This is a genomic window from Fibrobacter sp. (genome assembly GCF_017545445.1).
Lineage (GTDB): Bacteria > Fibrobacterota > Fibrobacteria > Fibrobacterales > Fibrobacteraceae > Fibrobacter.
Genome location: NZ_JAFWOM010000022.1, coordinates 1 through 56,033 on the forward strand (window position 1 = coordinate 1; position 56,033 = coordinate 56,033).

Annotated in this window: 42 protein-coding genes, 1 tRNA gene and 1 pseudogene; 15 read left to right on the top strand and 29 right to left on the bottom strand. The window is 46.5% G+C overall.

Features of this window, described 5'->3' with window-relative positions; genetic code table 11:
- Positions 1-126 precede the first annotated feature (126 nt).
- The 3 genes from IKG78_RS20280 to IKG78_RS02360 all read right to left on the bottom strand — a co-directional run bounded on the left by IKG78_RS20280 (position 127) and on the right by IKG78_RS02360 (position 2,431).
- Entirely contained in the window at positions 127-417 is a 291-nt protein-coding gene (locus IKG78_RS20280) for a GIY-YIG nuclease family protein (RefSeq protein WP_366074616.1), read from the bottom strand.
- A gap of 124 nt (positions 418-541) precedes the next feature.
- Positions 542-2,071, bottom strand: coding sequence for a YifB family Mg chelatase-like AAA ATPase (locus IKG78_RS02355; protein ID WP_290938764.1), 1,530 nt, complete (start codon positions 2,069-2,071; stop codon positions 542-544).
- 27 nt (positions 2,072-2,098) lie between these two features.
- The gene (locus IKG78_RS02360) at positions 2,099-2,431 is read right to left on the bottom strand and encodes a SpoVG family protein (protein ID WP_290938766.1); all 333 of its coding nucleotides are present in this window, start codon (positions 2,429-2,431) and stop codon (positions 2,099-2,101) included.
- Between the two features lie 357 nt (positions 2,432-2,788).
- Here IKG78_RS02360 and IKG78_RS02365 point away from each other — a divergent pair, with 357 nt between their 5' ends.
- Positions 2,789-3,319, top strand: a complete 531-nt coding sequence (locus IKG78_RS02365) for a carbohydrate-binding family 9-like protein (RefSeq protein ID WP_290938768.1) — start codon at positions 2,789-2,791, stop codon at positions 3,317-3,319.
- Positions 3,320-3,373: 54 nt separating this feature from the next.
- On the opposite strand, the gene IKG78_RS02370 is transcribed toward IKG78_RS02365, so the two are convergent.
- On the bottom strand, positions 3,374-4,129 hold the full coding sequence (locus IKG78_RS02370; RefSeq protein WP_290938770.1) for an acyl-ACP thioesterase domain-containing protein: 756 nt from the start codon (positions 4,127-4,129) through the stop codon (positions 3,374-3,376).
- 34 nt (positions 4,130-4,163) lie between these two features.
- Between IKG78_RS02370 and IKG78_RS02375 the strand changes: the two genes are divergently transcribed.
- Positions 4,164-4,715: a pseudouridine synthase gene (locus IKG78_RS02375; protein ID WP_290938771.1), complete on the top strand. Its 552-nt coding sequence runs from the start codon at positions 4,164-4,166 to the stop codon at positions 4,713-4,715.
- Here IKG78_RS02375 and IKG78_RS02380 read toward each other — a convergent pair.
- Together IKG78_RS02380 and IKG78_RS02385 are read right to left on the bottom strand one after the other, a co-directional pair.
- Positions 4,708-5,898 carry a hypothetical protein gene (locus IKG78_RS02380; RefSeq protein WP_290938773.1) on the bottom strand — a complete coding sequence of 397 codons (1,191 nt, stop codon included), beginning with the start codon at positions 5,896-5,898 and terminating at the stop codon, positions 4,708-4,710. The genes IKG78_RS02375 and IKG78_RS02380 overlap by 8 nt on opposite strands.
- Entirely contained in the window at positions 5,895-6,743 is an 849-nt protein-coding gene (locus IKG78_RS02385) for a DUF4423 domain-containing protein (RefSeq protein WP_290938775.1), read from the bottom strand. Before IKG78_RS02385 ends, IKG78_RS02380 begins: the two co-directional genes overlap by 4 nt.
- 213 nt (positions 6,744-6,956) lie before the next feature.
- Here IKG78_RS02385 and IKG78_RS02390 point away from each other — a divergent pair, with 213 nt between their 5' ends.
- A complete protein-coding gene (locus IKG78_RS02390; protein WP_290938777.1) occupies positions 6,957-8,690 on the top strand; it encodes an arabinofuranosidase catalytic domain-containing protein in 1,734 nt (577 codons plus the stop codon).
- A 128-nt stretch (positions 8,691-8,818) separates the two neighbouring features.
- On the opposite strand, the gene IKG78_RS02395 is transcribed toward IKG78_RS02390, so the two are convergent.
- From IKG78_RS02395 to ispE, 3 genes are all read right to left on the bottom strand, one after another.
- Positions 8,819-9,439 (bottom strand): 50S ribosomal protein L25, encoded by a 621-nt coding sequence (locus IKG78_RS02395; protein WP_290938779.1) that lies wholly within the window; start codon positions 9,437-9,439, stop codon positions 8,819-8,821.
- A gap of 31 nt (positions 9,440-9,470) precedes the next feature.
- A tRNA-Gln gene (locus IKG78_RS02400) sits at positions 9,471-9,542 on the bottom strand.
- A gap of 634 nt (positions 9,543-10,176) precedes the next feature.
- A complete protein-coding gene (gene ispE / locus IKG78_RS02405; protein WP_290938781.1) occupies positions 10,177-11,082 on the bottom strand; it encodes a 4-(cytidine 5'-diphospho)-2-C-methyl-D-erythritol kinase in 906 nt (301 codons plus the stop codon).
- 150 nt (positions 11,083-11,232) lie between these two features.
- On the opposite strand from ispE, the gene IKG78_RS02410 reads away from it, so the two are divergent.
- From IKG78_RS02410 to IKG78_RS02430, 5 genes are read left to right on the top strand one after another with little or no spacing between them, the layout of a single operon-like run.
- The gene (locus tag IKG78_RS02410) at positions 11,233-12,021 is read left to right on the top strand and encodes an outer membrane lipoprotein-sorting protein (protein ID WP_290938783.1); all 789 of its coding nucleotides are present in this window, start codon (positions 11,233-11,235) and stop codon (positions 12,019-12,021) included.
- A 9-nt stretch (positions 12,022-12,030) separates the two neighbouring features.
- The gene (locus IKG78_RS02415; RefSeq protein ID WP_290938785.1) at positions 12,031-13,899 is read left to right on the top strand and encodes an MMPL family transporter; all 1,869 of its coding nucleotides are present in this window, start codon (positions 12,031-12,033) and stop codon (positions 13,897-13,899) included.
- 14 nt (positions 13,900-13,913) lie between these two features.
- Positions 13,914-14,429, top strand: coding sequence for an MMPL family transporter (locus tag IKG78_RS02420; protein ID WP_290938787.1), 516 nt, complete (start codon positions 13,914-13,916; stop codon positions 14,427-14,429).
- Positions 14,426-15,820 carry a DUF1302 family protein gene (locus IKG78_RS02425; RefSeq protein WP_290938789.1) on the top strand — a complete coding sequence of 465 codons (1,395 nt, stop codon included), beginning with the start codon at positions 14,426-14,428 and terminating at the stop codon, positions 15,818-15,820. The genes IKG78_RS02420 and IKG78_RS02425 overlap by 4 nt, the downstream gene beginning before the upstream one ends.
- Before the next feature lie 33 nt (positions 15,821-15,853).
- A complete protein-coding gene (locus IKG78_RS02430; RefSeq protein WP_290938791.1) occupies positions 15,854-16,840 on the top strand; it encodes a hypothetical protein in 987 nt (328 codons plus the stop codon).
- On the opposite strand, the gene IKG78_RS02435 is transcribed toward IKG78_RS02430, so the two are convergent.
- The 7 genes from IKG78_RS02435 to IKG78_RS02465 all read right to left on the bottom strand — a co-directional run bounded on the left by IKG78_RS02435 (position 16,837) and on the right by IKG78_RS02465 (position 28,986).
- On the bottom strand, positions 16,837-18,297 hold the full coding sequence (locus tag IKG78_RS02435; RefSeq protein ID WP_290938793.1) for a PP2C family protein-serine/threonine phosphatase: 1,461 nt from the start codon (positions 18,295-18,297) through the stop codon (positions 16,837-16,839). The genes IKG78_RS02430 and IKG78_RS02435 overlap by 4 nt on opposite strands.
- A 2-nt stretch (positions 18,298-18,299) precedes the next feature.
- A complete protein-coding gene (locus IKG78_RS02440) occupies positions 18,300-20,024 on the bottom strand; it encodes an MATE family efflux transporter (protein ID WP_290938795.1) in 1,725 nt (574 codons plus the stop codon).
- A gap of 8 nt (positions 20,025-20,032) precedes the next feature.
- Positions 20,033-20,332 (bottom strand): STAS domain-containing protein, encoded by a 300-nt coding sequence (locus tag IKG78_RS02445; RefSeq protein ID WP_290938797.1) that lies wholly within the window; start codon positions 20,330-20,332, stop codon positions 20,033-20,035.
- 24 nt (positions 20,333-20,356) lie between these two features.
- Positions 20,357-23,305 carry a non-ribosomal peptide synthetase gene (locus tag IKG78_RS02450; RefSeq protein WP_290938799.1) on the bottom strand — a complete coding sequence of 983 codons (2,949 nt, stop codon included), beginning with the start codon at positions 23,303-23,305 and terminating at the stop codon, positions 20,357-20,359.
- A 15-nt stretch (positions 23,306-23,320) separates the two neighbouring features.
- Positions 23,321-24,448, bottom strand: a complete 1,128-nt coding sequence (locus IKG78_RS02455) for an aminotransferase class I/II-fold pyridoxal phosphate-dependent enzyme (RefSeq protein WP_290938801.1) — start codon at positions 24,446-24,448, stop codon at positions 23,321-23,323.
- The gene (locus IKG78_RS02460; protein ID WP_290938803.1) at positions 24,441-25,361 is read right to left on the bottom strand and encodes a hypothetical protein; all 921 of its coding nucleotides are present in this window, start codon (positions 25,359-25,361) and stop codon (positions 24,441-24,443) included. Before IKG78_RS02460 ends, IKG78_RS02455 begins: the two co-directional genes overlap by 8 nt.
- 391 nt (positions 25,362-25,752) lie before the next feature.
- A complete protein-coding gene (locus IKG78_RS02465) occupies positions 25,753-28,986 on the bottom strand; it encodes a DNA translocase FtsK (protein WP_290938805.1) in 3,234 nt (1,077 codons plus the stop codon).
- 101 nt (positions 28,987-29,087) lie between these two features.
- Between IKG78_RS02465 and IKG78_RS02470 the strand changes: the two genes are divergently transcribed.
- Positions 29,088-32,153 (top strand): CHASE2 domain-containing protein, encoded by a 3,066-nt coding sequence (locus IKG78_RS02470; protein WP_290938807.1) that lies wholly within the window; start codon positions 29,088-29,090, stop codon positions 32,151-32,153.
- 115 nt (positions 32,154-32,268) lie between these two features.
- On the opposite strand, the gene panC is transcribed toward IKG78_RS02470, so the two are convergent.
- Genes panC through folK form a run of 3 tightly spaced genes read right to left on the bottom strand, consistent with a single transcriptional unit; the run spans position 32,269 to position 34,282 of the window.
- Complete coding sequence (gene panC, locus IKG78_RS02475) at positions 32,269-33,120, bottom strand: pantoate--beta-alanine ligase (RefSeq protein WP_290938809.1); 852 nt, start codon at positions 33,118-33,120, stop codon at positions 32,269-32,271.
- Between the two features lie 2 nt (positions 33,121-33,122).
- Positions 33,123-33,773, bottom strand: a complete 651-nt coding sequence (locus tag IKG78_RS02480; protein ID WP_290938812.1) for a deoxynucleoside kinase — start codon at positions 33,771-33,773, stop codon at positions 33,123-33,125.
- Positions 33,773-34,282: a 2-amino-4-hydroxy-6-hydroxymethyldihydropteridine diphosphokinase gene (gene folK / locus IKG78_RS02485; RefSeq protein ID WP_290938814.1), complete on the bottom strand. Its 510-nt coding sequence runs from the start codon at positions 34,280-34,282 to the stop codon at positions 33,773-33,775. Before folK ends, IKG78_RS02480 begins: the two co-directional genes overlap by 1 nt.
- Positions 34,283-34,792: 510 nt before the next feature.
- On the opposite strand from folK, the gene rho reads away from it, so the two are divergent.
- From rho to IKG78_RS02500, 3 genes are all read left to right on the top strand, one after another.
- Entirely contained in the window at positions 34,793-36,829 is a 2,037-nt protein-coding gene (gene rho, locus IKG78_RS20285; protein WP_366074609.1) for a transcription termination factor Rho, read from the top strand.
- Between the two features lie 297 nt (positions 36,830-37,126).
- A complete protein-coding gene (gene proC, locus IKG78_RS02495) occupies positions 37,127-37,933 on the top strand; it encodes a pyrroline-5-carboxylate reductase (RefSeq protein WP_290938816.1) in 807 nt (268 codons plus the stop codon).
- A gap of 98 nt (positions 37,934-38,031) precedes the next feature.
- Positions 38,032-39,372: a sigma-54 dependent transcriptional regulator gene (locus tag IKG78_RS02500; RefSeq protein WP_290938818.1), complete on the top strand. Its 1,341-nt coding sequence runs from the start codon at positions 38,032-38,034 to the stop codon at positions 39,370-39,372.
- Here the strand turns inward: IKG78_RS02500 and IKG78_RS02505 are convergent.
- Genes IKG78_RS02505 through IKG78_RS02520 form a run of 4 tightly spaced genes read right to left on the bottom strand, consistent with a single transcriptional unit; the run spans position 39,353 to position 43,501 of the window.
- The gene (locus IKG78_RS02505; RefSeq protein WP_290938820.1) at positions 39,353-40,291 is read right to left on the bottom strand and encodes a TraB/GumN family protein; all 939 of its coding nucleotides are present in this window, start codon (positions 40,289-40,291) and stop codon (positions 39,353-39,355) included. The genes IKG78_RS02500 and IKG78_RS02505 overlap by 20 nt on opposite strands.
- 33 nt (positions 40,292-40,324) lie before the next feature.
- The gene (locus IKG78_RS02510) at positions 40,325-41,083 is read right to left on the bottom strand and encodes an ABC transporter ATP-binding protein (protein WP_290938823.1); all 759 of its coding nucleotides are present in this window, start codon (positions 41,081-41,083) and stop codon (positions 40,325-40,327) included.
- Between the two features lie 9 nt (positions 41,084-41,092).
- Positions 41,093-42,052 carry an iron ABC transporter permease gene (locus tag IKG78_RS02515; protein WP_290938825.1) on the bottom strand — a complete coding sequence of 320 codons (960 nt, stop codon included), beginning with the start codon at positions 42,050-42,052 and terminating at the stop codon, positions 41,093-41,095.
- Between the two features lie 33 nt (positions 42,053-42,085).
- Positions 42,086-43,501 carry an ATP-binding protein gene (locus tag IKG78_RS02520; RefSeq protein ID WP_290938828.1) on the bottom strand — a complete coding sequence of 472 codons (1,416 nt, stop codon included), beginning with the start codon at positions 43,499-43,501 and terminating at the stop codon, positions 42,086-42,088.
- A gap of 264 nt (positions 43,502-43,765) precedes the next feature.
- Here IKG78_RS02520 and nspC point away from each other — a divergent pair, with 264 nt between their 5' ends.
- Positions 43,766-44,893 carry a carboxynorspermidine decarboxylase gene (gene nspC, locus IKG78_RS02525; protein ID WP_290938830.1) on the top strand — a complete coding sequence of 376 codons (1,128 nt, stop codon included), beginning with the start codon at positions 43,766-43,768 and terminating at the stop codon, positions 44,891-44,893.
- Positions 44,894-45,035: 142 nt separating this feature from the next.
- Entirely contained in the window at positions 45,036-45,449 is a 414-nt protein-coding gene (gene tsaE / locus IKG78_RS02530; protein ID WP_290938832.1) for a tRNA (adenosine(37)-N6)-threonylcarbamoyltransferase complex ATPase subunit type 1 TsaE, read from the top strand.
- Positions 45,450-45,554: 105 nt separating this feature from the next.
- Here the strand turns inward: tsaE and IKG78_RS02535 are convergent, their stop codons facing one another.
- Together IKG78_RS02535 and IKG78_RS02540 are read right to left on the bottom strand one after the other, a co-directional pair.
- Entirely contained in the window at positions 45,555-46,247 is a 693-nt protein-coding gene (locus IKG78_RS02535) for a hypothetical protein (RefSeq protein WP_290938834.1), read from the bottom strand.
- A 9-nt stretch (positions 46,248-46,256) separates the two neighbouring features.
- Positions 46,257-46,703 carry a SufE family protein gene (locus IKG78_RS02540; protein WP_290938837.1) on the bottom strand — a complete coding sequence of 149 codons (447 nt, stop codon included), beginning with the start codon at positions 46,701-46,703 and terminating at the stop codon, positions 46,257-46,259.
- Positions 46,704-47,026: 323 nt separating this feature from the next.
- On the opposite strand from IKG78_RS02540, the gene IKG78_RS02545 reads away from it, so the two are divergent.
- Positions 47,027-48,343: a pentapeptide repeat-containing protein gene (locus IKG78_RS02545; protein WP_290938840.1), complete on the top strand. Its 1,317-nt coding sequence runs from the start codon at positions 47,027-47,029 to the stop codon at positions 48,341-48,343.
- A 189-nt stretch (positions 48,344-48,532) separates the two neighbouring features.
- Here the strand turns inward: IKG78_RS02545 and radA are convergent, their stop codons facing one another.
- From radA to IKG78_RS02565, 4 genes and pseudogenes are all read right to left on the bottom strand, one after another.
- The gene (gene radA / locus IKG78_RS02550) at positions 48,533-49,924 is read right to left on the bottom strand and encodes a DNA repair protein RadA (protein WP_290938842.1); all 1,392 of its coding nucleotides are present in this window, start codon (positions 49,922-49,924) and stop codon (positions 48,533-48,535) included.
- Between the two features lie 81 nt (positions 49,925-50,005).
- Positions 50,006-50,830 (bottom strand): hypothetical protein, encoded by an 825-nt coding sequence (locus IKG78_RS02555; RefSeq protein WP_290938844.1) that lies wholly within the window; start codon positions 50,828-50,830, stop codon positions 50,006-50,008.
- A gap of 180 nt (positions 50,831-51,010) precedes the next feature.
- Positions 51,011-54,976, bottom strand: a complete 3,966-nt coding sequence (locus tag IKG78_RS02560) for an EAL domain-containing protein (RefSeq protein WP_290938846.1) — start codon at positions 54,974-54,976, stop codon at positions 51,011-51,013.
- Positions 54,977-55,436: 460 nt separating this feature from the next.
- A pseudogene (locus IKG78_RS02565) lies at positions 55,437-56,033 on the bottom strand (hypothetical protein); the annotation flags it as partial.

The following is a 56,033-nucleotide window of genomic DNA, read 5'->3' on the forward strand; positions in this document are numbered from 1 at the left end:
AAGTAGGAAGTAGGAAGTAGGCAGTAGGCAGTAGGAAGTAGGAAGTAGGAAAGTGGAAAGTGGAAGCAGTGTCTCCTAAAGCTGTCTTCCTCGACCGTCAGGGAGGGGATCCAGGGCTTCATGTCCTTAAATCAAAAATTCAAAAAGGTCCTCCCATTTAGGATTCTTTGATTCAATTAAGCGTAATTTATCGCACCGATACAAACGTTTTATTTTTTTCTCCCTTTCTATAGCAAATCGAATTGACGAAAATTCTTCAAAATAACCTAATTTGTCCACATTATATTTTTTCGTGAATCCAGGAATGATTTTGGACTTATGTTCTAAAATCCGCTTTTTTAAATCAGAAGTCACACCAACATAGAGCGTTCTGTTTCTTTTATTGAATAAGATATATGTAAAACCTTTCTTTTGCATATTCACTGGCATATAATATTTTTCTGGATTCCCTCCCAAACGTATTACAAGAAATTATGGATCCCCTACGCTTTGCTCCGAGGATGACTGGTCGAGAATGACAAAAAAAAATCCGAATTAGTCACTACCCTCTAAATGCTCTATATCGCAAGGCTTCAGAGAGATCCATGATATCGACTGCAGAGGCTCCACGCAAATCAGCAATTGTACGGGCAACTTTCAACAGCCTAAAATACCCGCGAGCGCTCAAGTCCATTTTAGTTGCGGCAGAAACTGCAAAACGCTCTACATCAGAAGTCATTGAAGCAAACCTCCGCGCATACTCCGATGACATTTCGGCATTGGACTTAAACGATAGATTACGGAACCGCTCCCGCTGTATTTCCCGCGCCACAGAAACCCGTTTCCGGATTTCCGCAGAAGACTCGCCACCTCCCCGAACGGCAAACAAGGCGGCATCTACAGGAGGGACACTCACCTGTATATCAATACGGTCTAGGAGCGGTCCCGATATTTTTTCACGATAACGTTTACGCGCTTCGGGCAAGCAAGTGCATTCATGCTTCGGATCCATCGCATAGCCACACGGACACGGGTTCATCGCAGCGCCCATCATAAATCGAGCGGGCCACACCACCGTTCCGCTTGCACGGCTAACAGAAATTTTCCCGTCTTCCATCGGTTCGCGTAACGCTTCCAAAACACCGCGGTTAAACTCCGGCAATTCATCCAAAAACAGAACGCCATTATGAGCGAGACTCGCCTCCCCCGGCAAGAGCCGCGTGCCTCCGCCTACTAGCGAAACCATCGACGCAGAATGGTGCGGCGCACGGAACGGTCTCGACAACACCGGTCTAAATTCATCAGAATCCCCAGAACGCCTTGCACACGAATGAATGCGCGTTGTCTCCAAGATTTCCAATTCCGTCATTTCGGGCAAAATGCCCGGCAAGCATTTTGCACAAAGCGTTTTGCCTGCCCCCGGCGACCCAATCAGCAAAAAATTATGCGCCCCTGCAGCCGCTATTTCTAAAGCACGCTTAACGCCGTCCATCCCCACCACATTCTTAAAATCAGGAATTCCATCGTCAACGTTTGTACAGCATGACGCAATTCCCTTTGCAACATGCACATCCTGACTTGAATTGCTTTCCAAAATTTCAACGCATTCTTTAAGCGAATCCGCACAAACAAAATGAAGACCTTCCACCAGCGAAGCTTCTTGCATATTACCTTTCGGAATGACAAGAATGCTACCGCGTTCTACAGCTAAATTCATTGCGATGGATAGCACTCCTCTAACTGGCTTTAACAAACCATCCAATGAAAGTTCACCTACAAAAACGTAGCGTTCCAGCTGAGCAATTGCAATCTCGCCCGTCGAAACAAGCAAGCCAATCGCCAGCGGAAGGTCTAATGCACTCCCCTCCTTTCGCAAATCCGCCGGAGACAGGTTTATCGTTGTACGGAACCCCGTCACCACTTTCCCAATAGAGCGAATCGCAGAAACGACTCGTTCACGGGATTCCCTCACCGCATTGTCCGGAAGCCCCACCAGCGTAAAGCCTGGCAAACCTTGAGAAGCATCGACTTCGACACTGACGGGAACAGCTTTTATTCCATACAAGCAATAAGAACGGATTCTACGAAACAAATTAAACCTACCTTGAGCGACTACGACTTAAGCGACTGCGGCCTGATACTTTTCAAGCACGCAGTTTTCAATATGTTCACGCAGTTGGCGCGTAATCGGCAAACAAATACTGCGGTAGTCTTCGCCCTTGTAGAACGGATCGTTCGGATATCCCACAAACATGCCGTTTTCACCATCCATCACGCGAAGCCCGCGAATCTGGATCTGGTCGTTCAGCACAATCGTTGCAAGCCCTTTCATGTGCCCGAGATTCGCTCCTTCCTTGAACGGAAACACCTGCACGTTCGTCACGGCAAGGCAATCAAATGCAGCAGTTACGTTATTGTAACTTCTTTCTTTTTTTTCGTTTTCCATAGCCATATCGGCCTCCTATTTTTTTGATTTTTCAAGATTGTCCGCAAAAAATTTCTTCGCATCTTTGCGGGATCGCAAAACATATTGCAAAAACCGTGCCAACAAGAAAAATGGCGTTTTTAGGCAAATTTCAACAATTTTATAAGTAAAAAAAAGTGATTAATTGATTAAATCAGTGATTAATCAATTTTTTCAGTTTATATAAAGTAATGAATTTTTAATATTTTATTTGCATTAGTCAATAATCATCAGTCAGTGGTCATCAGAAAATCTGTAGTCTCAATAATCAACTAATGACTAATAACCAATGACTAACAACCAACAACTATTTACTACCTTATAATCATGCTTTTAAAACCGAATATGAAATGGACGGCCAACCAGGGAATTATCCACCCGATGGTCACAGCCGAGTTTTCGCAAACGCCGAACAGCGTCATCGTCAAATTTACAGTCGAAGAACCTGCGGATTGCTACAGAGCCGCCGTTCAAGAAGACAACGGACGCAGCTGGGAAGATTCCTGCGTCGAAGTTTTTTTGCAGAATCCGGACACCCCCGCCGAATACTTCAACTTCGAAACGACTAGCCGCGGCTTTGTGCTTGCCGCACGAGGATCTGGCCGAGAAAACAGACAAACTCTCCCGCTCGAAACGATTGCCAAAATCAAGCGTTCAGGATCCGCGCCGAGCATTCAAGACGATTCCGTCTATTGGTGCATGACCATTGAAATCCCTGCCGAAATTTTCGGAATCAAGTCATTTAAAGAACCGCTTCGCGGAAACCTCTACAAATGTGCTGACAAGGCAAACACGCCCCATTACCTCAGCGCATTCCCGATAGAAACAGAAAAGCCGGACTTTCACCGGCCAGAATTCTTTCAAATTTTAGGATAAGCAAGAATGCGATTCCGGCACGGAGGCCGGAATGACATCGCCAGAACAAAGTTTTTACATCATTCTGAGTTTCATCTCGAAGACGGGGCGGTCCGTTTCGTCAAGAATCCGCATGTAAGTCGCACCGTTGTGGTCCGCACGGAAAACGGTCAGCGTCTGCCCTTCCTCGGATTCACCCAAGTAATGCACTTCAAGCTCTGACGGAATGCAAAGTTCCAAGTCCGAAGCGCTAAACACGTTCAACGCGAGCTTCACATACTCGATGTTGTTCATGTGGTGCGACATGTCGATATGCTGCGGCAGCACCTTTTGCTGATAAACTTCTTGATATTCTTCGGGCTTCACGTTAAAGCGGTCAAAATCATCCGTCATAAACGCTTCCGGGAATCCTTCCGTCGGGAAATCCACCGCAGAAAGACGCATCGGGCGATGGCGATCAAGGCTCAAACAGCACATTTCCTGTTTTGCAAAAATAATCGGTTCACCTTCAACCGTCGTAATCGCAGTATTTTCGTTGAGGCGTATGAGCTGGTTATCGGCAGGGAACGAAGTCGTCACGACCTTATCGCGCCAATATGGACGCTTGAGGAACTTGAACTTGGCTTTGTAAATGACCCAAAAGCCGCCCTTTTCCTTCACGCCAAAATTGTCCATTTTCATGGCACCAAAATTTTCAGTAATGTTGTCCTGAATCATGAGCACCGTTTGCGCAAGCCCCATTTTTCCAGACACATCAATATAAGCCGAAGTTATCGTTCTCGGCTTTTGAAACACTAGCGGATTTTTCGACAATGCATAAATATCAATCATGGCCTTAATATAATTTTTTTTATCATTTGTGCACATGTCAACCGTAATTATTTTCAACAAGCCCTACGGGGTCTTGAGCCAGTTTACACCGGAATCCGGCCATCCCGCCTTGGATAGCTTCGGTTTTCCGCCGGGAGTTTATGCCGCAGGCCGCCTCGACCACGACAGCGAAGGCGCTTTACTCTTGACCGACAACGGGAAACTCATCAAAAAACTACTCGATCCAAAATTCGAGCATCCACGCACGTACCTCGCACAAGTCGATGGACAAATCACAGAAGAAGCAGTCCGCAAGCTCGCTAAAGGCGTTGACATCAAAGGCTACCATACCAAGCCCTGCAAGGCCGAAATCGTCGAAGCTCCGGAATGGATTTGGCCCCGCAACCCGCCCGTGCGTTTTCGAGCAAACATTCCCACCAGCTGGGTCCGCTTGACGCTTATCGAAGGCAAGAACCGCCAAGTTCGGCACATGACCGCTGCTGTAGGCTTCCCCACGCTCCGCCTCATCCGAGTGCAGATTGGAAACATTCCGCTTGGTAATTTAAAACCCGGCGAATGGCGAATTGTTACTGATAAAGTTATTTAGCAGCAAATTCGCTCGGTTTAATGCCGTAAAGCGTGATATCGTCTATCCAAATTTCCGCTTCGTCATAGGCCAATATCGAAATGGTCGTCACCGTCTTTTTCACGGCGTCCCATCCGAAATTGCCCCAGCTGCTATCCGGTCCGATAAAGTCCGATGGCTTTACGCAAACACGTTTCCATTCATTGGCGACATCAAGAGTATCGTCTGTCAAAGTTTTCCCTTCCACGTTCGTCTTCCCCAAGGCTTCGAACGCAAAAGAATAATGACCCGTTCCGCGAACATAATAAACGACAGAATCCAATTCCGTCAAATCGCATGGCGATTTTTCAGTGCAAATCCAAATTCCAAAAATAGACCAAACACCAAACCCTGCAGAAGATTTCCAATGGAGAGCCTTGCCCTCGCGGCCCGCGCCCGCATGCTCAACCGCATCAGACGCATCATCACTGATAGCAGGGACCGTCACCACACTTGTGTCCGTAACCATCAGATAACCCGTTGCACGCAAATCAAATTCCTCCAAAACAAACTCCGCTTTTCCCATTTCAAAATCCAAGACCTTGACAGAATCCGGTTCAAACGCATAGACATTGGATGATGTTTTGCCTCCAATCTTGACCTCTGCGGATTGCTGGACCACGGTATCGCCGATAATGATCTGTAAGCCATATTCATCATACGGAGCCAAAGAATCCATCTCGTAAAAGCCCCTGCTATCGGTTTTGACAAGGCGGTCTGTTCCATAGACCTGGATCCATGCGAAATCTACTCCTTCCGGCAAATACACTTTTCCATGCAGGCTTCCCGTTTTTTCCAAAACAAACTGGACAGAATCACCTTCCTGCACATCTCTAGCGGCAATCTTTCTTACGACACCTTCTCCTTTATCTATAATTTCAATCATAGCAGTATCTACATCGAGGCTATCCATGCGGATACATCCCAAGGAATCCGTCTTGTACTCCTTAAAAAACGAAGTCTCAGTGGAATCATCCACGACATTGCGTACAAAATCAGCAGAACGGACGCGAGCGACCACATTGGATGCCGGCATCGAATTTTCATGAACAACGCGAATCAAAAAAGCGTTTTCGGTTTCGACCGTACTGATGCCCGCAACATCTTTATCAGAGCACGCACAAAGTATCAAAAAAGCAAGGAGCAAAAACAGTTTTTTCATCATTTCGCCCCCACTTTCTTAGTTTGTTCATCAGACATTTCAGCAACCGGATAAAGAGCGAATACGAATTGCATGGCACGATTCACCACTTTTACTTCTGCGGCTCTTTTTTGCACCTGACGTCTGAATTCTAGCGTCATCTCGTTCAAGTCCTCGAAGCAGTCGTCATCTACCCCCACCAAGAGCGACGAGATATTGCGTTTAGAAGGTTCCACAGAGACAAGCGCGTTCTGCGCAAGCGCCAAAAGCTGGTTCTGATAACTGCGGATAGCCGCTGTTTTCGTAGGCGAACCTGCCGACGTAAAATTTGCAGTTGTCGCGGCATAACGTTCAGATGCAAGCGGAGTGATAAGCTTCAAGTCTTTAAGCACGGCAATAGCTTCCCGCACTTGGTCTTCCGAAACCGCAGGCGAAATTTGCTTGACCAAACGCGAAACCTCGGCATGGCCGCCGTTCATCTCGATAAGGGCACGCACTACGGGAATCCACCACTTGCTCAAAAAAAGGTACTCGCTGGCACTGAACTTGCGCAAATCCACATCTTGGAGCGAAAGCGCCATCTTGTAAAGCTTATCTTTTTTTGCAGGGGATTTCGTTTTGGAAGCAGCCACCAGAATTTCAAAAATTTCACCATTGCGGCCTTTCAAATCCAGCAAATCCTTTGCCAAGGGAATACTGCGGTTGGGCAAATGAAGTTCCTTGTTCAGCACGCGGAACATTTGGCTCGTTTCTAGCCCAAGCTTTAGCCCCATCATTTTATAGGAATACAGCGGCATATCCAGCTTGCGCTGGGTATAGTAATTCTTGAGCAAATCCCTATAGTCACCAATTTCGGCAATGTTCAGCATAGGCAAACTCTTGGAAGTGAGACTTATCCATTTTAGAAAATAACCAATTCACTCCTCTAAAGCACCCTAGAAAAGATAATCGCCATTGAAAAAAATACAATGGAAACTTGCAAAAAAGGAAAATTACCGTTTTTTCTGGAAATAATTTTTACTCTGTCACAATGGCTTTATGGCCATGTTCAGAGTGACAAGCAACCTAAGGGGGATATTAGGATGAAAAACAAGATTTCTTCGATGATTGCATCATTGTTGATGCCCGCAATGATAACCGCTTTCGCAAACGAAGGTCCGTGCGACATCTACGCGAGAGCCAACACACCATGCGTTGCCGCGCATAGCTTAACACGAGCCTTGTTCGGCAATTACAACGGCAACCTTTATCAAGTTCGCCGTGCCGATGGCGCCACCAAGGACATTCCGGTCGAAACCATGGGAGGTTACGTCAAATCTTCCGTGCAAGACGATTTCTGTGCAGGCTCTACTTGCACAATTTCAATTATTTACGACCAAAGCAGTTACAAAAACGATTTGAAAAAATCGCCACCCGTCTTTTGGCTTAAAGAAGGCGGCAAGGAAGCGATTGCCGACAGGGCTCCCATCTACATCAACGGGCGAAAGGCCTACGGCTTTTATCGCGACGCATGGTCTTCTACAGGTTACCGCAACAACGAAACCAAAGGAGTCGCCACCGGCGACGAAGAAGAATCCATGTACATGGTGGTCGATGGCAGGCATTACAACGACATGTGCTGTTTCAACTACGGCAACGCAGAAACTACCGGCAATGACGACGGCCCGGGAACAATGGAATGTATTTATTTTGGAGACGACAAGGACTGGGGCGGCCCAGGACAAGGCACAGGCCCTTGGGTCGCCGCCGACTTGGAAGACGGCGTATTCAAAGGAAACGACGCCGGATACATGTGGGGCAGAACGCACACTACCCCATGGCCAGACGCACAAACCATCGATGCCGACTATGCAACAGCCATGCTCAAAGGCCCTAACGACGGCACATTCAAGCTGAAAGGCGGCAGTGCGCAAGAAGGAAAACTCACCACCATGTGGGATGGCCCGCGCAAACAAGGCTACAGCCCGCGCAAGCTCCAAGGAGCCATCGTCCTTGGCAACGGCGGCGACGGCAGCGACGGCGGCGCAGGCACGTTCTTCGAAGGATGCATGACCATCGGCAACCCTCCAGATTCCATTGACGATAAAGTACAAGCCAACATTGTCGCCGCTGGCTACGGAAGCAAAATCGAACTCAAGAAACCCGATCCGATAGAACCGTTTAAAGACACGCTTGTTATTCCCGGAAAAATCGAAGTGGAAAATTACGACAAAGGCGGCAACGGTCAGGGATTCTTGGACACCGATGTTGAAAACGAGAACGCCCTTTACCGCGATGACAACGCAGGCCTCGACAGTGCAGGCGATGCGATTATTTACGGCTGGGGATACGCTAATGACTGGTTACGTTATACGGTAAAAGTATCCAAGAACGATTCGCTCGACATTATCGCACGCGTATCGTCGCCAAGCGATAGCACGTTCTTCTCCATTCTCGTCGATGATCAAGACATCGCAAAAATCATGGTGCCTAACACCGGCGACTGGAAAAAATTTGAAACAGTCACAACAACCGTGCCATCAATTACAGCAGGCGACCATGTGCTCAAGATTCGAATCGACAAGCCATATTTCAACCTCGACTGGATTGAATTTGCTCCGGCCAAAGAAAAAACATCATTGCCTAAATTCAGCCAGCGCACAAATTCATCGCAAGCCTACTCCGTTTACGATGTTCTCGGAAACCAAGTGACCTCATTTCAAACAAGCAATCGTACAATGCAAAAAATATGGGATAAAGTACGCATAAATCTGCCTAGTGGCATTTACGTTATCAAATCTAGCCACAAAACTGTGCGAATTTCAAATACAAAATAACACACTCCTCATAATACATCCATCGGCAGGTTTCGAAAGAGACCTGCCATTTTCATTTTTTACATTAAAAAAAGACCCGCCCCGCAAAGGGACAGGTCTCAAATTTGCTTTTCAGCTTTCCGTGCGGATTACTGTGCAGCAGCCGGAGCAGCAGCGGCGGCAGCTTCAGCCGGAGAGGCAGCGTCCTTCTTCTTGGACTTAGAAGAAATCGAGAAGATAACGGTACGCGGAACAGAAGCGAGCTGAACACCTTCCGGAAGCTTGAAATCCTTAGCGTAGAAGGTCACGTTCGTTTCGAAGTTGGAGATATCCATGTCGAGGACAGCCGGGATGCAAGCGGGCTTAGCAGCGAGCACGAGGTAACGGGCTTCCTGAGCGAAAACACCACCCTGAGTCTTCACACCAATCGGGAGACCAGAGAGCTTCACCGGGATGCGAACCTTGACGAATTCGTCTTCGGCAATCTTGATGAAGTCTACGTGGATGATTTTCTGAGTGATAGCGTCTTTCTGGACGTTATAGACGATAGCCGGATTGCCAGCCTTGCCGTCGATTTCGAGGTCCAAAAGCGTATAACGCTTGCCCGGAGCGAGAACCTTGCGAAGATCCGTATCAGCAACGGAAAGGTTCTGAGCTTCGATACCCTTACCATAATAGACGGCCGGAATCTGACCAGCCTTACGCAAACGGGCGTTTTCGCGGTTTGCACCTAGCACTCTCGAGGTAGCTTTGAGCGTTGTGAGTTCCATTGTATTATCTCCATTAGATAAAAAAAATTCATTGGGGTAGCTGGACTCGAACCAACGAATAACGGAATCAAAATCCGTTGTCTTACCACTTGACGATACCCCAATGGTGCGACAAAGATAGTAAAAAGATGGAGAATTTCAAAGACAAGCGTGCAAAAAAAGGTAAAAAAATTTGGAAGTAGGCGGTAGGAAGTAGACAGTAGGCAGTGGTTAGTGGTTAGTAAACAGTGGTTAGTAAACAGTAGGCAGTTGGGATCGTCATCCTGGAGGCGTCAGCCGATAGGATCCATGCAGAAACCGTCATCCTGACCCGTAGGGGAAGGATCCAGTAAAGTCTTGTGATTAGGGATTTGTAAACAGTAGGCGGTAGGAAGTAGACTGTAGGCAGTGGTTAGCGGTTAGTGGTTAGTAAACAGTAGGAAGTTAAAAATGTCATCCCGGACTAGTTCCGGGATCTTCTTACGCGGATCTCTTTGCCGATACATTTTTTTTACTTTGGCCCAAAGCCCAAAGCACCGCAGATGCGACCCCATACCCCATAGCCCAAATCTCTCGTCTGTAGCCGCTATACAAAACTTGGCAACTTGTTGCCTTAGTTGCTGTTATCCACTTTGTGGAGAAGCGGCGTTCTCTCGTCTTTGACGCCTCCGGCGTCAGGTGCTACGTTTCGGTCATGCCGATGAGTAAACTCATCGTCGCGACGCTCAACTTGCAACCTACTCGCCTATCGTCTAACATCACCTATGCCAGAACTTGGTGACGGTCTGGTAGCGAGAAATCGGCTTCAGGGCAGCGGCAGCCTTTTCGGCAAGCTCTCGGGTCTCGAAAATTCCGAAAACGGAGGCCCCGGAACCCGACATCAAAGCAACCTTAGCCCCAAATTCAATGAATTTCTGCTTCATTTCAGCAACAAGCGGATGCGTCGGGAAAACCGAGATTTCGAAAGCATTGAAACACATTTCGGGATTGACAATCTGCTTAAACGTTTCCGAAGGCGGTTCAGCAATAGGATCTCCACACAACGGAGGATTCATTTTTGATTCCCACGCCGCTTTGTACTGCTCCCAGCGGTCGGGCCCAGACTTCGGAACACCCGCATAAGCGTCCTTGGTCGGGACCGCATCAAGCGGAGTTGCGATGAGGAGAGCTGCCCCTTCCGGAAGGTCCAGCGGTTCCACGAACGTCAAACGCTCGCCAATGCCTTCAGCAAAAGCAGTTCCACCACGAACGAGGAACGGCACATCTGCACCGAGACGAGCACCGATAGCTTCAAGCGTTTCGATCTGGAGGTCCAAATTCCACAAGCGATAGAGCAAGCGGAGCGTCGCCGCGGCATCGGCACTGCCACCGCCAAGACCGGCCCCCAGCGGCATCACTTTTGTCAAATGAATATCGGCACCGAGAGTACAATTGGCATATTCCTTGAGAGCTTTCGCCGCCTTGAACACGAGGTCAGATTCCAGCGGATAGTTCTGCGGTTCGTTGTACGTCAAATGGATTTCGCCATCTTCGCGGAGCGTCGCTTCGACGGTATCGCCCGCGTCAACCGTCTGGAAAACAGTTCCCAAATCGTGATAACCATCTTCACGTTTGCGGATGACATCGAGGAACAAATTGATTTTAGCTGGAGCGTATTCTTTCATAGGTCGTAGGTTGTAGGTTTTAGGTATTAGGAAAATAGAAAAGTTAACTCGCTATTCCTAGTTGGAATAAAAAAAATGGACTTACTTGGAAAAAAAATTTCATTCCAGCCCGATTCGTAATATATTTACAACATTCAGAAGGGGAATTTCATGAAGAAAGTGTTTTTTAAATCATTCTTTACTGGTTTGCTATGCTTTTCAGCAATCTTCGCCCAAACAGCAAACGAAATTGCCAAAAAAGTCCACGATTTGCCTAACGGCAAAACATCTTCCAGCATCATTTCTATCACGCTGGTTGACAAAAACGGCAAAAACCGCAACCGCGAAATTGTGTCTTACACCATGAAAGAGGGAACAACCGACAAAACGGTACTCGTTTTCAAGACTCCAAGGGATGTTGCAGGCATCAGTTACCTCTCCTACGACTACCCCGACAAGGCCGACGGCTCCACCGTCGATAGCGACAGCTGGATTTACCTCCCCGCCATGAAAAAGGTGCGCCGCATTTCGGGTTCCAGCAAGGATGACGACTTCCAGGGAACCGATTTCACGTACGACGATTTGGGAAACCGCAGCCTTTCCAAGGACGATTTCGCCATTCTCGGTTCAGAAAAAGTGAACGGAGTCGATTGTTGGATTCTCGAAGCCAAGGCGAAGGATTCCAAAGCGAAAGTAAGCCGCCGCGTCACTTGGGTTGACAAGAAAACCTACGTCACCTACAAAGGCGAATACTACGACAAGCAGAACCGTCTCCAAAAAACGCTCATTTGCGAAAATATCAAGCAGGTCAAAGGCTACTGGACAACGCAGAAAATGACCATGACCAACGTCCAGTCCAACCACAAAACAATCTACGAAGTCAAGGACCTTAAATACGACGAAGCCGTAAACACGAGTTTCTTTACGGTAAGCGCTCTGGAACGAGAACTCGTCAAATAGGATACAAGTATGCAAGTCAGTCGCCTGAATCAATTTTTCGGCAAAATCGGGCAAGCACAGATTCGTTTCCGTTGGGCAATACTCGCCGTCTTTACCATCATCACCTTGATTTGCTGCATGGGTTTAACCCAGTTTTCTTTTTCTCTTGGAGACGAAGGATGGTTTGGCGGTTCAGACGAAATAACAATCAACAAAAAGAAATACGAAGATGTTTTCGGGAACCTGAACGGGATCGGGGTCCTTGTCATTAAACAGGGCGACGGCGACTTGTTCAGCGAAGACATGCTGAAAGTGATAGACCGCATCGGCAACCGTTTGCGAGACGAAATTCCGTTTGCAGACCGCCTGACTTCAATTATCGAAGTCGATATTCCTGTCGGAAACGAAGAAGGTTTCGAAGTCAAGAAGCCTTTTAAAGACGGCATACCTTCTGATTCGGCGGAACTCGCCAAGGCACGTGCACTCGTGATGCGCGGCAGCGAACAGACGAACGCCCTTATCAATTCGCTTGTTAGCGACAACGGCAAAGAATCGTGGATCTTCTTATCGCTGTTGCCGTTCGAAGGCAAAACCCTCGATGAACAATTCAATGGCGATAAAGACAAAGCAACCTTGGCCATCGGCTACAAGCTTATGGAAATTATCGAAAGCGAGGAATTCCAAAGTAGCGGTTATAAACTTTACGGAAGCGGAGTTCCTTACGAAGACGCAAAAGAGGAACGCTACGACGTTCCCGAATACGGTAAATGCGTCATGCTCGGTTTTGTCGTGATGCTTATATTCCTTGCCCTATTCTTGCGCAATATTTTCGGCGTTATCGTGCCAGCCTTTGCTACCCTTGGTGCTATCGCTTCGGTACTCGGGGCAATGTCCTTCTTTGGAATCAAGGCAGATTCAACCCTCATTTCGCTCCCCATCGTTCTTGGCATGGCCCTTGCAGTCGGCTATTCAGTGCATTACATCAACATGTTCAAGCTGTTTTTCCGCCGCACGGGCAAACGCAAAGATTCTGTTGTCATGTGTGTCGAGGAATGCGGATGGTCCGTGCTGTTCACCGTCATAACGACCATGGCCTCCTTCGTGAGTTTCTTGTTCGTCGATATGAAGCCGCTCTCGTGGATGGGCAAAACGGCAGCCCTTATAGTGTTCGCCATTTATATTTATGTATCGGTACTGATTCCGATTTTGCTCTCGTTCGGCAAAGATTCCGCTCCAGATACTGCAAACGAAATGGGAGCAACCAAGCTCGACATGCATTTCTCTCGTTGGGCTGGATTTGTTCAAAAAAAGAGATGGCCTATCATCATTACTTCGATTCTTGTTCTTGCGGCATTCATCCCTGGAATATTTAAAATCACCGCACGAGTAGATTACGATGCCGTATCGGGTGAAAAAATGCCTTACGTTCAAAAGCAAAAAGAGATGCTCGCCGCCAAGCTCGGAAACCGCTACAGTTACTCGGTCATGATTCAATTCGATGAGGAGGGTGCATTCAAGGATCCTCAAAACATGAATGCGTTATTGGATTTCGAAAAATTCTTAGGAACGCTCTCGCTCACCAAATGGTCTGGCGGTAAAGCACGAGTCTCTTCGGTCACAAGCATCTTGAAAGAAATGAACAGCGCCCTGAATGAAGGGAAAGAGGAGTTTTACAAAGTTCCCGAAGACGATTACGTGCTGGCTCAGCTTATGGAGCTTTCGTCTATTGAAATGCGTGAAGACTTCAATGATTTCATGGACGAAGATTTCAAGATAACAACCGTCAACATTGACATGAGCCGCTATGCCACCGAAGAAGCCCGCGACAACGTAGCCGCCATACAAACAAAGTTATCGAAACTTTTCCCCAAAGCCCATGTAGCCTGCTTGGCGACATGATCCAATACGCCGAAATGAGCAACCGAACAGTCTTTGGCGGAATCAAGTCCATCGGATTTTCAATCATCATTATCGCCTTCATGCTTATCGCGGCATTCGCAAGCATACGAACAGGACTCATCAGCATGATTCCAAACATCGCCCCGGTCATCCTTGTTGGCGGAGTCATGGGATACATGGATTACGCTCTTGACTTTGGTACCGTGACTGTAATGCCCATGATTCTAGGCATCGCCGTCGATGACACCATCCACCTGACGACGCACCTTAAAATGGGACTTGAGAAGTACGGAACTTACAGTAAAGCGATGGAATCTTGTTTCCGCGAAATCGGCAAGTCCATGTTCCTTACAACATTGATTCTTTGCGCCATGTTCACGGTTTACCTGTTTAGCCCCATGCGCTTCTTGTTCATCGTTGGAGTTTTAGTCATTTTCGGCCTTGCCGGTGCCCTGCTTGCGGATTACACCATTTCCCCGGCATTGTTAAATGTGGTCAAACCATTCGGTAAAGAAAAGGAGGACGTATGAAATCACATTCATTCATCTTAGCATGCTTTACGTTGGGTGCAACCTTCGCATTACCATCATTCGCTCAAGAACTCAATTTTTCGGGGAACCTTTCATCTCAAATGGGAGTCGGTTTGCCGCATACACACGAAAACAAGGGCGACTTTTTGCTAGGCCAGACCATTTTTGACGGCACCATAAAATCTTATCTTGACGAAGCTTCGGTTGTCGTGAACGCACAAATCATTCACGATGCACTGGGGAGCCAATCCGCAAATGGATATTCCGCACTTGTCTCTGACGATGGTTCGTTTGCACTCAAGCTGAAAGAAGCTTACATCGACTGGAAAGGCGAAATGCTCGCCCTCAGAGTCGGTCGTCAAATTGTCTCGTGGGGCAAAGCAGACGACATCCAAATAACAGATGTCATTTGTCCTAAAGACGAAGCCAGCTTTGTCGCAAGCGATTACAATGAATCTAGACTTGGGATTGATGCCGTGCGTCTTTCGCTTTTGACTGAAAAAATTCAAGCGGACGTGTATTATATTCCGTTCTTCACGCCTAGCATTCTGCCGCTTGCAAAAGGCAACCCGCTCAAAGCAAAAGTTTTCCCTGCAAACGTAGATGGGATTAGAATTTACGCACCGGAGGACTACCGCGATTTAGAACACCCTAAAAAACATGTTTCCAACAGCGAATATGCATTCAGGGCGAGTGCCTACACCACTTTTGCAGACGTGTCGCTGTATTACTTTTACGGCTGGGACGATACTCCATTCTTCAAATACAGACCCAACATGGTCATATACAATTCTGCGGATGCCAAAGACAACTCAAGTATTTACGATGACATCTTTGAAATTGATATTTCCGGCAAGTACAAACGCATGATGATGATTGGCCTCGATGCCGCCATTCCCGTAGGCGAATTCGTCATCCGTCTTGAAGAAGCGTACTTCCCGAAACGGCATTTTCAAACGACGGCGAAATATCAAATGCAACGCCAATTCAGCGGAAAAAACGTGAAATCCAGTTTGCAAAAACACCAGCTCATAAGCCTAGCAGGGCTAGACTGGACTCCAAGCGGCTGGACTATAACCGCTCAATATGTTGCAGACATTGTATTCGACCACGACAATGCGATTGACCGCAAAAGCTTTGAACACCAGGCAACATTGAGTGTCGAAAAAACGCTCTTGAACGAAACGTTAACGCTCATGGCTTCGGGTGCACTTGATTTGCGTGCATTTTCTAGCGCAGCAGAACTTGAAATCGATTACAAACTAAACGACGCCATTACTTTAAGTGCTATAGGCGACTTATACTATGGAGGTATTGACCACAAGAAAGGATTGTTCGGCGACTACCGCAACTTCAGCAGCATTACGTTCAAAGGAAAAATTTCGTTCTAAAACGGATTCCATGTTTTTTTGTGGAGGTTTTTTATGAAAAAGAAATTTATACTCATCTTTATTGCACTTAGCAGCACGCTCTTTGCAGAAGAAAACTCCGCTTTAGAAAAAACATCCCAGGAAAAGTCGCCATGGGAGCTTTCAGCGACTACATCGGCGGCGTATTATCCCAAAACAGACCACAAATCGGGTTCTAGCCATTTTTCAGGAGTGAGCGGAGCTTATAACGGTGTAGAAGGAATCGTTGAATTCGATGCCGCCTACACGCTCCCCTTTTTACGCGGTTCCGATGAATTCACTGCAGAAAACCATGTGACATTCAACATCGGTTTAGAAATTTCACCTGTGACGATAGCGCCAGTCGCCTCAGTGACACTCTCCCCCATTGCATTTTTAGAGTTCGCCATTGGCGGTACGGCAGGTACAGGCTGGAACATCGGCGACTTATTCCAAGGAATGGCGGAGTTCAACGAATCCAAACCCGCTTACAGAGACTTGACTCCATTTGCGCACTGGTACTTGTACGGTTGGGCAAGCGCATGCCTCATGTTTGACTTGGCGGCTCTTTGGGAAGGCGACTGGCACCATGTCGTCGCCACCGCCACTTTCAAAGCGGGATACCAAAACATAACTGGAACCGATAAAGAGGTCTGGCTTTGGCAGGCATCCAAAGGTCTTGCGAGCGGCTGGGTCTATGAACAGGAATATCTTTTAGGATACCAAATGCCACTGAAGCTCTCGCTGATTGGCGTGGGCGCTACGCTTTGGGGCAATTTCCAATCCAGTGATTTCGGCGACTATTCGTCAAACTACAAAGGCGACTTTATGACCATCGACATCTGGCCTACAGCAGAAATCACGTTCAGCAAGACAGACAAGTTCTATATACTTTTAGATTTTCGCTCACGCCGAAGCTTTCATGAAAAATACAAAGACGACGAATACGAGCCCCTCATGACCTACAGCGGCAGGGAATGGATTTTCTACACGTTAGGCATCCAGTGGAAGCATTTGTTCTAGTCAACCCTGATAACCATCATTGTAAGGTCATCAAAGGGATCTGTTCCTTCAGAGAATACATTCACGTCATCCGAGATTTCCCTCAAGAATTTTTCACCGCCGCGAATTTCGATGGAATTTAATTTTTTCAAAAGTCGTTCTTCACCGTAAAGTTCAGCGGAAACATTGTGAGCCTCGGTGAGTCCATCCGTATAAAGGAACAAACAATCACCGCTTTCAAACTGGATGTCAGCTTCCTTATATTGCGTAGAGTCAAACCCGGCAAGGAACACCCCATGGCGTTGCCGCAGGAACTCGAACGAGCCGTCTTTTTTGGCAAAGCATACGGCATTATGCCCCGCATTGGTACATTTCATAATCCTGGTGTTAGTATCGAGAATACCAATCCAGGCTGTCGCAAACATTTCTTCAGCATTGTTTTCGCACAAAAGGCGATTCACGTCATTAAAAATCTCTGCCGTGGAAAGCTTCATGGACGCGTGGTCTCGAATCATCGTTTTCACAACCATCATAAAAAGAGCTGCAGGAACGCCCTTGCCCGAGACATCAGCAATCACAAAGCAAATATGCGAATCATCTATTTCAAAGAAATCGTAAAAGTCGCCGCCCACTTCTTTTGCCGTGGTCATTGATGCAAAAACATTGAGTTCGGGATGCTTCGAGAACGCATGCACCACCGTAGGGAGCGCACCCGACTGGATATTTGCGGCCAACTGTAAATCGGACTCCACCGCAGCCATTTTTTCACGGCTTTTTACAAACCTATCCGTATTCACGTTTGTCGTAAAGAACACAAAACCTATTGCCCAGGAAAGACTCGTCACCACATAATTCTCATCAATTTCAAGGATATAACCCTGCAATAATTGTACCCCCACACCTATTACAGCAAATATCAGCAAATTCCTTGCATAAGCAACCTTTTCTTTTTTCTTTTCACGATGCATTATTACGTAATAGATTGCAAGAAAAATCGAAGAACCCATATAAAGAAAACATACAGGAGCAAGAAAATATTCAAACAAGTCCATGTACTGAATACTACAACTTTCATCAAGAGAATATATTAAAGCAGTCCATGGAGTCGAAAGACACAAAAACACGGTAAGAATAGTAGGGGCTACAAAAAGTAGGGCATACATTTTTTTTGAACTTAAAGTCAATTCAAAACGTTCTAGGCTGAACCACGCAAACATCGATGTAGCAAAAACGAAACTGATCGCAAAAACATAGCCACAGGCATAATTCAACAGCCTAAGTTCAACATTCCCATCGACAAAATGCCAAATTCCATCAAAAACCGCAAGTACAATAGACGATAAAAGGACAACAGATAGCTTATCCTTCAAGCTTATTTTATACAATACAATATTGTTATACAGCATAAAAACAAGCAACAGCACTGAAAAGAGCGATATTTCGATAAAAAGGGTCTCGGTTACATTATCTGCAATCATATTTATCCCTCGTATTTAATCCTGAATGTATTACGGTTATAGCTCATAGTCGTCAGGTATTTCTTGTTTTCCTTCAATTTCTCCATGTAGCCAGAAACCATAAATTCAATAATCGAACCCGCGATAACATCTTCACTGGACAAATCAAACAGAACACCATCATCCTTAGTAATAATCTGCACGTCCGTTTCTCGAATAATGACAGTACATTCCGCATAAACGGCTTTATCCACGCCATTTTTTTCATAAATGAGCATATAAAGGTCTTCTATAAGCAACTTCGCTTTCGAAATGGTTTTCTGTTCAATATTATTTTCTACAAGGAATTTTTCTACTTGATGCTGAGTCCCAACAATCGACTCCGGATTTAGTTTAAACTCATAAAATTTATGTTTAAAACCCTTTAACTTTTCCGAAAGCAATAAAGGGTAATTATCTTTTCCATACCGGAAGCGGATGTACAAGACCGTAATCACGTAGGTCAATGCAGGGCCAATAGCAACTCCGGCAAACATTCCATATATACCAAAGAAATACCCCAAAACTACACAGACAGGGGTCACCACAAGTACATCACGGAGAGCACTCATCACAAAACCAAGCTTAATCTTGTCAATGAGCAAATAGTAAGAACTCAACAGATACAGCAAACTCAAGAACACAAGTCCAAACACTTCGATTCGAACACCAAGAACCGCATAAGAATAAACCGCCGGATCAGAAATATCATAAAGTTCAACAATAAAAGGAGCAACAAGAATCATCAACAACGTCAAAGCCAGGCCTTCAACAACAGCGGTTTTCAAAGAAAGGTTATAACATTTTTTGACAGCATCATAAGATTCTTCGCCTAGATAGATATTCATTAACGGAGTAAACGCCTCCCCTACGCCATCAAACACAATTTGAACCTCTTTAACAAAAAGGATAACGGCTCCAAGTACAAGCATTTCGGGACCATAGGCGAAGGTGATAAAACGGTTCATTGCAACGGTGAAACAAGCCAAAAAGAGATATGTACCCGCATCAATTGCACTATACTTCACGACATCGACAAGCCATTTGAACGAAAAGAAAAAGCCAAGTTTCAAGGAATTGCCTTTACGGAGGAAATGGGCAAATGTAACGAGTACCGCAGCAGCAGTGCCAAAAAACGAGCCAAACCCAATCCCCTCAACACCTACAAATTTTGCAAGAACAATCGAGCAGACGATGTTTCCGACAATCTGAACAATCCCTGAAACCATCGACAAAGTTTCATCGCCGTCGGCAAGGACCATTTCGTCCATTAACGTCATAATAGGCAACAACAAGATTGTGTACTTATACCAAAAGAAATAATCCTTTGCCGCATTGAAAACGCTTGTAGAAGGCTCATAGAAACGAAGATAGGCATCCCCAAACAGCATAAAAACGGTATACAGGATTAATCCCATCACCACAGCCATAAAGAGTCCAAACGCAAAACAACGATCCGCCTTTTCCTTATTAAACTCCCCCATGGCCCGATTATAGAGGATTGGAATCCCCAAAGCAACCACACAAGCACCAAAGCCAGCCAAAGAATAGGCGGGGACAACAAGGCAAATGGCCATAACGGCATCTTCGCCAAGCATCACACCCGCAATCACCGAATCCGAAAGAGCAAGTACCGAAATAACGAGAATGCTAATCGAACTCGATAGTAAGAGGGAAAAGAATTTTCTTGAAAGGAATGTCTTGAACATAGAAGTCGCTACAAAATTCCGAACGCAACATCCAATCCGGTTGCTTCGAGAACTTCCTTAAAATTGGGGCCCACATTTTCAAGTCGCATATCGCCCTGGTTCTTTTTTAACGTCTTAAACGAAGAGAGCAGCACGCGGATCCCTGCCGACGAAACAAAATCACATTCCTTAAAGTCAAAAATAAGGGATTTTATATTTTCAAGATGCGGAGCGAGGAATGTCGAAAGCTGTGGAGCCGTCATTGCATTCAGCTCCCCCGAAAGTTCCACCGTCAATTCTTCACCATTCAAATTAGACTTAATTTCCATATAGACTCCTTACTCTCTCAAAAGTTATATTTTTTGCCATTGCTTTTTCAGTTCCCCAATCGTAAGCCCGGCGTTTTCGTCTACTTTTAAAATCATCTGGCAGCAAAAGACAAATACTTTCGAAAAAGTCGCGATACTTTCGCTCTTGTATTTTCCGCCGTCGTAGTCAAAAGAAACTTCGGTTTTTCCATCATCTACCTTAACCTCGATGTCCATGATGCTTTCTGCAGCCCTATCCGAATTTTCAATCCATTTGGCAGAAGTGACAAAGCCGTGGGTGTTCGGAACGTACATTTCACCCTGAAAAATAAAGCAGATTTTATTTTCATCTGGCAGAACCCTCTTTTGGGACATGTCATTTGCACTGGAAAGGGATTGTAAAATTTTATTTTTGCAAGTTATAAGAGCGTCAAGAACGGGGGTACTTTGAGGAAGTTCCAGCGCAATAAAACATTCCTTCAAGAAATAACCAATGGTATCTGCATATTTTGCAGAATCTCTACCATTCCAAATCCAGTCAAAAGCAACTTGTTCACAGTCATTGTAAAGGGCAAGGGAAAGAGCCGCAGCAAAGAGATAAAAATCGTTCTGGCTGACGGAATGCGAGAAACAAAAATCTCTTATTTTTTTTGTACAAGGGATTGCTATTTCTTGACAAGCGGCCTTATCTTCTTTTTCAAAATCATGCTTTGGCGCACAATAACAGATTTTGCCATTTGATAAAGTGAGTGTGGAATTTTGGTTTGCAGTCAATGAAAGCAGGGATGTATCTTTTTCGGCTGCGAAGATTTCTTTTATAAACTCATTGTAGCAGTCTTTTGTAAGAACTTCGCCTCGATAAGCCTTTTCTATATCGGAAGCGAAAATATGCAGGGAAAGTCCGTCTGCAATAGCGTGATGAACTTCTAAAAGAAGAACAAGCCGTTTTTCTGTTCTGATGATGCGGCATCTGAAAAGTGGGCTTCCATCAAGAGGGAAGATTTCTCCAAAGTTTTCGACGATAGCGTCAAGTTCTTTTTCTGACATAGCCTCTACGCTTATTGCATCGTCAATATTCTGTTTTTGATACTGCACATAGCCTTGTTCCCTGTCCTTTTCAATCACGGTGCGTAAGGCCGGGTGCGCCTCAATCACTTTTTTCAGAGCTTGATAGAGTTTTTTTTCGTCAAGATCCGAACGTAAAGTCAAATACAAGGGAACATTGTCTACGATGGTGTCTGGGAGACAAGCTTCATAATCAAGCACCTCCTTTTGAGAAAGGATAAGGGGGAGTTTTTCTTCAGGAGTCTCTTTTTCCGGTGATTCTGAGCCTGAAAGATTTGCCTTATCCACAGTCTCGGCAATGGCTCGAACAGTACGTTTTTCATAAATAAGCGGCACGGTCAACTTTAACTCCTCACAAGCAAGCATAAGCTCCATGGCACTTACGCTGTCGCCTCCCATTAAAAAGAAGTCATCGTCAATGCCGATTTTTTCAATTTCCTCAAAGTCCTCAAGGGCTTCCTTGAATGCATCGCAGAGTATTTTTTCACATTCTGTCCGAGGTGCAACATATGTATTTTGAGAAACAAAATTCGGGATGAGTAGATTTTTCCTGTCGATTTTTCCGTTTGTATTCAGGGGAATCTTTTTCATCTGCACAAAAAATGAGGGGATCATATAGGCGGGGAGCAAGGGCTTTAGCGAGGCGCGGATGGTTTCCACAGGAATAGAGTATTCTTTCTGATAATAGGCGCAGAGATAATATTTTCCCTTTTTTTCAAAGGCTTTTACAGCAACCATTTTTGTTTCCAGAACTTTTTTCAGTACTGTCTCTACTTCGGCTGGTTCCACCCGGTTTCCGTTAATCTTTACCATATCGTCTGCCCGACCCAGCACATACAGAAGTCCGTCTTCTCCGCGGCGTGCAACGTCCCTCGTGCAGAAGAACTTTTTCCCGCCAATCGAGACAAAAGCCTTCTCTGTCTCTTCCTTTTGGTTCAGGTAGCCGCGGAAATAAGGCAGATACAGACAGATTTCCCCTTCTTTTCCCGAAACTTTACCGTCATCGAGCAAAAGCATATCCGTGTATGTACAGCCTTTCCCAATGGGTGTGTTGGGATAGGATTTGTCGAGTTTAAAAAGACAGGCCGTAGACATAAGTTCCGTATTGCAATAAAGATTCAATATGTCAAAGGACTTTGAGAAAACATTGCTTACCCGCTCGGAAGAAAGGGCAATTGCTTTAAGCGAGAGATTTGGTGCTTCTGAAAATGTATTTACGAGAGATGCTGTTAAAAACATGATTTCAATTCTGTTTTTGACCAGATACTGCATGTAAAGCGCAGGATTTTTCAGCAGGGGTTCTGAAACAAGGCAGACTGTTCCTTGAAAATACAGCACACTAAATGAGATAATATTGAAGGCGGAAAAAGTTACCGGTGCCACATTTGCAAATCGTAAATCATCATCTTCTTTATGGTACGGTGAGAGTACAGGCAATGCAGTTCCTGTAGTGATAAATCTATACGCACCATATTCTTCTACAACTCCCTTCGGCGTTCCGGTGCTTCCGGATGTATAGATGACGAAGGCAAGATCGTGCTCGTCAGAATCCGCCCAAGCTTCAGTGCTGAGAGGCTCGGCTTCCATAGCTTTTTCCAATGTGTCCGCATCAAAAACAAGTTTTGCACCAGAATCTTTTAATACATGCTCAATTCTTTCCTGCCCCATGCTGTCAGAAAGCGGCACATAGGCAATTCCCGCTTTCATCACGCCTAATTCCACGGCAATATATTCCATGGATTTTTCAAGATGTATGGCAATCAAGTCTTCTTTTTGAAAACCTTTGCTTTTTAAGAAAGCTGCTACACGGCTTGAAAGTTCATCAAGTTTTTTGTATGTAGTGCTGCGATCACCGTCTTTATCTAAAACAGCTACACGTTCAGGGTAAGCAGCAACGGTTTCTTTAAATTTCTGCAAATAATCAATCATATTTATGTTCCCTGATTACTTCTCGGTATTTTTTATGTATTCAAGGACAGCCTTCAGCCCGTTTTCAATATCATTGCTATTTAAAAGCATATTTATTCGAAAACAAAAACACTTTTCTGGGTCAAAGCCCTGCAAAATGCCGGGATAGACAAAATAGCCTTTTTCCTTCATCAGGCGTTTCATCGCCTCTACAAAGGATGCATCGTCTACAGCGCAACGGATAAAAATCATGGCATAGTGGCCAAAGGTTTCCGGCGAGATTCGGGCAAAATCATAGTTTTTTACAATGTTTTTCACCTTCAGAAAGTTATCCTGCCAAAAGGCTGTGTAAACATCCCGGCAGTCGTCGAAATTCTTTGAAACAAAATGTCTTGCTCCTTCCTGGCAGGAATAGCACAAGGAGCCTCCGTAGATATCTTCAAGGTTGTTGATGTCATCATAGTATTTTGTATGACACACAACGTAAGAGAATTTTATTCCTTGGAGTCCCAAAGCCTTATGAGGGCTATAAATGTAGAGGAGATTTTCCTGAACTCCAAAAACTCTTGAAAGTTCATATCCGTTTACGCATAGGGATTCATCTAAGATGACTATTTTACCTGCATCCAGGAGTTTTTGAATTCCTTTTGTAACGCGCTCCTTAAAATAAATGCTGCAAGAGTTGACCGGAGACGTAAACCAAAATGCAATACAGTCAGACTGTAGGAGTTCTTCTACATCAAAAGTACTGTTTATGTTTTCCATGTAATCGCTAAAAAGGCGATAAGGTATGCCAATGTCATCAACGCAACTTTGTACAGAAAAATAAACCGGCTCTACAATCCCCACCTTTTGATTATGCTTTTTTAAGAATATAGCGAGCGTTACGATAGAAAGAGTGCTTTGAGATACAGGCGCAAAAAAAGAATTTTCGTAAGCTTCATCAGAAAATCCCAATTTATGGGCAAGGTCTTTTTTTATGCAGTCAGGAAAGAAATACTGATAATCAAACAAGTCAGACTTTTTACCAAGCTTTACAACTGATGCAAGCTTTTCCTTATAGTCAGAACCAGAATTCCAGTCGGAAAGATTTACCGGCGGATTTTCTTTTGGTAATGCTTCTAAAGCAGCTTCCAATTCCATTTCAATTTCATAATCAGTCATAGAGAGCCTCGTAGTTCATGTAATCGAAGGATTTTATCTGCTGGAATCCGTTTTTTTCGCTGTAAAAACAGATATCAGGATAATTGATGCCGTTGAAATAATTCATCTGTGCAAAGGAATAAGAACCCATGTCACCAAAGACGATTTTGTCACCCGGCTTTAAGGGGGCAGAAAAAGAGTACTCGCCAAATACATCGCCAGAAAGACAGCTGTTTCCTGCAAGCAGATAGGAATAGCCCTTTTCCCCAGCCTGTGGATAAATTACGGGCAGCTGATAGTAATTTTTAAGGACATCCAAGGCATGGCACGAAATAGAACTGTCCAAAATGGCGATGTCCTTTCCATTATGCACCACGTCCAAAACAGTGGTCAGAAGAAAGCCCGCATCCATCACCAAATACTCGCAGGGTTCAATGTAGGTTTTTAAGTGATACTTTGAATGCAGAATGTCCAGATTTTCGGCGAAGTCAGCAAAATCAAAATCGTCTTCGAGAAGAGCCTGTCCTCCTCCAAGATTTATCCAGGATACAGAAGGAAGGTAGTCAGAAAATTTATCCAGAACGGCAGAAATCAAATTGTTAAAATCTTTTGAGGAAGATCCGCACAAGGCGTGAATGTGAAAGCCAGAAATTTTGTCAAAAAAGCGACCATCTACAGCCGAAAGCATTTCTTTTGTAAGGCCAAAACGGGAATACGGGGCGCATGGATTGTAAACCGATTCTTCTACGATAGAAACCTCGGGATTCAAGCGGAGGGCAAACTCGTTTTTACCAGTAGCGACGTGACTAAAGAGCTCTAGCTGATGAGGTGAGTTTAAGACAATGTGAGAGCAATGGGCTGCAATTTCTTCCGCATCTTCTTTTTTGTATGCCGGAGTATGGACGTGAACTTTTTTTCCGAGCTTTGACCCCAACTTTGCCTCAAAAAGCCCAGACGCGGAAACTCCGTCAACATAGGGTTTGATAAAGGGGAACGATTTTGCAAAGGGAAAACCTTTCATGGCTAGCAAAAGAGAAAGGCCTGTTTGGTCTGCTTTTGCCCGTATGTTCCGAAAATTTTCGGCAAGTACATCAGTGTTAACGATGTAGCAAGGGGTTGAAAGCTCCTCAATAAAACTGTTCTGATAAAAACACATACACTTCAGCACACACCTTTACAATATTACTACGAAAATATAAACAATATTATTACAAAGATGTGGTAAAAAGCTGCCGAAATAAAATAAAAACGAATAAACCCTATACCCACAGTTTTACTGATAGCATATTGAGGTCAAAAACCTTTTAGTATAGTATCAAATAAACTTACCCAAATCGCCCAGAACGTTCGAGTTGCATGAGTTCGTCCATCCCGACAAGCATGGCACGCGGCTTGGAGTTGCCCTTGCTCGGGCCACACACACCAAGGCCATACAGTTGGTCCACAATTTTTCCGGCACGGCTGTAGCCTACGCTAAAGTGACGCTGCACTGCCGAAGTCGAAAGACCGTTCACGCTAATCGCCCATTGCGCGACTTCAAAAAGCAACTTGTCGAGTTTTTCGTTTTTGAGAGATCCACCGCCTTCTTCATCGCCTTCTTCGCCGCCCGAAACGTCGAACGATTCCACCTGTGGGTAGAACACGTTCTGGTCGGAGCAAGCATCAGCCAAGCGTTCGGCTTCTTCGTCGCTCAAGAACGCACCGTGCACACGCACCGGATCCGGGTCGTTTACAGCCTTGTACAGCATGTCGCCACGCCCGAGAAGTTTTTCAGCACCAGCATGGTCCATCACCGTGCGAGCGTCAATCTGCGATGCCACCTTGAAGCTGATACGCGTCGGCAAGTTCGCCTTGATGATACCCGTAATGACCTTCACGGACGGACGCTGCGTGGCGAGCACCAAATGGATGCCCACAGCACGAGCCTTTGCCGCCAAACGAGCTACGGACTTTTCAATTTCCTTGCCGGCAACCATCATGAGGTCCGCCATTTCGTCGATAATCACGACGATAAACGCCATGCGGTGGCCGCGATCTTCTTCCGGAACGTCTTCGGGGAGTTCACCCGCTTCGAACTTCGCGTTAAAGCCTCCGATGTTACGCACCTTCGCAGTCGCAAGCACTTCAGTCCTGCGATCCATCTCATAGCAAAGCCACTGCAACGCCTGAATCGCAATTTCAGGCTTCGTGATGACAGGAGCCAACAAGTGCGGGATGTTCTCGTACATCTTGAGTTCCACCGCCTTCGGATCGACAAGAATCATGCGGAGTTCGTCCGGAGTCTTGCTCAAGAGCATGCTCGCCATGAGGGCGTTAATGCAAACAGACTTACCAGACCCCGTCTGACCAGCAATGAGCAAATGCGGAGCTTTCGCCAAATCCATCGTAAAAGATTCGCCCGTAATATCCTTGCCGAGCGCCACGAGAATCTTGTCAGGAGCAGGCTTGAACTTTTCACTCATGAACACATCGCGGCAATACACCGTCTGGAACTTGCGATTCGGAATTTCAACGCCCACCGCCGCCTTGCCTGGAATCGGCGCCAAAATACGAATCGAAGTCACCTTCAGCGGGAGCGCCAAATCTTCCTGCAAAGCCGAGAAACGGCTCACCTTCACACCCGGTCCCGGTTCCACTTCAAAACGGGTAATCATCGGACCCGTTTCGCAACCGATCACGCGGCCCTTGACTTTGAAGTTTTCGAGTTTTTCTTCAAGCATCTTGCCGATGGCGTTCAATTCCTCTTCGGTATAGTCCGCCGTCTGCGTCTCGTGCGTATCAAGAATTTTTGCAATTTCAGGAATTTTGTACTTGTCGAAAGAAGCTGCCGGAGCCGAAGGAATCGGAGCAGAATGGGACGCAGCCGCCGGTTTTGCGATAGGCTTTGCAGATGCACGACCGCCAGCCCCACGAGAACTCGGAACAGGTTCATCAAATTCAGGCTCCTCGCCAACTTCATCCGCAGTCACGACCACAGGCGCAAACGTTTCGTCATCTTCGACAGCAGGACTCCCCGGAAAATCTTCCACGTAAGCACCGTCACCGCCCAAAAGTTCTTCGGCATGTATTGCCGCACGTTCTTCGACGGAATCCAAAAGCGTTGCATCGCGAACCACGCGAGTCGCATCCGCATCAAGCGGCCCGCGCAAAGAGGCCTCATCAGCACGCATTGTCGCATCAAACGAATTTGCAGCGCCCCGCATCGGAACAGTATCTTGAAGTTCGCCATTGGCAATATTCGCTTCATTTGCCGGAGCATTCTTCGCCGCAGCAGCCACTTTTTTCGCCGACTTCGGCATCCTTTTTTCAACAACAGTCCTCTCCGACGTGCGACGTGCGGCCACCCCCGCATCACCAGCAACATCCACTGTTTCAGACCCCGCAGTACGGCGCACATCGCCTTTCACCTGCATACGGCCCTTATGCCCTTTTTCCCAATCAATCAAGTCGCGTGCACGACGGAGCGCACTGATACGTTCCTTGATTTCAAGAATTTGCAATGCATTCATGTGGCGTTCGTTCAAACGAAGTTCTTCTTCCAAACCCAAAATTTCCGGATCTTCGTAAACACCATTGCCCAAAGTCGCATCGCCCATCGTCCGCTGCATATCACGCGGATCCGCAACAGGAGCATTCGCCAACTGCGGAACGTGAGCAGCATTCGCAGGCATCCCCTGCACATTCCCTAGTCCGTTCGCGCCAGCAACTTGCGTCTGCATCTCCGACGAATTCAAATCGTCCGTCAACCAGTTATGGCGGCCATTGAACGGTTCCACTTTCCCGCGTCTGCGAGTTTTCACATCATCAGGGACGAATATCATCGTCTCGTCTTCCATCACGACTCCACGGCGAAGTTGCTTTTTCTCCGCAGATTTCTTTTCAGGCTTCACTTCCGGGAAATCAACAGTTTCCACTTCAATCGGAGCCATCGAACGGCGCTGGCCAAAAACACTAGTCAAATAACGCATCGTCTGCGCCACGAACCTGAAATGCCTCGGACGCACGCCAAAAGAAAGCACGAGAATCAAACCGAGAGCCCCCACCAGCAAAATCAATGGAGCCACGCACGAAACTTTCCCAAACACGGGAATCGCCAAATTCTGCAAAAAGAACTCGCCCAATACGCCACCGCTCATCGAAAGAGCGTCGTTCGAAACGCTTTTCACGCCAAAATTCTTGAGCGACAAAAGGAACGATAAATTAACAGCCAACAAGCTCAGCCCCACAGCAAAGCGCAAGAGCTTAGTTCGTAATGAAGCCACGGCAATAAAAAGTCCCCAAAGGACAAGCGAAGCCGTAAATACGACCACCGACACTCGCCCAAACAAGAACGTCATGAAACTCGGGAATGCACCTCCCAAAGCCGGTCCAAGCCAATTTTCCTTCTCGCCCGCAATCGAAATTGTCACGCAACCAAGCAAAAGGACAATTCCGGCAAGCAACACCAAATACCCCACCAGCATCGTTATAAAATACGAATCCGGTTGCTGGATTTCCTGTTTCGGTTCAACTTTGGGCTTTTTCGATTTCTTTACAGTTTTTTTCTTTTGAACAGCCAAAAACACGCTCCTCTAATTTCTTTCTTAAATATAGTTTTTCAAGGCCTTAATTTTAACACAAAAAATGACACTGTTTCCTCAATTATTATTTTTTTCCAATCATGGCTCAAAAAAAATCAAAAAATCTTAAAAAATTAATCATCGCGTTATCTCTTTCGGCGATTGCGGTTACGTTCATTCTTAATTTCGGCAACTTCCAAAAAGAATGGAACATGGAACAACAAAATTTGACCGCCGCTGAATCTATGGAAAATCTTTTCTATGACCAGTTCTTTAAAAGAATTACCGAAGTCGTAGATACAACCGGCGTTAAAGACGGTGTCGTCATGGAAATGGAGCAATACAACGATCCGAACATTCTCATTGGCGATATCGACGAAAAATCGCTAGAAAAACTGGGAAACTATTACGAATGGGACAGATCCATCCACGCAAAAGTCATCGAAAACCTGAGTGAAGGCGGAGCAGCCGCTATATCGTTCGATATTCTCTTCAAGAACGCGGACTTTGGAAAACGCAAGGCAGACCAATGCAATACTATTCTTTCCGAACTTCACCCGGATACAAGCCGTACAGACTCCATCGTCACCGATAATTTTTCACAAATTCGCTCTTTCTACAATTACGATTCCATGCTTGTCGAGGCAACAAAAAAATCCAACATTAGCATCGTCAGCTACCTTATGAGCGACTCCACGAACTACAAGCATAAAAGTGACTGGTATCCGCTAAGTACCTGGGACCGAGCCAAAGAACTCGGCTTTGCATCAACGTTCCAGCTCAACCAGGCAGACAAACCTCAAGACATCGAATATCGACAATTGCTCGACAACGTCTTCCCGGAACTCGCCCATGCAGGAGCACGACTCGGTGCCGTAAATGCCTATCCAGACAAGGATGGTGTCATTCGCCGTATCATCATGTTGTACAAATTTCCGTTTGTCAAGGACTTACTTGCGCCTCAACGTATTTATTCGACTCTTTCGCTCATGACCATTTTACACCTATTCCATAAGGATCCTAAAGATGTAAAGATCAAAATGGGTGAATATATAGATGTCGGGAAACCGTTCGGCATCTACCGCGATTCCGCTGGCGATTACCACACTACATATCCGAATTTCACCTACCCCATGTTTGTCGCTTTACGCGACAAAATGAAAAACATAAAAGCAAGCGGCAAAAAAGCAAGCCAAGTCGAAACGACTTCTAAAATATCCGCAAGGAGAAACAACGACGGAGACATCGTCTTTGATTACCTTCTTGACGAAGACCAGCACTTGAACGCCGAACTTTCAAGCTTACTGCGAAAAACTTCGGACAGCATTTTCTATAAACTCGAAGACGAAGAAAAAATCAAATTGGGAGATAGTTACACCCTCAGCAAAAGCGAGGATGACGAAGGCGTATATATCATCACCGATGAAGATGACGAAGAAATTTCCATCACGCCAAACATACTTAGCACCATACACTTTTTCGAAAACACCTATCAAGACATCAAGAAGGGCGAACACAAGTACATTTCCCGCTACCTAGATATCAGCTACAACCTTGAAAAAGACAAATGGAGTGCCTCCATCAAGTTCTTTACAGATCAAATCTTAAAAGATATTCTAAAGGCAACGGACACGCAAATCAGCAAGTTAGAGCCTGGTCAAGAGATGCGTTTCGGTCCTTATAAAAAAATTCCCATTGACAATAAAGGGCGTTTTCTTATTAATTACAAAGGAAGATTTAATTTCGTTACACCCGAAACGAAGGCGTTCAAGCATGTTTCTTATTATGACATATACAAAGATTCCACCAACCTCGACCAATACGCCGGCAAGACAATTATTCTTGGTTCCTCCGTGTCTGCACTTTTCGATATTGTGAACGGCCCACACGAAGAAAACATCCCGGCCATTCTCGTCCACGCAAGCATTATCAAGAACATTCTCGAAGACGACTACATGAAAGTTCTTGAAGAAAAATACCAACAAATCATTGTCATTTTACTCGCTCTGCTCTTTACGTTCATTGGACTTTACTCCAAAAGTTTATGGTCGTTTTTATTCATGCTACTCGCTGCTATAGGCTATATCATTGTAGCCTACACATATTTCGAGCACAACCTTTACATAGGCGTATTCAAGCAGTTGCTCGCCATCATTCTCACAAACATTTTAGCGATGGTGGTGCAAGCCTACTTCGAAAACAAAGAAAAGAAATTCATTACAAGTTCATTCAAGCAGTATATTTCTCCGGAACTGATTGACGAATTGGTGGCCGACGGCATCACTCCGCAACTCGGTGGCGAAGAATCCGTGATTACCGCTTACTTTACCGACATTCAAGGATTTTCGACTTTCTCTGAAAAAATCGGAAGTGCAAGCAAGCTCGTCGAACTTTTGAATGAATACCTAAGCGCCATGACCGATGTTTTGACGACCAAGAACAAAGGAACGCTCGACAAGTACGAAGGTGACGCTATCATCGCATTCTTCGGAGCCCCGATGAAATTCGACGACCACGCAAGACGCGCATGCAACTCCGCCCTTGACATGCAAAGCGAACTTTTGAGACTCCGTAAGAAATGGCTCAGCGAAGGCGACAAATGGCCCAAGGTCGTCCATGATATGCACATGAGAATCGGCATCAACACCGGCCACATCGTTACCGGAAACATGGGTTCGACCATGCGTAAAAACTACACCATGATGGGTGACGAAGTGAACCTTGCCGCACGTCTTGAAAGTGCGGCCAAGCAATACGGTGCATACATTCACGTTTGCAAGAATACGATTGACCAACTTGTTGCTCAAGGCATCAGCGACCAATACATTTACCGTTCACTCGACATCATCCGCGTTGTCGGTAAAGAAGAACCAGTGGAAACGTTTGAATTCCTCGCTTATGCAACCGATGAAAATGCTGATACATTGAACAAACTCACAGCACTTTGGACACAAGCACGCACCGCTTATCTCAATATGGAATGGGACAAGGCAATCGACTTCTTCGAAAAATGCAAGGAATTCGAGCCGCACCTGCCCGAACGCGACCCCGGAAGCAAGACCTGCCCAAGCATGGTTTATATCAAACGCTGCCTCGCCTACAAACAAAATCCGCCTGTTGCTGCAGGCGAAAAGTGGGACGGCATCTTTACCGCGACGGAGAAGTAGGCTATAGGTGACAGGTTATAGGTGTTAGGAGAAATTTCATGTGCTTTGCACATCCCTTTTAAAGTAGTGTCGTCGCTATCCCCCTAACCCCTACGACCTAAGACCTAACTCCTAATTAGTTCAGCTCGATATTGTCAATCAAACGCGTCTTGCCAAAGAATGCGGCAACGAGTATTACGAACTTGTCTTCAGGGCCAAGAGCGCCGGTGCACTTTTGCAAGGTCTTCTGACTTGCAACTTCGACATACTGTACCACACCACGAGCAGCCACAATCGACTTCACAACGATATCGCGGATTTTCATAACGCAGCGTTCACCCGCTTCAAAAGCAGCTTTCGCAGCCTTCAAACCTTCATAAATGCCAAGAGCCTGAGCGCGTTCTTCATCCGTCAAATATTCGTTACGGCTTGAGCGGGCAAGACCGCTTTCTTCACGAACAATCTTCACGCGATGAATCTTGATATTGAAATTCAAATCCTTCACCATCTTTTCGATGAGAAACACCTGCTGGTAATCCTTTTCACCAAAGAAAGCATCGTTCGCACCAGAAATCAAGAACAACTTAGAAACAACCGTCAAAACGCCACGGAAATGTCCTGGACGGTAAGCACCGCAGTACATGGATTCGAGCTGTTCATCACGAACAAGCGTCATCGGATCGCCATCGGGGTACATTTCTTCAACAGACGGAGCGAAAACGAAATCTGCGCCAATCGATTCCGCAAGCTTAGCATCCGCTTCCAGACGCTTCGGATACTTGTCCAAATCCTCGTTCTTGCCGAACTGGATCGGGTTCAAAAACACACTAACAACCGTCACATCGCACTCGCTCACGGAAGCCTTGATAAGAGCGCCATGACCTTCATGGAGAGCACCCATCGTTGGAACGAGACCGATTCTTTTCCCTTCTTTCGCGAGAGGAGCAAGCGTTTGACGTAGGGAATCGATAGACTTAATTATCTGCATGGTTAATTACCTTCTGGAACAAAGTATGTTGTTTGGCTTGGGCAAGATGCGATCGCATCGAGCACCAACTGCAAATGGTTTTCATTATGGACAAAATCAATATTATCCGTATTGATGATGAGCACCGGGGCATCGGTATAATGCCAAAAGTGGTGGTCGTAACGTTCCTGCAAATCGCTCAAGTAGTTACCGTCAATCGTCTTTTCCATCGCACGACCGCGGCCCTTGATCCGCTTTAAAAGCGTGGGGACACTCGCCTGCAAATAAACAATGTAGTCCGGCCTGCGTATATCGTGGTTCAACGCATTCGAAACCTGATCGTACATCGAGAGTTCGTTTTCAGTGAGGTTCAGCGACGCAAAAATGCGGTCTTTGTCAAAAGTGTAATCGCTCACCAATAAATCGTGAAACAAGTCACTCTGCAAAGCCGAATTCTGAAGTTGCTTAAAGCGGTCAAGCAAAAAGAACAACTGCGTCTGGAACGCATACGCCGAGCGGTTTTCATAGAACTTCGGGAGGAACGGATTTTCGGCAAAGTTTTCTTCGATGAACATCGCATTCCATCGTTCACAGATTGCATGGGCAAGCGAAGTTTTTCCAACACCGATGGTTCCTTCGATAGCCATAAAATGAATATTCTTGTCTGCAAGCATCAGGGATCCTCCCCTTTTACAACGCGGAATGGAATTTTATCTTCTTTAAAGAGCAATTCAGAAAGCAACTCGGACACCGGCTTATTCGTCTTCGGATCCACCCAGTCCGGGGCAATGTCATTTAGCGGAACAAGCACGAACTGGCGGTTGTAAATCTGCGGATGTGGAATGTTCGGACGGCCTGCACAAATTTCTTGTCCAAAGAACAATAAATCCAAATCCACTTCCCTTGAATTCCAATGTCCGCGATCTTTACGTCCAAGGATGAGTTCAGCCCCCTTCAAATAGTAAAGCAATTTTACGGGGTCGCCATCGTACCAAAAACTCACAACCTGATTAAAATAAGGTCCCTGCCCCGCCGGTCCAACTGGAGGCGTTTCATAAACAGGACTTTCCATCCATCCCCCCGCACTGATACGACGCAGCATTTCCCTGCCAGCCATCAAATGAGCGGATCGGTTTGGAAGATTACTTCCGAGCGCTATATATACTCTATTTAAATAATCCACATCTCAAATATAGCAAAATAGTGATTAGTAGGAAGTAGGAAGTAGGCGGTAGGAAGTAGGAAGAATGCGTCATCCTGACGACCTGTCATTTCTCTTCGAGGCTTGACTGCATCGGCTCGGCAATAAGAATGAGTGTACTCATTCTTGCTGCACTCGCCTCGCCTGTCATTCTGGAGGCACGGAGTGCCGATAGAAACCATAATGTCTTGTATAAGCAGTTGGCGATAGGATCCATACAGGATTCCAAGCAGTCATCTTGTGATATTTTTAATTTTTTTCAAAAAATTTTGTTTTTTTCCACATTTCTTAAAAATTTTATGTATCTTTTATTGCGTTCCGCAATTTCGGGACATAATAATTTAATTACTCAATAAAATTTATGGGGCTCATAGCCCGCATTATCCTTACACTACATCGTTCATTTCATTTTTTAATATTCATCTATAGGACGCAATCGTGCCCAGAACACCTAAAAATCAAAATTCAAAACAAAGTAGTCAAGAAAAATCTTTGACCGATATCGTTTACCCTGAAAGCACCGGCATCCCGGTTCCCGAATACTTGGGCACGCCCGACAAGCTTCCCGAAAACACAGAAGAAACAGTACAGCCCAAGCGCCGTGGCCGCAAGCCAGGACCCAAAAACAAAGTCCACAAAGACATCGTAGAAAACGCAACACAAGATTTAGAATTAGATTTTCAGGAAAAAAGAGAACCCGTCGATGGAATCGCCGCCGCTGAAAAACGCTTTGCAGAACAGCTCGGAGTCGCAAACATTGATGCCATTCCAGAAACGATTTTTACAAGTGAACCGACTTACACCATCAAACCTGATTTAGAAGCGTCCTTCACAAGCGAAAACAGCGGAGAAGCTATTCTACAAGCTGGCGAAGCGGTTTCTCAAGCAGCAGAATCCACAGCATCATACAACATCCAAGAAGGTCCAGTCGATCTAAATGCCGAACAAAACGCCCAGCAGCAAGGCGAAAACGCACAAATTCAAGGCGATGCGCTGGCACAAAACGGTGAAGGTCAAGACGACCGCAAATTCAACAACCAAAACGGCAAGTTCAACAAGTTCAACAAGAACAACAAATTCAATAAGAACAACCGCAATCGCAACTTCCAACAGCAAGAAGAATTTGTCGATGATTCCGCAACGCTCCCGGCACCAGGCTCCGAAGTTATTCTAAAAGCAAAGGAAAACTGGCTCAGGTTCCGCAAGCTCTCCATGAGCGAACTTCAGGAGCTCGCCGTGCAAAAAGAAGTGGACTTCCGCAGAATGCGCAAGCAGTCCCTCAACTACATTTTGCAGAGCCTCGAGAACGAAGGCAACATTATTTATACGGAAGGCGTTCTCGAAGTCACTCCGCAGGGCCACGGCTTCCTCCGCATGCCGGATCAGAACTACCAGACCAGCACCGACGACGTCTATGTGAGCCAGAACCTTATCCGTAAATTCAACCTCAAGATTGGCGATACAATCGAAGGCCTCGTCCGCACGCCTCGCGAACAAGATAAGTACTTCTCCATGCGCCGCATTGACCGCGTGAACTTCGAAGAACCGGACAAGATGCGCCGCCGTGTGGCTTTCGAATACTTGACCCCGATCCACCCGGAAGAAAAAATTCACCTCGAATGGAACGAGACGGAATACAGCACGCGTATCATGGACTTGTTCTCCCCGATTGGTAAGGGCCAGCGCAGTATCATCCTCGCTCCTCCGCGTACCGGTAAGACGGTTCTCTTGCAGAACGTGACACGCGCCATCGCAAAGAACCACCCAGAAATCATCCTCATCACGCTCCTCATCGACGAACGCCCGGAAGAAGTCACCGAAATGCGCGACATCATCACGGAAATCAAAGAAAGAGCCGCAGATAAAGGAATTGAAATCAAGGCTGAAGTCGTCGCCTCGACATTCGACGAACCGCCCGAGCACCACACCCGTGTAGCAAACATGGTTCTGGAAAAGGCAAAGCGCCTCGTGGAAAGCCAGAAGGATGTCGTGATTTTGCTGGACTCCATCACGCGTTTTGCACGAGCAAACAACGTCGTGATTCCGCACTCCGGCAAAATTCTGTCTGGCGGTGTAGATGCGAACGCCATGCAGTTCCCGAAGAAGTTCTTCGGTGCCGCCCGTAAGATTCAGGACAAAATCCGCACCGTCAAGAACGAAGACGGCTCCATCACAGAAGAAATCCAGAAGAACGGCTCTCTCACCATCATCGGCACGGCATTGATCGAAACCGGCAGCCGCATGGACGAAGTGATTTTCGAAGAATTCAAGGGCACCGGCAACATGGAACTCGTGCTCGACCGCCGCATCGCTGAAAAGCGCATCTGGCCCGCCATTGACGTGTTCAAGTCCGGCACCCGCAAGGAAGAACGTTTGCTAACGCTCCTCGAACAGAATGCCGCCTGGAACTTCAGACGCGGTAGCCAGAACGAGACGGAAACAGGCATCATGGAGAACCTGCTCAAGCTTATGAGTAAACTCAAGACCAACGCAGAACTCCTCGCCGTTCTCTCCAAACCGAAAGTCTAAAAAAGAATTTAGCGGAACGCCCACAAGACGTTCCGCTTTTTTTTAATGTTCCCCCAGCCCGTCATCCTCGACCTCGTCATCCTCGACCAAAGGGAGGGGATCCATACAGTTCTTATAGACTCCTATATTCGAAAGCATTCCCCTTTTCAACAAAAAAAATTTTTACGTTTACCATCGTAACGTCATTGCTACGCAATCGCAACTTTTGCCATCGCGAAAAGCGACCACAACATTTGTCATTGCGAGAACCCTGTAAGGGGCCAAAGCAATCTATAAAGCTTTAAAAAAGGAAACTATATGAACACTACGATTTTCTTTGCCGGTACGGGCAACATGGGCGGAGCTATTCTCCGCGGTCTTTTGAACGCAGGCACAGACGCCAAGAACATTTTCTTCTTTGACCCGAGCGACAAGGCCGCCGAAGCCGTGAGCGCACTCGGTTGCGTCCGCGTCAATAGCTTTGCCGAAGGCATCGAAAAAGCGAACGTAACATTCCTTTGCGTCAAGCCGCAGATTTTCAAGCTCGTTTCCGCCGAATGGAAGGCAGCCGCATCTGCACTCAAGAGCGAAAAGACGTTCATCAGCATCATGGCTGGTGTCGCCCGCAAGAGCCTCATCGAAGTGCTCGGCGAAAAGAACCAGGTGCTCCGCGTCATGCCGAACTTGCCGCTCACCGTTGGCAAGGGTTCTGTGGGCCTCGCCACTGACGGAGTCTCCGACGAAACGCTCAAGCTCGCCGAAGAAATCTTTGGCAACATTGGCGTGACCTGCCGCGTTGCAGAATCCCTCATCGACGCCGTGACCGGACTTTCCGGCAGCGCCCCTGCATACGTTTTTGAATTCATCGAGGGCCTTACCCGCGGTGGCGTGAAGGCAGGCCTCACCCGCGATGTCGCCCTCAAGCTCGCCCTCGGCACCATCGAAGGCAGCGTGGAACTCGTGAAGCAGTCCGGCAAGAGCCCAAGCGACCTCTGCGCCATGGTCTGCTCTCCGGCAGGCACGACCATCGCAGGCATCGATGCCCTCGAAGAAGGCGCATTTCGCAGCACACTTATCAAGGCTGTCGTCGCCGGCACGAACCGCAGCAAGGAACTAGGAAAATAACTTAGTAGTCAGTAGACAGTAGGAAGTAGACAGTCGTCATCAGGCGGCAACGCCGCGATTCTAAACTTCCTACTTCAAACTTCCTACTTCTAACTAAAATGCCTTCCATCGATTTTTTCACAAAAGATACCGCAACGTCCTCGTTCATTCTGGACGTTCTTTCTTCTGTGAACAACACAGTCGATGTACATAGCCCCGCAAACGATGAGGCCTCCGAAATCGCAGAAGCGCTACACGCTCCGCTCGCCCCCATCGTCATCTGGGATTTAGACTCATTTGCCGCCCAAAACGCACAATTGCTTTCGAACCTCCGCGAATACAATCCGGACTCCATGATTCTCGCCTATGCAGAATCCCCCGAAATGCACTCCAGCGTTTCAAGCAAACTCTACGACACCGTCCTTTCGATTGAATCCCTCCGTCTCCACTTGATGAGCAAGATTGCGAGACTTAAGGAAATCTACAATGCAAAACGCATTTTCCGCGAAAGAATGTCACATCTCGTCGGCAAAAGCGATGCGATGAAACGTCTGCGTAAAAACGTAGAACGAGCCATTCTGCACACGGGGCCCGTACTCATCCTCGGCGAATCCGGAGTGGGTAAAGACCTCATCGCCCGTGCAATCGCTTGCGTCTATGACAAATTCGTCACGGTCAATTGTAGCGCAATCCCCGAAGCCCTCTTCGAAAGTGAACTGTTCGGGCACACACGCGGAGCATTCACCGGAGCCCAAAACGAACGCATCGGACTTTTCGAAGACGCTAACGGCGGAGCCATCTTCCTCGACGAAATTGGCGACATGCCGCTCCACGCTCAAGTCAAACTTCTACGCGTCATCCAAAATCACGAGATCCGCCCCATCGGCGCCAACAAGACGCGCCATATCGACGTGCGAATCATCGCCGCCACCAACCGTGACCTCAAGGAAGAAATTCACGAAAAACGTTTCCGCGAAGATTTGTATTACCGTCTAAACGTCATCCCCATGCAGCTTTCGCCGCTCCGCGACCGCAAAGAAGACATCGAAGATTTAGCAAATTATTTTATACGTCAATACGCACCATCCGGCGAGCCCTACACCCTCTCCTCCGAAGCATTGAAAAAGCTCGAAGACCACAACTGGCCGGGAAATATCCGCGAACTCGAAAACGTTATCCAGCGCGCCCTCTGCTTTACGGATCCAGGAATTCTGCGTGCAGACGACCTGCAAATTGACGAAGATTCTCGCATCATACCGCCTATCGCTTACCCCGCGGCCCGCAACTACGACGAATTCCGCGAAAAGCAACTTGACGAAGAACGCGAATTTTTAAAAGCGACCATCCGCGAATGCGATGGCTCAGTCGGAGCCGCTGCCGAACGACTCCAAATGAACCGCACAGCCCTTTACAACCGCCTCACCCGCCTTGGCTTGAGCGTCAAAAACGTTCGACCTTAAGACCGCGCTGTTTGAGAGCATCAATAACGTTGTCCTTTTCCAAAGCCAAGTGCGCAACGCCCACCACGACAAAAACATTCCGGTCTTCGCGTAAAAATGATGCTATCGATTCGGCCATTTTCGAATTTCGATTCACAAAAACACGTTGTTCATGCTCTTCCTTAAATTTGCTATCCTGCGAAAGCGAATCTTCCTCATCATCTTCTTTCATCAAACGACGCAACAACGCATCATTGCCCGTTTTCCAGGCCCGCAAGAGATTTACCACCATGGAATCCAATTCCGAAATTTCACGCAACGTTGTCTTCAAATAATAGATTCCCGCCGAATCCGATTCCGTCGTATCCGCAAGAGCATTGATCTGTTCTTCCACCGTTTCTAAGCCAACAATTGCCTTGCCATCCATCGCCGCCCTATCCATGAGCACATAATCCACCCCATAATCCGCACTCAATCCCGTCTGCATGAATGCATACGAACTAAGCGTTGTCGCAGCAAGCCACGGACGCATTTTTTCAAACATCGTCGCAGAAATATTCCACGATGTACAAAGGCTATCTATAAAATACCACATATCCTCCGGCAACAAATCCCGAAGCGTACCTTCGGCAAGTTCACCACGCCGTGCCGACTGTTCCCCAACTTCTTTCACGACATCATCATCATTCATGTTGAGTTCAACCGCAAGTTCATCTGCATGCGTAAACGCAGAATCAATCACAGGAGCAAGCGGGTAAAGCGTCGAATCCGCAAGATGGAGACTCCCCAGCACCCACACCGAAGAATTTTCATCAGAAACTTTCCACAAGAAATGTTTAGTTTCGAGAACCACATCCGCCTTTTTCGACGTTCCCGAACACGCCACCAAACAAAATGCAAGGTAAGCGATTAAAAAATAAAAAAGAGTACCTTTATTCATACAACGATTCCTTTTACACCATTGTCACCCCGGTCACCGTACCGGGGCCGGTTGTTCCTCCGTCCAATCCAAAAGTCCATTTTTACGAGCTTCGGCAGCCGCAGCCACTTTCACTGTACCGTCATTCACCACCATAATCTTATCGCAATAGCGCTCCGCATATTCCACGGAATGCGTCGAAACAATAATGCCCATGTTACGTTCCACTGCAATTTTTTTGAGCAATCGGAATAGCGCATGGCTACGCGGAATATCCAAGAACGCATTCGGTTCATCGAGCAGCAAGATTTTCACCTGCTGCGCCACAGCCTCTGCCAAGAACACGCGACTGCGTTCGCCATCACTCAGTTCTGCAATCGGGCGACTTGCAAAATTTGCAACATCCAAAAGCTCCATCGATTCATCAACAATGCGTTTGTCTTCATCCGTGCGGCTGTCAAAAATTCCAGAATACGGCGAACGGCCCAAACGTACAAATTCACTCACACTCATACGCGGCGGCACAGCACTCGACATCCGCACAAGCGATATTTCCTGAGCCCGCTCACGGGGAGCCCACTCCGTAAGAGATTTCCCTTCAAGCGAAACCTCACCCACCACCGGCGCAAGCAAGCCCGCAAAAGTTTTCAACAAAGAACTTTTGCCACATCCATTTTCGCCCATTAACGCGATAACAGTCCCCGGCGAAAGCGAAAAATCAAACGCAATTTTCATAGACGGAAGCGCTTCGCCATAACCCACCAGCAAATTTTTGCACTCCAGCAACGCAGTCTGCAAATTTTCTTCACTCATATCCACCCCCTAAAAACGCGCACCAGAACCGCGCACAAGCACCCACATAATCACGGGAACCCCCACCAGCGAAAGCACAGCATTCAGCGGAACTGAAGCTGGGAAGAGCCCGCCTAAAAGTGCTAGAGCAACACCACATAACGCAGCCCCCGGCAAAAGCACACGATGATTCGTCGTCTTGAAAAGCAGATAAGCCAAATGCGGCACAGCAATCCCGATAAACGCCACCGGCCCACAAAACGCCGTCGTCGCCCCCGCCAAAAGGCTAGCCCCGAGCAACACACAAATTTTAGAACGCTTCACGTTCAACCCAAGCCCGTGTGCAAAATCATCACCCAAAAGCGCCGCATTCAAATACCGCAGCGAAACACCAATCAGCACCAATCCCACCAAAACAGCAACCACAAAAATCCAAACGTCACCTAGCGTCACGCGCCCAAAACTTCCCATGCCCCAAGCCACATAAACGCGCAGCGATTCCGAAGAATTCCCAGCAATCAAGACGCTCACAATAGAATCAATAAAGTAGCCCGCCAAAAGTCCAACAATCAAAAGCACGCCCGTCTGTGCAAAACGTGTCGCAGCAAACATCACGACAAGCGTCACGAGCAGCGCCCCAAGCGCCGCCGAGCCCAGCACGCCAACACTTCCAAAGCCAATTCCTGCCAAAAGCGCAAGCGCCACACCGAGACTTGCGCCACTGCTAATGCCAAGCACAAACGGCCCCGCGAGCGGATTCCGGAACACCGTCTGTAGCGATAAGCCCGACACCGCAAGCGACGCTCCCGCAAGCACCGCCGCAATCATCTTCGGAATTCTCAAATTCCACAAGATGTTCGACGAGACATCCGCACCCGGGCTAAACAGCGCCTGCACCACCGACGAGAACGGAATGTTCACCGCACCAAAGCAAAGCGTGGCTACGCACAACAAGAAAATCAAGACCATCAACGCAATAAAACCAATCAACAATCGCCGCAAAACAAACCTCCGCAAAAAAATTTAAAACAAATCATCCAACGTAAGTTCTTTCTGAACAAAACCGCTATACTTATTATGCTTTAAGCCAAACGAAGTCACCATCGTGAACACGACTGATTTTTTCGTATTCGTCTCCGAAATAAAAGCCTCTATCTTTTTTTCAAAATTTTCGGAATCACTCTTTGTAATTTCGTATTCCGTCTTGGAAAATTTCATTTCACACAGATTTATCGTTTGATCCGCTCTATCAATCAGCAAATCAATTTGAGCACCTTTAACTTTATTTTTGTGCGTACGCCAACTGCAAACACGGCTTTGAACACCAGATATTCCAAGTACATTTTTCATTTGAGCGACATGATTCAGGCAAAGCATTTCAAACGCAAGCCCGCTCCATGTTTTAAACAATGGTGATCGAAGAGAATTTGTCCAGAAATGGTCATCCTGATTTTTATTTTCAGATTCAAAGTAAAAATGAAACAACGTAAAAGGATCAACTAGTTGAACAAGTACATCTCTTTTGGTATTTCCAATAGGAGTGTATTCTCGCGTAAAACCGCACTGTTCCAATTCCGTCAAAACCGTCGAGAAAGCCTTGTTGTTATTAAGCCCAGTAGTCTCCAAGATTTCCTTTCTTGTCATGCCCATTTTCTTGGTCGCAAGAGTTTCTATAACAGCTTCATGCCCTGCACTTTGTTTAAACAAAGACCTGTATAAATTTTGAAATTCAAGTCGCAACTCGCCAGTTTTCGAAAACACCAGCCTGTCGATATTTTGGGCAACACTTTCATCTGCATTCATCAGGGAAAAATAATAAGGAATCCCTCCAAAAGCCATATAACATTCCGCAATTTCTTTTCGACGATAGCCAAAGCCATAAGTTTTGAAATATTGTTCCGCTTCATTCAGTGTAAACGGAGCTATCTCTATTTGGTGAGTCACACGGTTGTGAAGTCCACCCCGATTGCAAATTAATTTGTCAATCATCCAAGATGTAGCAGAGCCGCAAACAATCAACTTAATATCATTCCGAGCAGATGCAAAACTATTCCAGAAATGTCCCAAAGCCCCCACAAACAGAGCTCGTGCCGTATCAAGCCAAGGCAACTCATCAATAAAGACTACTTTTTTCCCCGTGCCAAGACCGTCCAAATACCGTTCTAATTGGTCAAAAGCCGATAGCCATGTAGTCGGTTTAGTACTCTCTCCTATTTTTTTCTGCAAGGCAAGTTGAAAATTTTCCAACTGAGTTGCCAAAGAAGCATTTTCCATTCCAGAAAAAGAAAAAACAGCGTTTTTCCCAATAACTTGACGTATAAGAAAAGTTTTGCCTACACGCCGCCGCCCATAAACAGCGATAAACTCCGACCTATCGGATTCAAGGTACTTTTGGAGCAATTGAGTTTCTTTTTCACGACCCACCAAAACAGGCTGCATAGAGGGATCTCCTTTCTTCAATAATATAACAAAAAAATTTCTATTTCAGCACTTTTTAAGTTGAAAACTGCTGAAATCATAACTAAACATGTTTATTTCAGCACTTTTCATGATGAAAGTTGCTGAAATGAATATAAATATAAGTCATTTCAGCACATTTCATTTTTTTCGTAAGTTTTTCCATCAGCAAGTCTGACCATCCCTGAAAAAGGTTGACACAAAAAAGTATTTGAGCGGCAAGACAAATCTTTCTATCTTTGTACCATGCTCGACTATTCTCAAGTTCCAAGTCCCTGTTTCGTACTTGACGAAACACGTCTTCGCCGCAACATGGAAATCCTCGACGATATCCAGAAAAAGACCGGCGTGAAAATCATCTGTGCCCTCAAGGGTTACAGTTTCTGGCGTTCCTTCCCGCTCATCGGCGAATACCTCGCCGGCGCCACCGCCTCCAGCCTCAACGAAGCCCGTCTCGCCCGCGAAGAGATGAACAAGGAAGTCCACGTCTTTGCCCCCGTCTATGAAGACGACGAAATCGACGAAATCCTCGATGCAGCGGACCACATCACGTTCAACAGCTTTTCGCAATGGCTGCGTTTCAAGGAAAAGACGCTTGCCCACAGCGTCAGTGCCGGCATCCGCGTGAACCCGGAATTTTCGACTGTCGAAACCGACATTTACAACCCCTGCGGCAAGTTTTCCCGTCTCGGCGTGACCGAAAAAGAATTCAAGCCCGAACTCATCGACGGCATTGACGGACTCCATTTCCATGCGCTTTGCGAACAAGATGCCGACGCTCTCGAAGGCGTTCTCGCCGCATTTGAAAAGCATTTTGGCAAGTATCTCCCGCAAATGAAGTGGGTGAACTTCGGCGGCGGTCACCACATTACCCGCAAGGACTACCATCGCGACGAACTCGTGCGCATCCTCAAGGATTTCTCCGCACGCTACCCGCACTTGCAGGTCATCATGGAACCAGGCGAAGCTATCGGCTGGCAGACCGGTGAACTCGTCGCAAGCGTGGGCGACATAGTCCATAACGAAATGGACATCGCAATACTCAACGTTTCCATCAGCGCCCACATGCCGGACTGCCTTGAAATGCCGTACCGTCCAAGCGTCATCGGTGCAGCCTTCCCGGGCGAAAAAGCTTACACGTACAAACTCACAGGAAATTCCTGCCTCGCGGGCGACCAGCTCGGAGACTTCTCTTTTGATGAACCGCTCAAGGTCGGCGACCGCATCATCTTCGAAGACATGATCCACTATACCATGGTCAAGACCACGTTCTTTAACGGAGTGCGCCACCCGAGCATCGGCAAGTTCGACGAAAACGGCAAGTTCCACCTGCTACACAAATTCACTTATGAGCAGTTTAAGGAGAAGCTGTAATTAGGAATTAGGTATTAGGTTACAGGATAAATAATATCGGCTCCGCCGCCCTTATAAAGACGCACGAAGTGCGTGATACTAGCCCTAAAACCTACAACCTAAAACCTGACACCTATACATACCCCATACCCGAATTTTCATCATGCGTTTCACATCCGAAGAAGATACATACAACTGGGCATTGCAATTCGCCAAAGAACTGAAAGTCGGCGACAAGGTCGCCCTCTACGGGAATCTCGGTGCAGGCAAGACCGTCATCAGCCGCGGCATCTGCAAAGGGCTCGGCTTCGAAGGCACGGTCTGCTCCCCGACCTACACCATCCTCCACGAATACCCGAACAACCCGCCCATATTCCACTTTGACCTGTACCGTCTTGAAGGCGGCGCAGACCTTTACGAAGTCGGCATGGACCCGGACTACCTCGAAAGCGGCATCAGCCTCATCGAATGGCCCGAGCGCTTAGAAGAAAACGACGCAGGCATCACCCACGTCGTCAAAATTCAAATTATCTCGGAAACCGAACGCGAAATTACAGTCGAGAAAATCGCGAAGTAAAATTCTAGTGGTTGGTGGTTAGTGGTTAGTGATTAGGATTTATATTCGCGGCTTCGCCGCCCTGTTTACTAACCACTGTTTACTAACCACTACTGACTAAATCACCTATTTCGCTTTCTTGCGCTTACCTTTGCGAGCGGCTTTCTTATTCGCTTGTTCAATGGAATCCGCAACAGCTTTTGCACGGAGTTCCGCAGCCACCTGAGCCAAAGAATCCGCAACGGCCTTCGCCTTCGCAATTGAATCGGCACGAGCGGCTGCAGCGGCAATGCTAGCCTTAATCGCTTCGCTATTGGCAATTTTATTCCAATCCTTGGCATCGCCCCTGTTCAAAAGCATCGGTCCCTTGTAGTCATTCACTATATTGTATGCCGTAATGGAATCCCTTGCAGCCAAAGCGCCCATCGCATCCGCATACAAGTCCTTCTGGTGGTTGCGCAAGTCTTCAATCCTCCCCAAACGGTTCTGGCGAAGAATTTCCATGGAATCGCTTACAAAGCTCAATTCCCAAGTTTCATTGTAACAGTTTTCGGCATCAACATACTTTGCAGCATCCGTTTCCGCAGCAACGTAAAGAGAATCGCACTTTGCAAATGTCTCCGCGCTCACCTGCTTCGTATGCTGGTAGTAGTAATAACCACCCACAATAAGGCCAACCAGCACCAACAAGAAAACGCCGTCTTGCCAGCCCATAATTGGAGCCTGCGGAAGTTTCGGTCTGCCGTTGACAGTTTCACCAGCTTCCAATTTTTCTTCTGCCTCGTCAAACGGGCTTTTACCATTCAAGAAACTAAACATAGAGTCATCCTATTTTTTAGAAATTGCGTCAAAAACGCGTGCGTACAAATAAATTTGTTTTAAAAGGCTTGCAAATCCGTTAGAACGAGTCGGCGAAAGCCCCACGTTCAAACCAATCTGCTGGAAAAATGTAGGATCCACAGACAAAATATCTGCAGGAGCCATATCATTAAAAATCTGCAAGGCAAGCGCACCAAGACCGCGACTGATTAGCGGATTTGTCGTGCCGCCTTCCACATCCATTTCAAAATGAATTTTACCAGAGTCGAACTTCGGAACAAGATACATCGTCGAAGCACAGCCCTGGATGATGAACTTCTCCGCCTTCAAAGCGGCATCCATGCCCTTATGTTCACGAGCCAAATCCAAAAGGAATTTCCATTTGTCATCGGGGTCACTGAACGAAGCGAACTTCGCTCTAATTTTTTCTTGACGATCAACAATACTTTCTGACATACTCATTTCTATGCTAAAAGACGTAATTTTCAAAGACAGATTCCATCTTATCCAAAAGAAGAACCGGTCCGACACGGCCTGTCGTTTTTCCATACCGGTTGGCATTCATAAGGCATACGGGACAGCCATCGCTAATCACCATATTGTATAAATTCGAACGGAAACGTGTCATCTCAACGTAAAATTAAAGAAAAATTGTCATTTCAACGTAAAATTAGTATTTATTTGGTCACTTTTTATTTTTCGCTTGTAGTTTTGCAATTTTTTTAGTTATTTTAGGGCTATCCGTTATTTGGTTTACTTTTTTATAAAGGGAATTGATTATGAATATGAAGAACGTTTACAAATTTGGTCTCTGCCTCCTTGGTGCTCTCGCGCTCAACGTGTCCGCACAGGATTTCAGGGGTAAAGACCTGAACACATCCTTCCGCGACAAGCGTATCGACAATTACCAGTTCCAGAAGGCTAGGGCCGTCAAAGGCGTTACGGACTTCCAGCGCTCTGCAGGCGACGCCCCGAACTTCGAAGAAGCGAACCTCGCCGAAGTTTCTTTCCGCAATGCCGTGATTAACGGTGCGAACTTCGAAAAGGCAAACCTTGCTGGTGCAACGATTAGCGGTGCAGACATCCGTTCTGCATCGTTCGAAGGTGCAAACCTCGAAGGCGCAAACCTCTATCGAGCCACGCTTCTCGATAGCCAATTCCCCAAGGCCAACCTCAAGAACGCACGCCTCGATGCCATGAAGGTATCCGACAACTGCGATTTCAGCAAGGCTGACTTGACTCAGGCTTCCGTTACCGACGTGGACCTCACCCGTGCCGATTTCAGCAAGGCAAACCTCACGAACACGAACTTCTCGCGTTCGCTGATGGCTAACAGCGACCTTCGCAAGACCACCATGAGCAAAACGGACTTCACGGCATGCAACCTCATCGCCGCAAACTTCTCCGGCGTGAAGCTCAACAACGTGAATTTCGCCAAGGCAGGTCTTTCTCAGGCAGAATTCGGCGGAGCAGACTTCAACAACGTCAACCTTCAGGAAGCCGACCTTTCCTTGACCACCTTCAATGACGTGGATCTTTCCAGGACCCAGCTCCAGAAGGCCAAGTTCGCTCAATCTACAGTGAAGAACATGAAGTTCAACAACCAAGACTTGAACGGAGTCATCTTCGACAAGGGTGAAGTGGCCAAGAGTTCCTTCGACAAGACCAAGCTCAACAAGTCTTCGTTCTTCGACGCAAACGTGAGCAAGAACGTGTTCAACTACGCTGAACTCATGAAGGCTGTGTTTGACGGGGCTTACGTCTTCAAGGACATCTTTGACAACGCCGACCTTACCAAGGCAAACTTTGCGAACGCCACAATCGAACGTTCCGCATTCAACAATGCTCAGCTTTCCGGTGCAAACTTCTCTGGCGCTAAGCTACTCAAGGTCACCTTCACCAACGCCAAGATGGAAGGCATCAAGATTGACGCAGATACCAAGATGGAAGATGTCGATTTCTCGGGTGCAGACCTGACCGGTGCCAAAATTGAAAAGTTCAGTGCAAAGCGCGTCACCTATAACGACAGAACTAAGTTCCCCAGCGGTTTCGACCCGCGTGCATTCGGTTTCACAAGGCCGGGTGAAAAGCGCTAGTAAAGCCAGCTTTAATAACGGAAATTAGGGACGCTCGCAAGAGCGCCCCTTTTTGTTTTTTTTAGGCAATAGGTAACAGGTTGTAGGTTTTAGGAATAGTTTCATGTGCTTAGTGCATCGTATAAAGATGCGGCGAAGCCGCGATTATTTACCTAATCCCTATCCCCTATAACCTAACCCCTCCGCCGCCTACTTCTTGTCCATCAGCCACGTGATTGCTTCAGCAAGCGAATGCACACGCACGACCTTCATTTGTCCGATGTTTTCTGAAATTTTGCAACAAGCAGGGACGACCGCCTCAGCCATTCCCAAGCGGTGAGCCTCCTTGAGCCGCTGGTCCAAGAGGCACACACCCCGCACCTCGCCCGACAGTCCAAGCTCCCCTATCGCTATCGTCTGTCGCGAAAGCGGAATGCCCAAGTGATTGCTAGCAACAGCCAACGCAAGAGCCAAGTCCGACGACGCGTCATTCACTTTCATGCCACCGGCAATACTCGCAAATACATCAGAGGCTCCAATCGTTATACCGCCAAACTTTTCCAAAAGCGCAAGGATGATCGTAAGCCGTTTCGGATCAATCCCCGCGGCCACGCGTTGCGGAACCGCAAAATTCGTCTGATTCACAAGTGCTTGCGTTTCGAACAAAAGTGCACGCGAGCCCTCCATCGTACAGCAAACAACGCTCCCCGGAGTCGGCGGCACGCCCTCTTGCAAAAAGACCTTGCTTGGATTCAGCACAGGTTTCAACCCATGTCCCGTCATCTCGAACACGCCAATTTCGTCAGTCGCGCCAAAGCGGTTCTTGATGGTCCGCAACAGCCTGTACTGGTGATTCCGGTCACCTTCGAAATACACGACCGTATCGACCATGTGCTCTAAAATTATTGGTCCTGCAATCTGGCCGTCCTTCGTCACATGCCCAATCAGAATCGTGATGCAGCCAGAGTTTTTCGCAAACACCATCAAGTCTAGCGTGCATTCACGCAACTGCGTTGCGCACCCAGGTGTGCCAGCAAGTTCGCTCTTATAGACCGTCTGGATGGAATCAATGACCAGCACCTGCGGCTTCACCTCGCGGGCCTGCTCCAAAATTTTTTCAAGGTTCGTCTCGCAAAGGAGCATCATGTCGCTCCCCGAAACATTCAATCGTTCACTGCGGATTTTCACTTGGCATGCACTTTCTTCGCCGCTCACATACAAAGCCTTCACGCCAGCAGCGTTCATCGTCGCAAGCGTCGTAAGCACAAGCGTCGATTTACCAATACCCGGATCGCCGCCAATCAGCACAAGGCTCCCCGGCGCAAAACCGCCGCCAAGCACGCGATCAAACTCCGAATTAGCCGTACTCAAACGACGTGTATCTTCCGTCGCCACATCCTTCAGCAACACTACCTTATGCACAGGGCCGCCAAGCCCACGTCCGGTTCGCCCAGAGCCATCAGCAATCCGTTCTATAGCATGTTCCTTGAGGCTGCTCCACGCACCGCAGAACGGACACTTGCCCGCCCACTTGGGAGTCGTATTGCCGCATTCTGTACAGAGGTATTCTATTTCTTTCTTTGATTTATTTACTGCCACCATGAGCACCAATATAAAAAAACAGCGTGTCAAAAGGTGACACGCCGCAAAATAATGCTCAAAAAAGCAGTATCAATACAAAAACTATTCGCCAAACATAACTCTTTCGAAGGGAACAAGACCATTACGGAGTGCATCACATGTAACTTCAAATGCCGCGATCATATTCTCAATCGTAACATTAGCCTTTGTTTCCTTATGGGAAATAGTAGCTCCGTCACAGCGAACATCAGAATAACCCGGTTGTGCCTTATCATATTCACAAACCATAGCCAAAGTGTCCGCACTCACTCCAGTATAGGTTTCCTCCATCATTCCGCTCTCATTACCCAAATACGTAGCCTTTAATGAAGCCGATTTCGTCGCATAAACAACATCCATATACGCTACATTTCCTTCAGAGCGAACCGTACAAGACGAAGCTTTTTCATAATTACCGTCAACAACTTCTTCAATGTACTTATCACAAGCATCCTTCATATACGAGGTAAGATAATCATGTGACAAAACATTATCCACCTCTCCAGAAGCGAGAACTTCTTTGTCCGAACACGTGACAGAAGGTTTATTAAATTGAGCATAAGTTTGTTTCAACATTGCACACTCTTCTTCCATTGACTCCGCAAACAAAGGTTCCGACGTACGGAATTCATCCTTGACCTTCATTTTACTTCCGATTTCAATTTCGGAAAAATAATTCATAGGTCCAAGAGATCCTGCATACACAGTTCCCTTAAACACGAAACGTGAATCAGTCGCATAAACTTGGCACTCACGCGAAACATAACGCCCCGCAGGAGATTTGCGCTCGTAAATCAAATCTCCATATGAATCCGCACTCGAAGTCGATTCAAAACAGGCCGTCATGACAAACGGAATAGAAAACAAAGCTAGTTTTAAAAATTTCATATAATTTCCTCTAAAGACCTTTACAATATAAATTATTTTTTTCAAGATGAACAACATCACGCCATAAAAGCCATAGTAAACGTAATAAGTATTGTTTCAATTGAAAAAACTGATGCCGGCACTAAGGCCGGCATGACAGGCTTTAATTTAATGTCGTTTACTAAAAAAACACGCTAGCTTCTATTCTTCCATTTCCTTCACATAAGTTACATCCGAGATGGTAATGATGTACTTTTGGGTACCGCTATAAAGTGAATGAGCACGAACAAGTTTTATTTTTCCATCTTCAGTCTTGAGCATTTTTCCATAAGTCTTACCAGAAGCGCTTTTTTCTTTAGAAATTTTCAAGTATTCCTCGACCGAACAAAGCGGTCGCTGGAACAATTGGCAAAGATGTTCTATAGATTCCGTAATCGTTGTCTGGACGTACTTCGGTTTTCCATCAACACTTGAAAGGTAGATGAGCCTATCCACATTTCCGTCAATGTAAATAATCTGATCGTACAAATTCAAAACAACTGCATTCGTCAATTCCTTATAAGCTTCGACATCCGTAATGTTTTCGTTCTGAAGTTTCAATATCACATCGCCCGTATCCGGATCTGCCATCATGTCAAAAGTCGATTTAATCGTAAACCAACCTTTATCCAAATTGTAGCTGATATTGAGCGGTTGGACTGTTCGCTTATTCGCATATGCAAGAATCAATTTTTCGCGAGTGTAATCCGCCGCTTTTTGGTCATTGACCCCTTCCTTGGACATCAAAGTCATCAAAAAGCCAACATGATTGTCATAGGTATAATTATCGGCGAGTTCATTAGGAATATAAGAAATCCCCTCCATCCTGATGACGGGTGAATTTTTAGACAAATTCCAGAACAAGAAGGCCTTGTAGCCTGGATCGTACGACTTGGTATGCGTCGCTTCACCAGAGGCCATAAACATTCTGAAAGCATTCTTACGTCCAAAATAATTTCTTAACGCCATATCGTCTTCGGAGACGAATACAGATAAAATACGTCCATACGGTGTATCTTTAAAGCATTTCCCGACATGATAAATTCGTTTGACAGAACCGCTTTTCGTTCTGACGCGGTACGTGATTTGCGTTGCGACAGAGCTTCCGCTGCGGATTAAATTTTGAGTACCATTCTTTACCTTGGCATAATCTTCAGGTTCAATAACGCCTTTGAATCTTTCACCCGCCAAATTGCGGAATTCCTCAATATTTTCGCATTCAAGAATTTCAAGTGCACGACCATTTACATAAAGAATATCGCCATGAACCGCTTCCATAAGGATCACTCCGCCTGGGACATATTCCATGTAATTCAAGGCCAGCTGGTGAAGCAATTCCGTATTCTTGATAGCACCTTCAATCTTCGATTTAACTTGATCTTTATTGGTAATAGGCGTATGGATGAACTGGTAAGCCCCCAAGCGGATGCTTTCTTTTGCCAGTTCCATGTTATCCGTCATAACGATAAAAGGAATCTGGCAGTCATGCTTTTCACCCCTGAATTTTTGGATAATCTTGAATCCATCTATTTTCGGGAGGGCGGCATCAATCAACGCTAACGAAATACGGTTCCCATATTCCAGCAAAATGTTAAGAACTTGTTCGCCATTTTCTGCAAACAAAACATTGTATTCCGCCTTTAGAAAACCTTCTAGAATCGAGCGATTCTGCAAGTTGACCGTCGAAACCAAAATGGTTTTGGCATCAGCCGGGAACTTCATCGCATTCTGATTGCCAGAGTTGCTTTCGACTGCGCTCACATGCGTATTGCGGAACGACAAATCATAAATATGGCAATCATTGATATCGGCAATCAACCGACCGCTCAAGAACACGTATGTTCCACGAGTCACGTACGTCATCTGTTGCGGTGACTTGAAAGCCGCAAGTTCCGCATCATGAAGTTTTTTGTACAAAGGATCGTTTGGATTGTTGCAATCGACTTCGACATCTTTAAATCCTTCATACCCAAGACTTTGCAGTTGTTCTTCGAACTGGCGGTTGATAAACAAGAATTTGAACAAACCTTGTTCGTAAGACACAATTGCCTTGGGCGATTCCACCAGATAATCCTGACGACCGAGTTGCGAATACACTTGGCGCGATTTCGGGTCTTCGACAAACATGCCGATAGATTCCATGTGCTTGAGCGTATCCTTTAAAGGCTGGGGTTTTCCATAGTAATAGCCTTGCACTTTTTCGCAGCCAATCCCCTTCAGGAAATCCATCTGCTCTTTGGTTTCGACACCTTCAGCAAGCGTTTTAAGCCCCAAGTTTTTTGCCATGCGGACTGTAGAACGGATGATGGTGCGCGAAGCCTCGTTAAAGTTTGACAGGAACACCATGTCAATCTTGAGTTCGTCGAACTTGTAATCTTTAAGCGTATTTAACGACGAATAACCGCTGCCAAAGTCATCCATCCAGACTTCGTAACCGGCCAGCCGGAACCGTTCAATTTCATTCCTGACATAAGAATCCGAAGCCATGATGCTTTCGGTAATCTCGACACGGATGTATTCGCGGTCAATGTTGTATTTTTCAAGAGCCTGCTCGACAACCTCAAAAATATCGCAACCGATAAAGTCCAGACGGGAAAGGTTGAACGAAACCGGAACTATGGGATTTCCGCTATCAATTTCTTCACGCAGTTCCTTGCAAATAGCATTGACTACATGGCTATCGAGCTTGTGAATCTGGCTAGACTCTTCCAAAGCACCGATAAATACAGCAGGATTTAAGAATCCGTATTGCGGGTCAATCCAGCGAGTAAGAGCTTCCATGCCGCAGAAGGTTTCCGTAATGGTACGGACAACCGGCTGGTAATAAATCTTGATGTAGCCCTTTTCAATTGCTTCGTCGATGTGATTCACGACGTAGTTCTGCAAAATAAGGGCCTTGCGCAAATCCTCGTCATAATACCGGATAAAACAGTCGCTCGACCTTTTTTGTACTTTACAAGCGATTTTCGCTTTTTCGCAAGCATCCAGATTCGATTCAAATTCGCCTATTTTGCAAACGCCTATTTTGACATCCATTGAAATCTTCGAAACCGTATTCTTGACGTTCTTCCGAATTTCGTTCAAGCATTCTTCAATATTTTCCATGTCCGCAATGACCATAAAATGATCATTGGCGATACGGCTAATCAGACTATCCGGAAACTGCTTTTTGAGGATGGAGGCGAAATGAATCAAGAACTCATTCCCTTTTTCGAATCCATTGGCGTTGTTGTAAAGTTTCATCCCGACAACGTCAAAGAAAACGACCACGGGGTCTCCGCCAACCTTTCTAATATTTTGGGCAAAGCTATCGCCTCGCATGCGGCAGTATTCCAAATTCGGAAGCCCCGTCAAGGAATCGAAATACTTATCGGTACGTTCGTTAATCCGATGTAAAATGGCATCCCTACCATGCCACTTGATAAGCGTCGCTTTCAGAATCAAATCGCCGCCCGTGCGGGAATTCGGCACGAGGACTTCGCCCCTTTCCAAAACTTCTTCAATAGTAATCAGCTGGGGTTCGTGCGGATCGAAAAAATACTCCTCAAAGGTTATGCCTGGATAAAACGCCTTTACCGGAATCCAGATTTTCTCAGCAGATGTACTGATCATGTAGATTTCGTGCGTTTTTGCATCGACTATGACAAAAGGTTCGATTTTGTCCGTATCCAGATATTCCAATATGCTATTGTCAAATTCAAGACGTTTCCCGCCATTTGACTCCAGTGCTGTAGTCACGTCGTCATAGACGACAACGGCGTATTCCGCTCCATTTTCTAAACAGCGGTGGTAGCCCACGGCATGCACCATGCGGTATTCGCCCTTGCCGTACAGTTTCTCGCGATAAACGACTTCGTAACGGGAGTCTTTATTTTTTGCAAATTCCTTAGCCTTGGTCGCGACAAAAACAATATCCTCGCGGTGGACATTCATGTACATGTCCGTATTAAGGTGCCAGAGCAAATCTTCGCGGGTAAAACCTGGAGGTTGCCAACGGACAAGTCCATTCGAAACAAGGACCGCCTGGACTTGCCCATCAACAAATTGATAAACCGCAAGCGGAATTTCGGAATTTTCGAATTCCTTCTGAATCCCCTCAGATATTTTATATACCTCTTGCAATAACATGCCACACGCCTCCGAAGGGGCTAGACGCAAAAAATTTAGCCAGCAACAGCTACAATTCCGCTATCCATGCCCATAACAAACCCATTACACCTATCCCCTCCTGAAGCTAAAAAACTTCATGTTTTTAAATTACCTTAAATTTTCAAAAAATGCAAGTTTTTTGCAAGTTTTTTATAAATCATTTGCTATATACGGCAAGAACAGTGCGAAACAGCACATTATGGAAGTAGGCAGTAGACAGTAGGCGGTAGGAAGTTTGCAAAGTCGTCCTGAGGAGTGTAACGACGAAGGATCCAGTCAATTCCAGCCTTCGCATTACAAAATGTAACTGGATCCTTCACTCCGTTCAGGATGACGCGTTTTGTAGTGTTGTTCTGGATGATGAATCAAGCAAGTCGTTTAGGATGACGAAAGGCACGGGGGGGTAGCCCCGTGCCTTTTAGCATACTCGTTCTTTCAACTACTTCACGAGGATCCGCTGCGTCAGCTGGGCTGAGCCCACGCGGACGCGGAGGATATAGACGCCGTTCTTCGGGGCATCCATGGCAACCTTGTTCGTCCCGAACATGGACCTTGCAGATGCAGTCGCGACTACGCCGCCCTTCGCGGTCAGGAGGTCCACCCTCGTGTTTTCGTCAACGAGTTCGTCAGGAACTTCGAACGATACGTGCAGCTGGTTGCCAAGCTTCGCAGAGCGGAGACTCTTGAGTCCGGACTTCTGGGCGACAACGATCGCAGAGCGTTCGACACGCACGGTTGCGGTCTTCTGCTTCGAACTCAGCGACACCTGCAACGGCGAGCCTTCCTTCATCTCGGTCGTATGGCCGTCGATCGTCACATACACATGGTAGCCGAACGCATTGATGTCCTTGATGCCGACGAACGAGAGGTAACCGGCACGGTCGCCTGTTGCGGAGAGGGCCATCGTCCATTCCATCTCGGAATCGCTGTCCTTGATGGACTTCGCGAGACCGTGCTTGCCTTCGAGAATCGAGAGCGTCACGTGGTCGCCAAAGCTTGTCGGCGGTTCTTCGGCTACGAACGGATCGCGGCCCAC

Coding starts and splice junctions, on each gene's coding strand:
- IKG78_RS02420 (WP_290938787.1), top strand. CDS start 13,914: ATGAGCAACCGAACAGTCTTTGGCGGAATCAAGTCCATCGGATTTTCA.
- IKG78_RS02390 (WP_290938777.1), top strand. CDS start 6,957: ATGAAAAACAAGATTTCTTCGATGATTGCATCATTGTTGATGCCCGCA.
- IKG78_RS02445 (WP_290938797.1), bottom strand. CDS start 20,332: ATGGAAATTAAGTCTAATTTGAATGGTGAAGAATTGACGGTGGAACTT.
- proC (WP_290938816.1), top strand. CDS start 37,127: ATGAACACTACGATTTTCTTTGCCGGTACGGGCAACATGGGCGGAGCT.
- IKG78_RS02385 (WP_290938775.1), bottom strand. CDS start 6,743: ATGCTGAACATTGCCGAAATTGGTGACTATAGGGATTTGCTCAAGAAT.
- panC (WP_290938809.1), bottom strand. CDS start 33,120: ATGCAGATAATTAAGTCTATCGATTCCCTACGTCAAACGCTTGCTCCT.
- IKG78_RS02395 (WP_290938779.1), bottom strand. CDS start 9,439: ATGGAACTCACAACGCTCAAAGCTACCTCGAGAGTGCTAGGTGCAAAC.
- IKG78_RS02540 (WP_290938837.1), bottom strand. CDS start 46,703: ATGTCAGAAAGTATTGTTGATCGTCAAGAAAAAATTAGAGCGAAGTTC.
- IKG78_RS02455 (WP_290938801.1), bottom strand. CDS start 24,448: ATGACTGATTATGAAATTGAAATGGAATTGGAAGCTGCTTTAGAAGCA.
- IKG78_RS02410 (WP_290938783.1), top strand. CDS start 11,233: ATGAAGAAAGTGTTTTTTAAATCATTCTTTACTGGTTTGCTATGCTTT.
- IKG78_RS02430 (WP_290938791.1), top strand. CDS start 15,854: ATGAAAAAGAAATTTATACTCATCTTTATTGCACTTAGCAGCACGCTC.
- IKG78_RS02435 (WP_290938793.1), bottom strand. CDS start 18,297: ATGATTGCAGATAATGTAACCGAGACCCTTTTTATCGAAATATCGCTC.
- IKG78_RS02380 (WP_290938773.1), bottom strand. CDS start 5,898: ATGATGAAAAAACTGTTTTTGCTCCTTGCTTTTTTGATACTTTGTGCG.
- IKG78_RS02415 (WP_290938785.1), top strand. CDS start 12,031: ATGCAAGTCAGTCGCCTGAATCAATTTTTCGGCAAAATCGGGCAAGCA.
- IKG78_RS02450 (WP_290938799.1), bottom strand. CDS start 23,305: ATGATTGATTATTTGCAGAAATTTAAAGAAACCGTTGCTGCTTACCCT.
- ispE (WP_290938781.1), bottom strand. CDS start 11,082: ATGAAAGAATACGCTCCAGCTAAAATCAATTTGTTCCTCGATGTCATC.
- IKG78_RS02505 (WP_290938820.1), bottom strand. CDS start 40,291: ATGAATAAAGGTACTCTTTTTTATTTTTTAATCGCTTACCTTGCATTT.
- IKG78_RS02425 (WP_290938789.1), top strand. CDS start 14,426: ATGAAATCACATTCATTCATCTTAGCATGCTTTACGTTGGGTGCAACC.
- IKG78_RS02500 (WP_290938818.1), top strand. CDS start 38,032: ATGCCTTCCATCGATTTTTTCACAAAAGATACCGCAACGTCCTCGTTC.
- nspC (WP_290938830.1), top strand. CDS start 43,766: ATGCTCGACTATTCTCAAGTTCCAAGTCCCTGTTTCGTACTTGACGAA.
- IKG78_RS02440 (WP_290938795.1), bottom strand. CDS start 20,024: ATGTTCAAGACATTCCTTTCAAGAAAATTCTTTTCCCTCTTACTATCG.
- IKG78_RS02365 (WP_290938768.1), top strand. CDS start 2,789: ATGAAATGGACGGCCAACCAGGGAATTATCCACCCGATGGTCACAGCC.
- IKG78_RS02375 (WP_290938771.1), top strand. CDS start 4,164: ATGTCAACCGTAATTATTTTCAACAAGCCCTACGGGGTCTTGAGCCAG.
- IKG78_RS20280 (WP_366074616.1), bottom strand. CDS start 417: ATGCAAAAGAAAGGTTTTACATATATCTTATTCAATAAAAGAAACAGA.
- tsaE (WP_290938832.1), top strand. CDS start 45,036: ATGCGTTTCACATCCGAAGAAGATACATACAACTGGGCATTGCAATTC.
- IKG78_RS02545 (WP_290938840.1), top strand. CDS start 47,027: ATGAATATGAAGAACGTTTACAAATTTGGTCTCTGCCTCCTTGGTGCT.
- IKG78_RS02510 (WP_290938823.1), bottom strand. CDS start 41,083: ATGAGTGAAGAAAATTTGCAGACTGCGTTGCTGGAGTGCAAAAATTTG.
- IKG78_RS02535 (WP_290938834.1), bottom strand. CDS start 46,247: ATGTTTAGTTTCTTGAATGGTAAAAGCCCGTTTGACGAGGCAGAAGAA.
- IKG78_RS02360 (WP_290938766.1), bottom strand. CDS start 2,431: ATGGCTATGGAAAACGAAAAAAAAGAAAGAAGTTACAATAACGTAACT.
- IKG78_RS02520 (WP_290938828.1), bottom strand. CDS start 43,501: ATGCAGCCTGTTTTGGTGGGTCGTGAAAAAGAAACTCAATTGCTCCAA.
- radA (WP_290938842.1), bottom strand. CDS start 49,924: ATGGTGGCAGTAAATAAATCAAAGAAAGAAATAGAATACCTCTGTACA.
- IKG78_RS02560 (WP_290938846.1), bottom strand. CDS start 54,976: ATGTTATTGCAAGAGGTATATAAAATATCTGAGGGGATTCAGAAGGAA.
- IKG78_RS02555 (WP_290938844.1), bottom strand. CDS start 50,830: ATGAAATTTTTAAAACTAGCTTTGTTTTCTATTCCGTTTGTCATGACG.
- IKG78_RS02370 (WP_290938770.1), bottom strand. CDS start 4,129: ATGATTGATATTTATGCATTGTCGAAAAATCCGCTAGTGTTTCAAAAG.
- IKG78_RS02480 (WP_290938812.1), bottom strand. CDS start 33,773: ATGCTTGCAGACAAGAATATTCATTTTATGGCTATCGAAGGAACCATC.
- IKG78_RS02470 (WP_290938807.1), top strand. CDS start 29,088: ATGGCTCAAAAAAAATCAAAAAATCTTAAAAAATTAATCATCGCGTTA.